Origin of the sequence: Streptomyces sp. NPDC093546 (genome assembly GCF_044765045.1) — a bacterium.
Lineage (GTDB): Bacteria > Actinomycetota > Actinomycetes > Streptomycetales > Streptomycetaceae > Streptomyces.
Genome location: NZ_JBIWJG010000004.1, coordinates 279,031 through 336,701, shown reverse-complemented (window position 1 = coordinate 336,701; position 57,671 = coordinate 279,031). Strand labels below are relative to the sequence as shown.

At 72.0% G+C, this 57,671-nt stretch carries 50 protein-coding genes (2 of these 50 only partly in view); 16 read left to right on the top strand and 34 right to left on the bottom strand.

The window, feature by feature from the left end; genetic code table 11:
• The 5 genes in view from hisH to hisD are tightly spaced (each overlapping or abutting the next) and all read right to left on the bottom strand, a layout consistent with a single transcriptional unit that may run on beyond the window.
• Positions 1 to 474, bottom strand: the 5' portion of a protein-coding gene (gene hisH, locus ACIRNI_RS11200; RefSeq protein WP_403550398.1) for an imidazole glycerol phosphate synthase subunit HisH. It extends 165 nt beyond the left edge of the window; the window shows 474 of its 639 coding nt (coding positions 1-474); its start codon is at positions 472 to 474; the stop codon falls past the left edge of the window.
• Positions 471 to 638: a hypothetical protein gene (locus tag ACIRNI_RS11195; protein WP_355358377.1), complete on the bottom strand. Its 168-nt coding sequence runs from the start codon at positions 636 to 638 to the stop codon at positions 471 to 473. Before ACIRNI_RS11195 ends, hisH begins: the two co-directional genes overlap by 4 nt.
• A complete protein-coding gene (gene hisB, locus ACIRNI_RS11190; protein WP_030492957.1) occupies positions 635 to 1,228 on the bottom strand; it encodes an imidazoleglycerol-phosphate dehydratase HisB in 594 nt (197 codons plus the stop codon). The genes ACIRNI_RS11195 and hisB overlap by 4 nt, the downstream gene beginning before the upstream one ends.
• On the bottom strand, positions 1,225 to 2,352 hold the full coding sequence (locus tag ACIRNI_RS11185) for a histidinol-phosphate transaminase (RefSeq protein ID WP_403550396.1): 1,128 nt from the start codon (positions 2,350 to 2,352) through the stop codon (positions 1,225 to 1,227). Before ACIRNI_RS11185 ends, hisB begins: the two co-directional genes overlap by 4 nt.
• The gene (hisD, locus tag ACIRNI_RS11180) at positions 2,349 to 3,671 is read right to left on the bottom strand and encodes a histidinol dehydrogenase (protein WP_403550394.1); all 1,323 of its coding nucleotides are present in this window, start codon (positions 3,669 to 3,671) and stop codon (positions 2,349 to 2,351) included. Before hisD ends, ACIRNI_RS11185 begins: the two co-directional genes overlap by 4 nt.
• A 159-nt stretch (positions 3,672 to 3,830) precedes the next feature.
• On the opposite strand from hisD, the gene ACIRNI_RS11175 reads away from it, so the two are divergent.
• From ACIRNI_RS11175 to ybaK, 4 genes are all read left to right on the top strand, one after another.
• A complete protein-coding gene (locus tag ACIRNI_RS11175) occupies positions 3,831 to 5,438 on the top strand; it encodes an oxidoreductase (protein WP_403550392.1) in 1,608 nt (535 codons plus the stop codon).
• Positions 5,439 to 5,599: 161 nt separating this feature from the next.
• The gene (locus tag ACIRNI_RS11170; RefSeq protein ID WP_403550390.1) at positions 5,600 to 6,640 is read left to right on the top strand and encodes a hypothetical protein; all 1,041 of its coding nucleotides are present in this window, start codon (positions 5,600 to 5,602) and stop codon (positions 6,638 to 6,640) included.
• A 5-nt stretch (positions 6,641 to 6,645) separates the two neighbouring features.
• Positions 6,646 to 7,386: an LON peptidase substrate-binding domain-containing protein gene (locus tag ACIRNI_RS11165; RefSeq protein WP_403550388.1), complete on the top strand. Its 741-nt coding sequence runs from the start codon at positions 6,646 to 6,648 to the stop codon at positions 7,384 to 7,386.
• A gap of 28 nt (positions 7,387 to 7,414) precedes the next feature.
• Positions 7,415 to 7,912, top strand: coding sequence for a Cys-tRNA(Pro) deacylase (gene ybaK / locus ACIRNI_RS11160; RefSeq protein WP_403550386.1), 498 nt, complete (start codon positions 7,415 to 7,417; stop codon positions 7,910 to 7,912).
• A 24-nt stretch (positions 7,913 to 7,936) separates the two neighbouring features.
• Here the strand turns inward: ybaK and ACIRNI_RS11155 are convergent, their stop codons facing one another.
• From ACIRNI_RS11155 to ACIRNI_RS11140, 4 genes are read right to left on the bottom strand one after another with little or no spacing between them, the layout of a single operon-like run.
• Positions 7,937 to 8,656 carry a DUF2567 domain-containing protein gene (locus ACIRNI_RS11155; protein WP_403550384.1) on the bottom strand — a complete coding sequence of 240 codons (720 nt, stop codon included), beginning with the start codon at positions 8,654 to 8,656 and terminating at the stop codon, positions 7,937 to 7,939.
• Between the two features lie 34 nt (positions 8,657 to 8,690).
• Positions 8,691 to 9,554, bottom strand: a complete 864-nt coding sequence (locus tag ACIRNI_RS11150) for an ABC transporter permease (protein WP_403550382.1) — start codon at positions 9,552 to 9,554, stop codon at positions 8,691 to 8,693.
• Between the two features lie 13 nt (positions 9,555 to 9,567).
• Positions 9,568 to 10,539, bottom strand: a complete 972-nt coding sequence (locus tag ACIRNI_RS11145; RefSeq protein WP_403550850.1) for an ABC transporter ATP-binding protein — start codon at positions 10,537 to 10,539, stop codon at positions 9,568 to 9,570.
• A gap of 37 nt (positions 10,540 to 10,576) precedes the next feature.
• Complete coding sequence (locus tag ACIRNI_RS11140; protein WP_403550380.1) at positions 10,577 to 11,863, bottom strand: NYN domain-containing protein; 1,287 nt, start codon at positions 11,861 to 11,863, stop codon at positions 10,577 to 10,579.
• A 290-nt stretch (positions 11,864 to 12,153) separates the two neighbouring features.
• On the opposite strand from ACIRNI_RS11140, the gene ACIRNI_RS11135 reads away from it, so the two are divergent.
• Positions 12,154 to 12,324 (top strand): hypothetical protein, encoded by a 171-nt coding sequence (locus tag ACIRNI_RS11135; protein ID WP_403550378.1) that lies wholly within the window; start codon positions 12,154 to 12,156, stop codon positions 12,322 to 12,324.
• A 74-nt stretch (positions 12,325 to 12,398) separates the two neighbouring features.
• Here ACIRNI_RS11135 and dnaE read toward each other — a convergent pair whose 3' ends face one another.
• Positions 12,399 to 15,938, bottom strand: a complete 3,540-nt coding sequence (dnaE, locus tag ACIRNI_RS11130) for a DNA polymerase III subunit alpha (RefSeq protein WP_403550376.1) — start codon at positions 15,936 to 15,938, stop codon at positions 12,399 to 12,401.
• A gap of 193 nt (positions 15,939 to 16,131) precedes the next feature.
• Here dnaE and ACIRNI_RS11125 point away from each other — a divergent pair, with 193 nt between their 5' ends.
• The 5 genes from ACIRNI_RS11125 to ACIRNI_RS11105 all read left to right on the top strand — a co-directional run bounded on the left by ACIRNI_RS11125 (position 16,132) and on the right by ACIRNI_RS11105 (position 22,174).
• Positions 16,132 to 17,457: a DUF2252 domain-containing protein gene (locus ACIRNI_RS11125; RefSeq protein WP_403550848.1), complete on the top strand. Its 1,326-nt coding sequence runs from the start codon at positions 16,132 to 16,134 to the stop codon at positions 17,455 to 17,457.
• Positions 17,458 to 17,530: 73 nt separating this feature from the next.
• On the top strand, positions 17,531 to 18,223 hold the full coding sequence (locus ACIRNI_RS11120) for a hypothetical protein (protein WP_403550374.1): 693 nt from the start codon (positions 17,531 to 17,533) through the stop codon (positions 18,221 to 18,223).
• 65 nt (positions 18,224 to 18,288) lie between these two features.
• Positions 18,289 to 19,104 carry a DsbA family protein gene (locus tag ACIRNI_RS11115; RefSeq protein ID WP_403550372.1) on the top strand — a complete coding sequence of 272 codons (816 nt, stop codon included), beginning with the start codon at positions 18,289 to 18,291 and terminating at the stop codon, positions 19,102 to 19,104.
• Between the two features lie 100 nt (positions 19,105 to 19,204).
• Positions 19,205 to 20,884 (top strand): alkaline phosphatase D family protein, encoded by a 1,680-nt coding sequence (locus ACIRNI_RS11110; protein ID WP_403550370.1) that lies wholly within the window; start codon positions 19,205 to 19,207, stop codon positions 20,882 to 20,884.
• Between the two features lie 297 nt (positions 20,885 to 21,181).
• Positions 21,182 to 22,174 (top strand): zinc metalloprotease, encoded by a 993-nt coding sequence (locus tag ACIRNI_RS11105; RefSeq protein ID WP_403550368.1) that lies wholly within the window; start codon positions 21,182 to 21,184, stop codon positions 22,172 to 22,174.
• A gap of 101 nt (positions 22,175 to 22,275) precedes the next feature.
• On the opposite strand, the gene ACIRNI_RS11100 is transcribed toward ACIRNI_RS11105, so the two are convergent.
• Positions 22,276 to 22,845 carry a dienelactone hydrolase family protein gene (locus ACIRNI_RS11100; protein ID WP_356647620.1) on the bottom strand — a complete coding sequence of 190 codons (570 nt, stop codon included), beginning with the start codon at positions 22,843 to 22,845 and terminating at the stop codon, positions 22,276 to 22,278.
• A gap of 48 nt (positions 22,846 to 22,893) precedes the next feature.
• Between ACIRNI_RS11100 and ACIRNI_RS11095 the strand changes: the two genes are divergently transcribed.
• Complete coding sequence (locus tag ACIRNI_RS11095) at positions 22,894 to 24,099, top strand: mechanosensitive ion channel family protein (RefSeq protein ID WP_403550365.1); 1,206 nt, start codon at positions 22,894 to 22,896, stop codon at positions 24,097 to 24,099.
• A gap of 33 nt (positions 24,100 to 24,132) precedes the next feature.
• Here the strand turns inward: ACIRNI_RS11095 and ACIRNI_RS11090 are convergent, their stop codons facing one another.
• The 5 genes from ACIRNI_RS11090 to ACIRNI_RS11070 all read right to left on the bottom strand — a co-directional run bounded on the left by ACIRNI_RS11090 (position 24,133) and on the right by ACIRNI_RS11070 (position 29,115).
• Complete coding sequence (locus ACIRNI_RS11090) at positions 24,133 to 25,719, bottom strand: Na+/H+ antiporter (protein WP_403550364.1); 1,587 nt, start codon at positions 25,717 to 25,719, stop codon at positions 24,133 to 24,135.
• 72 nt (positions 25,720 to 25,791) lie between these two features.
• Positions 25,792 to 26,259, bottom strand: a complete 468-nt coding sequence (locus ACIRNI_RS11085) for a GNAT family N-acetyltransferase (RefSeq protein WP_403550362.1) — start codon at positions 26,257 to 26,259, stop codon at positions 25,792 to 25,794.
• Entirely contained in the window at positions 26,256 to 27,197 is a 942-nt protein-coding gene (locus ACIRNI_RS11080; protein ID WP_403550360.1) for an RluA family pseudouridine synthase, read from the bottom strand. Before ACIRNI_RS11080 ends, ACIRNI_RS11085 begins: the two co-directional genes overlap by 4 nt.
• 17 nt (positions 27,198 to 27,214) lie before the next feature.
• Positions 27,215 to 27,775: a signal peptidase II gene (gene lspA, locus ACIRNI_RS11075; protein ID WP_403550358.1), complete on the bottom strand. Its 561-nt coding sequence runs from the start codon at positions 27,773 to 27,775 to the stop codon at positions 27,215 to 27,217.
• Positions 27,776 to 27,834: 59 nt separating this feature from the next.
• A complete protein-coding gene (locus ACIRNI_RS11070; RefSeq protein WP_403550356.1) occupies positions 27,835 to 29,115 on the bottom strand; it encodes a TraR/DksA family transcriptional regulator in 1,281 nt (426 codons plus the stop codon).
• Positions 29,116 to 29,704: 589 nt separating this feature from the next.
• On the opposite strand from ACIRNI_RS11070, the gene ileS reads away from it, so the two are divergent.
• Positions 29,705 to 32,836, top strand: coding sequence for an isoleucine--tRNA ligase (gene ileS, locus ACIRNI_RS11065; RefSeq protein WP_403550354.1), 3,132 nt, complete (start codon positions 29,705 to 29,707; stop codon positions 32,834 to 32,836).
• A 173-nt stretch (positions 32,837 to 33,009) separates the two neighbouring features.
• Here ileS and ACIRNI_RS11060 read toward each other — a convergent pair whose 3' ends face one another.
• The 16 genes from ACIRNI_RS11060 to rsmH all read right to left on the bottom strand — a co-directional run bounded on the left by ACIRNI_RS11060 (position 33,010) and on the right by rsmH (position 50,595).
• Positions 33,010 to 34,110 carry a DivIVA domain-containing protein gene (locus tag ACIRNI_RS11060; protein ID WP_403550352.1) on the bottom strand — a complete coding sequence of 367 codons (1,101 nt, stop codon included), beginning with the start codon at positions 34,108 to 34,110 and terminating at the stop codon, positions 33,010 to 33,012.
• A 59-nt stretch (positions 34,111 to 34,169) separates the two neighbouring features.
• On the bottom strand, positions 34,170 to 34,466 hold the full coding sequence (locus ACIRNI_RS11055; RefSeq protein WP_355358450.1) for a YggT family protein: 297 nt from the start codon (positions 34,464 to 34,466) through the stop codon (positions 34,170 to 34,172).
• Positions 34,467 to 34,534: 68 nt separating this feature from the next.
• Entirely contained in the window at positions 34,535 to 35,152 is a 618-nt protein-coding gene (locus ACIRNI_RS11050) for a cell division protein SepF (RefSeq protein WP_356643419.1), read from the bottom strand.
• A gap of 123 nt (positions 35,153 to 35,275) precedes the next feature.
• Positions 35,276 to 35,995, bottom strand: coding sequence for a YggS family pyridoxal phosphate-dependent enzyme (locus tag ACIRNI_RS11045; protein ID WP_403550847.1), 720 nt, complete (start codon positions 35,993 to 35,995; stop codon positions 35,276 to 35,278).
• Positions 35,996 to 36,019: 24 nt separating this feature from the next.
• Entirely contained in the window at positions 36,020 to 36,748 is a 729-nt protein-coding gene (pgeF, locus tag ACIRNI_RS11040; protein WP_403550349.1) for a peptidoglycan editing factor PgeF, read from the bottom strand.
• A 9-nt stretch (positions 36,749 to 36,757) separates the two neighbouring features.
• Positions 36,758 to 37,978 (bottom strand): cell division protein FtsZ, encoded by a 1,221-nt coding sequence (gene ftsZ / locus ACIRNI_RS11035; protein ID WP_355358459.1) that lies wholly within the window; start codon positions 37,976 to 37,978, stop codon positions 36,758 to 36,760.
• Between the two features lie 278 nt (positions 37,979 to 38,256).
• Positions 38,257 to 39,060, bottom strand: a complete 804-nt coding sequence (locus tag ACIRNI_RS11030; protein WP_403550346.1) for a cell division protein FtsQ/DivIB — start codon at positions 39,058 to 39,060, stop codon at positions 38,257 to 38,259.
• A gap of 22 nt (positions 39,061 to 39,082) precedes the next feature.
• Positions 39,083 to 40,177: an undecaprenyldiphospho-muramoylpentapeptide beta-N-acetylglucosaminyltransferase gene (murG, locus tag ACIRNI_RS11025; RefSeq protein ID WP_403550344.1), complete on the bottom strand. Its 1,095-nt coding sequence runs from the start codon at positions 40,175 to 40,177 to the stop codon at positions 39,083 to 39,085.
• Positions 40,178 to 40,183: 6 nt separating this feature from the next.
• Positions 40,184 to 41,617, bottom strand: a complete 1,434-nt coding sequence (gene ftsW / locus ACIRNI_RS11020; protein ID WP_403550342.1) for a putative lipid II flippase FtsW — start codon at positions 41,615 to 41,617, stop codon at positions 40,184 to 40,186.
• A 59-nt stretch (positions 41,618 to 41,676) separates the two neighbouring features.
• A complete protein-coding gene (gene murD / locus ACIRNI_RS11015; protein ID WP_403550340.1) occupies positions 41,677 to 43,107 on the bottom strand; it encodes a UDP-N-acetylmuramoyl-L-alanine--D-glutamate ligase in 1,431 nt (476 codons plus the stop codon).
• The gene (mraY, locus tag ACIRNI_RS11010; protein WP_403550338.1) at positions 43,089 to 44,159 is read right to left on the bottom strand and encodes a phospho-N-acetylmuramoyl-pentapeptide-transferase; all 1,071 of its coding nucleotides are present in this window, start codon (positions 44,157 to 44,159) and stop codon (positions 43,089 to 43,091) included. The genes murD and mraY overlap by 19 nt, the downstream gene beginning before the upstream one ends.
• Positions 44,156 to 45,586: a UDP-N-acetylmuramoyl-tripeptide--D-alanyl-D-alanine ligase gene (gene murF / locus ACIRNI_RS11005; RefSeq protein WP_403550336.1), complete on the bottom strand. Its 1,431-nt coding sequence runs from the start codon at positions 45,584 to 45,586 to the stop codon at positions 44,156 to 44,158. The genes mraY and murF overlap by 4 nt, the downstream gene beginning before the upstream one ends.
• A gap of 4 nt (positions 45,587 to 45,590) precedes the next feature.
• A complete protein-coding gene (locus ACIRNI_RS11000; protein WP_403550334.1) occupies positions 45,591 to 47,258 on the bottom strand; it encodes a UDP-N-acetylmuramoyl-L-alanyl-D-glutamate--2,6-diaminopimelate ligase in 1,668 nt (555 codons plus the stop codon).
• Positions 47,259 to 47,275: 17 nt separating this feature from the next.
• The gene (locus ACIRNI_RS10995; protein WP_403550332.1) at positions 47,276 to 49,072 is read right to left on the bottom strand and encodes a peptidoglycan D,D-transpeptidase FtsI family protein; all 1,797 of its coding nucleotides are present in this window, start codon (positions 49,070 to 49,072) and stop codon (positions 47,276 to 47,278) included.
• A 156-nt stretch (positions 49,073 to 49,228) separates the two neighbouring features.
• Positions 49,229 to 49,636, bottom strand: a complete 408-nt coding sequence (locus tag ACIRNI_RS10990) for a septum formation initiator family protein (RefSeq protein ID WP_355358484.1) — start codon at positions 49,634 to 49,636, stop codon at positions 49,229 to 49,231.
• Complete coding sequence (gene rsmH / locus ACIRNI_RS10985; RefSeq protein ID WP_403550330.1) at positions 49,633 to 50,595, bottom strand: 16S rRNA (cytosine(1402)-N(4))-methyltransferase RsmH; 963 nt, start codon at positions 50,593 to 50,595, stop codon at positions 49,633 to 49,635. The genes ACIRNI_RS10990 and rsmH overlap by 4 nt, the downstream gene beginning before the upstream one ends.
• Positions 50,596 to 50,905: 310 nt before the next feature.
• Between rsmH and ACIRNI_RS10980 the strand changes: the two genes are divergently transcribed.
• From ACIRNI_RS10980 to ACIRNI_RS10965, 4 genes are all read left to right on the top strand, one after another.
• Positions 50,906 to 51,511, top strand: coding sequence for a beta-class carbonic anhydrase (locus ACIRNI_RS10980; protein WP_403550328.1), 606 nt, complete (start codon positions 50,906 to 50,908; stop codon positions 51,509 to 51,511).
• A 269-nt stretch (positions 51,512 to 51,780) separates the two neighbouring features.
• Positions 51,781 to 52,875: an AAA family ATPase gene (locus tag ACIRNI_RS10975; RefSeq protein WP_403550326.1), complete on the top strand. Its 1,095-nt coding sequence runs from the start codon at positions 51,781 to 51,783 to the stop codon at positions 52,873 to 52,875.
• The gene (locus tag ACIRNI_RS10970) at positions 52,875 to 54,269 is read left to right on the top strand and encodes a DUF58 domain-containing protein (protein ID WP_403550324.1); all 1,395 of its coding nucleotides are present in this window, start codon (positions 52,875 to 52,877) and stop codon (positions 54,267 to 54,269) included. Before ACIRNI_RS10975 ends, ACIRNI_RS10970 begins: the two co-directional genes overlap by 1 nt.
• The gene (locus ACIRNI_RS10965; protein ID WP_403550322.1) at positions 54,266 to 56,698 is read left to right on the top strand and encodes a DUF3488 and DUF4129 domain-containing transglutaminase family protein; all 2,433 of its coding nucleotides are present in this window, start codon (positions 54,266 to 54,268) and stop codon (positions 56,696 to 56,698) included. The genes ACIRNI_RS10970 and ACIRNI_RS10965 overlap by 4 nt, the downstream gene beginning before the upstream one ends.
• Positions 56,699 to 56,800: 102 nt before the next feature.
• Here the strand turns inward: ACIRNI_RS10965 and ACIRNI_RS10960 are convergent, their stop codons facing one another.
• Together ACIRNI_RS10960 and ACIRNI_RS10955 are read right to left on the bottom strand one after the other, a co-directional pair.
• Entirely contained in the window at positions 56,801 to 57,193 is a 393-nt protein-coding gene (locus ACIRNI_RS10960) for a DUF3040 domain-containing protein (RefSeq protein WP_355366937.1), read from the bottom strand.
• 266 nt (positions 57,194 to 57,459) lie between these two features.
• Positions 57,460 to 57,671 carry the 3' end of a methyltransferase gene (locus tag ACIRNI_RS10955; RefSeq protein WP_403550320.1) on the bottom strand. Its footprint extends 547 nt past the window's final position, so 212 of the gene's 759 nt are visible here — the last part of the coding sequence; the start codon falls outside the window, past its right edge; it ends in the stop codon at positions 57,460 to 57,462.

The following is a 57,671-nucleotide window of genomic DNA, read 5'->3' as shown; positions in this document are numbered from 1 at the left end:
CTCCAGGTCCCAGTCGTGCACGGCGTAGGAGTGCACGAAGTAGAACCGGGCGTCGGCGTCGAGGCCGGCGAAGAGCTCGCTGTCCTCGGGCGCGTCGACGGTGTTCCAGCCCATGTGGGGCACGATCGGGGCCTGGAGCGGGCCGACCGTGCCGGGCCACTCGTCGAGGCCCTCGGTCTCCACGCCGTGCTCGATGCCGCGCGCGAAGAGGATCTGCATGCCGACGCAGATGCCCATCACGGGGCGGCCGCCGGAGAGCCGGCGCTCCACGATCCAGTCGCCGCGGGCCTCCTTGAGCCCCGTCATACAGGCGGCGAAGGCGCCCACGCCGGGGACGAGCAGCCCGTCGGCGTTCATGGCCCTGTCGTAGTCGCGGGTGATCTCGACGTCGGCGCCGACGCGGGCGAGGGCCCGCTCGGCGGAGCGGACGTTGCCGAACCCGTAGTCGAAGACCACGACCTTGCGTGCAGTCATTCCCAGATCCCCTGAATCCGCAGGACGCCGGCGACCAGGCACATCACCGAGGCGATGGCCAGCAGGACGATGAGCCCCTTGGGCATCTTCTGCTTGGCGAAGGAGTACACGCCGCCGGCCAGGAAGAGGCCGACGACGATGAGGATGGTCGAAAGACCCGTCACAGCGCGCCCTTCGTGGAGGGCAGGATCCCGGCGGCGCGCGGGTCCCGCTCGGAGGCGTAGCGCAGGGCGCGGGCGAGCGCCTTGAACTGGCACTCCACGATGTGGTGGGCGTTGCGGCCGTACGGCACGTGGACGTGGAGCGCGATCTGGGCCTGCGCGACGAACGACTCCAGAATGTGCCGGGTCATGGTCGTGTCGTACGAGCCGATCATCGGCGCCATGTTCTCCGGCTCCGTGTGCACCAGGTAGGGGCGGCCGGACAGGTCGACCGTCACCTGGGCGAGGGACTCGTCCAGGGGCACCGTGCAGTTGCCGAAGCGGTAGATGCCCACCTTGTCGCCGAGCGCCTGCTTGAAGGCGGCGCCGAGCGCGAGGGCGGTGTCCTCGATGGTGTGGTGCGAGTCGATGTGGAGGTCGCCGTCGGTCTTGACGGTGAGGTCGAACAGACCGTGGCGGCCGAGCTGGTCGAGCATGTGGTCGTAGAAGCCGACGCCGGTCGACACGTCGACCTTTCCGGTCCCGTCGAGGTCTATCTCGACGACGACGGACGTCTCCTTGGTGGTGCGCTCGACCCGTCCTACGCGGCTCATGAACTCTGCTCCTTCTTCAGTGCGCGAACCGCATCCAGGAACGCGTCGTTCTCTTCGGGGGTGCCGGCGGTGACCCGCAGCCACCCCGGTACGCCGTTGTCACGGACCAGGACGCCCCGGTCGAGGATCCGCTGCCAGACCGCATGGGCGCCGCCCTCGCCGGTGAACCGTCCGAACTGGACGAAGTTGGCGTCGGACTCGGTGACCTCGTACCCGATGGCGCGCAGCTCGGCGACGAGCCGGTCGCGCTCGGCCTTGAGCTGCTCGACGTACCCCAGCAGCGTATCGGTGTGCTCCAGGGCGGCGAGCGCCGTGGCCTGGGTGACGGCCGACAGGTGGTACGGCAGGCGTACGAGCTGGACGGCGTCGACCACGGCCGGGTGTGCGGCCAGGTAGCCCAGGCGCAGTCCGGCGGCGCCGAACGCCTTGGACATGGTCCGGGAGACCACCAGGTTGGGCCGGCCCTCGATGAGCGGCAGCAGCGAGGGGTGGTGGCTGAACTCCACGTACGCCTCGTCGACGACCACCAGCGACGGCTTGGCGGCCTGCGCGGCCTCGTACAGCGCCAGCACGGTTTCGGTGTCGACGGCGGTGCCCGTGGGGTTGTTGGGCGTGGTGATGAAGACGACGTCGGGGCGGTGCCGGGCGATGGCGGCCTGGGCGGCGTCCACGTCGATGGTGAAGTCGTCGTTGCGCGGCCCGGAGATCCAGCCCGTCCCGGTCCCGCGTGAGATCAGGCCGTGCATGGAGTACGAGGGCTCGAAGCCGATCGCGAGGCGGCCGGGCCCGGCGAAGGTCTGGAGCAGCTGCTGGATGACCTCGTTGGAGCCGTTGGCGGCCCAGACGTTGGCGAGGCCGACGTCGTGTCCGGTGGTACGCGTGAGATAGGCGGCGAGGGCCGTACGGAGCTCGACGGCGTCCCGGTCGGGGTAGCGGTTGAGCGTACGGGCCGCCTCCCGGACGCGCTCGGCGATGCGCTCGACGAGCGGCTCGGGCAGCGGGTACGGGTTCTCGTTGGTGTTGAGGCGTACGGGCACGTCCAGCTGGGGCGCGCCGTACGGGGACTTGCCACGCAGCTCGTCGCGGATGGGCAGGTCGTCGATGCCGATGTTCTCGCCGGTCACTGCTGCGGCACCTTCCATCCGAACCGGGCCTTGACGGCCGCGCCGTGCGCGGGCAGGTCCTCCGCCTCGGCGAGGGTCACCACGTGGTGGGCGACCTCGGCGAGCGCGTCGCGGGTGTAGTCCACGATGTGGATGCCGCGCAGGAAGGACTGGACGGACAGGCCCGAGGAGTGGCAGGCGCAGCCGCCGGTGGGCAGCACGTGGTTGGAGCCCGCGCAGTAGTCGCCGAGCGAGACCGGCGCCCACGGGCCGACGAAGATCGCACCCGCGTTGCGGACGCGGTCCGCGACGGCGGCGGCGTCGGCGGTCTGGATCTCCAGGTGCTCGGCGCCGTACGCGTCGACCACGCGCAGGCCCTCCTCCAGGCCGTCGACCAGCACGATCGCGGACTGGCGGCCGCGCAGGGCGGGCAGGATCCGGTCCTCGACGTGCCGGGTGGCCGCGACCTGCGGCTCCAGCTCCTTCTCGACGGCCTCGGCGAGGTCGACGGAGTCGGTGACGAGGACGGCGGCGGCGAGCGGGTCGTGCTCGGCCTGGCTGATCAGGTCGGAGGCGATGTGCACCGGGTCGGCGGTGTCGTCGGCGAGGACGGCGATCTCGGTCGGGCCGGCCTCGGTGTCGATGCCGATCCGGCCGGTGAAGTACCGCTTGGCGGCGGCGACCCAGATGTTGCCGGGGCCGGTGACCATGTTGGCGGGGGCGCAGGACTCGGTGCCGTAGGCGAACATGGCGACGGCCTGGGCGCCGCCCACGGCGTACACCTCGTCGACGCCGAGGAGGGCGCAGGCGGCGAGGATCGTCGGGTGCGGCAGGCCGCCGTGCTCGCGCTGCGGCGGGGAGGCGAGGGCGATGGACTCGACGCCCGCTTCCTGCGCCGGTACGGCGTTCATGATCACGGACGAGGGGTAGACGGAGCGGCCGCCCGGCGCGTACAGCCCGACGCGCTCGACCGGAACCCACTTCTCGGTCACGGTGCCGCCGGGCACGACCTGGGTGGTGTGCGGGCTGCGGCGCTGCTCGCGGTGGACGATCCGGGCGCGGCGGATCGACTCCTCCAGACCGGCGCGGACGGCCGGGTCCAGCTCCTCCAGCGCGCGCGTGAGCGCGGCGGCCGGGACGCGGACCTGGTCGAGGACCACACCGTCGAACTTCTCCGCGTAGTCGATCAGCGCCGCGTCCCCGCGATGATGCACGGCCTCGCAGATCGGCCGCACCTTCTCCAGGGCGGCTTCCACGTCGAACTCGGCACGGGGCAGCAGGTCGCGCAGGGCGCCACCCTTCGGGAGGGCGTCGCCACGCAGATCGATTCGTGAGATCACAGGTCAATTCTCTCAGACGGCGTCGCACGGCCGGACGTCCGTATCACTGGCTGATACACGCCGCACTGGCGTCTTGTCGTCACACCTGACCGTTAGCGTTCGGTCCGTCACACAGAGGGAAGAACAACCGTACGAACAGGGGAAGCGGAGGGGGCGGCAGTGACCGAGCCGCACGACGACGACGTACCGGGCGACCTCAGCCCGAGCGAGCTGGGCATGTGGCAGGCGTTCCGGATCGGCGCGACGTACGACCTGTCCGTGGGCAACGCGGTGCTGGACGATCCGTTCTCGCCGCGCGCCTGGCCGCCCGAGCGCAGCGTACGCGCCCGGGTGGTCGCGCTGCTGCTCCTGGACGGGCCGCCGGCGCTGGCGGGGCGGGTGTCGGCGCTGAAGCTGCGCGGGGTGCAGATCACCGGGACGCTGGACCTGGCGGGCGGCACGGTCTCCCCGTACGTGGAGCTGCACGGCTGCCGGTTCGAGAACGAGGTGGTGCTGCCGGAGTGCCGGTTCGGCACGCTGCGCATGGTCGGGTGCGCGATACCGAGGCTGGAGGCGGCCCGGCTGCACACGGAGGGCGATCTGCACCTGCCGCGCTGCCGGGTGGAGCGCGGCATCCGGCTCACGGACGCCCAGATCGGCACGGACCTGCTGATCAACCAGATCCATGTCCGGCCGGACCGGAGCGGGCGGGCGATCGTCGCGGACGGCATGTCGGTCGCGCAGGACCTCCAGGCGGAGCTGATCGAGACGTACGGCGAGCTCTCGCTGCGCGGCGCGAAGATCGGCGTGTCGCTGAACCTGCGGGGCAGCAGGCTGCGCGGCGCGGAGGGCCGGCGGGCGCTGAACGCACCGCAGCTGAGCGTGGAGCGCACGCTCTACATGACGTACGCCTGGGTGAGCGACACGGGGAACGTGGCGGGGACGACGCCGCCGGGCGGGCTGGCCAACTTCAACACGCCGATGCGCGGCGCCCGTATACAGCCGTTCGAGTGCCGGGGCGGGGTGCGGCTGGACGACGGGCGTTTCGGGGACGCGGTCGACTTCCACCACGCGCGCTTCCTGCTGTCGTCGGAGCGGAAGGAGGAGCTGTCGCTGCGCCGGATCGTCACCCCGGAGCTGCGGTTCAACCCCGAGCGCCCGGAGGAGGGCCGGGTCGTGCTGAACGGCGCGAAGGTCGTCACGCTGATCGACCTGTCCACCAGCTGGCCGGGGCCGGGCGGGCTGGCGATGGGCGGTTTCGTGTACGAGAACCTCGTGCCGTACGGGCACTTCCCGCTCACCCGGCGCCTGGAGTGGGTGGCGGCGGCGACCCCCGAGTACGCGCCGGAGCCGTACGAACGGCTCGCGGCGGTGCTGCGCAACAGCGGGGAGGACGCGGACGCCCGCGAGGTGCTGCTGGCCAAGCAACGCAGACGGCGCGAGACCCTGCCGCTGGCGGCGAAGCTGTGGGGGTACCTCCAGGACTGGACGGTGGCGTACGGGTACCGGCCGGGCCGGGCGGCGCTGTGGATGGCGGTGCTGTGGGCGGCGGGGGCGCTGGCCTTCGCGCAGTGCGACCCCGCCGCCATCAAGAGGGACGAGCACCCGGAGTGGAACGCCCCGCTGTACGCGCTGGACCTGCTGCTTCCGGTGATCAACCTCGGGCAGGACGGGTACTGGCGCCTGCAGGGCATATGGCAGTGGGCGTCGGCCGTGCTGATCCTCCTGGGGTGGGTGCTCGCGACGACGGTCGCGGCGGGTGCCTCGCGGCTGCTGCGGCGGAGCTGAACGGCTCTTCGCAATCCGCACCGGCATGCGAACGACGGGGCCCGATCCGCCGCCGGGACACCGCTTTCTTTACGGTCTCTTGACATTCGGCGGTGCAACCATTCCGCCGCTACCAAAGCTTCACAGCAGGCCCCTGGCGCGGTCCCCACCTGCGTTTTTCAATGGTCCGCACCATGTCATTGCTCCGTGCCCTGCTCAGCACCGCCCGCGAGGGACGGCGCGGCCCGCAGACCGCCGACGGGCTGGCGCCGGACCACGCGGTGCTGCTCGACGCGCCGGACGAGCGGCTCGGCCCGGCGCTGGTCGCCGCCGCCCTCGGTGACCACACGCCGGCGGCCGCACTGCTGGCCGCCACCCGCGAGGCCGCCGAGTGGGAGAGCCGCGACCGGTACGTGGTGCGGCTGGCCGCGTTCGCGCGCAGCCGCGACGAGTGGCTGGCCGGCTGGCTGGCGCGCGCACCGCACGACCCGGACGCGCTCCTGGTCCACGCCGAGCTCGCGGTCCGCAGGGCGTGGGCGTCCCCGGCGCGCGCCGAGCGGTTGCGGGAGCTCGGGCCGCTGATCGGCGCGGCGGCCGAGGCGGCGCCGCGCGACCCGGTGCCGTGGCGACTGGCGCTGGACCACGCGCGCGGCATCCACGCCACGCACACGGCGTTCGAGTCGCTGTGGGAGCAGGCCGTGCGCCGCTCCGCGCACCACTACGGCTGCCATGTCGCCGCGCTCACGTACCTGTCGGTCCAGCGGCGCGGCGCGCACCGCGAGTGCTTCCACTTCGCCGAGCAGGCCGCGGCCGACGCGCTGCCCGGCTCGCTGATAAGAGCGCTGCCGGTGCGGGCGGCGTTCACGCAGCTGACGGCCGGCGGCGCCGGTTCCGTACAGGCGGACCGGATCGACGCGGCGGCGGACCTGGCGATCGAGCTGTCCGCCCGGTACGAGGCGGGCGACCCGTGGCCGGCGGAGGTGCGCAACGTCCTCGCGTACGTGCTGGTCGGGCGGGCCCGGTGGGCGGCGGCGCTGGAGCAGTTCCGGCTCATCGGGCCGCACGCGACGTCGTTTCCGTGGTCCTCGGCCGGGGAGGATCCGCTGGGCCGGTTCCTCGACGCGCGCGCCGGTGTGCGCCGCGAAGTGGCGCGCGGGGGACGCGCGGCCGTCCCGCTGCGCGGACGGGCCGGTCGGGGCCGCACGGGCGGCCATTACGCTTAGCCGCTGTGACCACCGCTCGCCTGCCTCTCTTTCCGCTGAACGCGGTGCTGTTCCCCGGCCTCGTGCTGCCGCTCAACGTCTTCGAGGAGCGTTATCGCGCCATGATGCGCGAGCTGCTGAAGACCGACGAGGACGAACCGCGCCGCTTCGCCGTCGTCGCCATCCGCGACGGGCGCGAGGTCGCGCCGACCGCGCACGGCCTGCCCGACCAGACCGCGCTGCCGGAGAAGGGGCCCGCCGCCGGCTTCGGCGCGGACCCGATCCAGGCGTTCCACCGGGTCGGCTGCATCGCGGACGCGGCGACGATCCGGGAGCGGGCGGACGGCAGCTTCGAAGTGCTCGCGACCGGTACGAAGCGGGTGAAGCTGCTGTCGGTCGACGCGAGCGGGCCGTTCCTCACGGCCGAGCTGGAGGAGCTGGAGGAGGTGCGCGGCGAGGGCGCCGGCGCGCTCGCCGAGGGCGTACTGCGCGCCTTCCGCGCGTACCAGAAGCGGCTCGCCGGGGCGCGCGAGCGGTCGCTGGCGACGGGTGTGGAGCTGCCCGACGAGCCGTCGGTCGTCTCGTACCTGGTCGCCGCGGCGGCGGTGCTGGACACCCCCGCCAAGCAGCGGCTGCTCCAGGCGCCCGACACGGCGACCCGGCTGCGGGAGGAACTGCGCCTGCTCCGCGCGGAGACGGCGGTCCTGCGCCACCTGCCGTCGCTGCCGGCGGTGGACCTGACCCGCACCCCGACGAGCCCCAACTGACGCGAGACCGACGCGAGGAGCACCGCAGGTGGCGAAGAAGTCGAAGAAGCAGGCGGGAGGCACCCCGGCGACGGTGGCGCTCACCGCCGCGGGCACGCCGTTCACGGTGCACGCGTACGACCACGACCCGGCGTCCCCGTCGTACGGCGAGGAGGCCGCCGAGGCGCTCGGCGTGTCGCCGGAGCGCGTCTTCAAGACGCTGGTCGCCGACGTGGACGGGGAGCTGACGGTCGCGGTGGTGCCCGTGGCCGGGCAGCTCGACCTCAAGGCCCTCGCGGCGGCGGTGGGCGGCAAGCGCGCGGCGATGGCCGACCCCGCGGCGGCCGAACGCACCACGGGCTACGTCCGCGGCGGCATCTCCCCGCTGGGCCAGCGCAAGCGGCTGCGTACGGTCCTGGACGCCTCGGCCTCCGCGCACGCCACGATCTGCGTCTCGGCGGGCCGCCGCGGCCTGGAGGTGGAGCTGGCGCCCTCGGACCTCGCCGCCCTCACGGACGCGGTCCTCGCACCCATCGGCCGCGGGTAGCGGCAGGCCGCGCGGGCCTCCGCGTCAGGGCGCGGCGTCCTTGGGGGGTGTGGGGCCGTAGGCGCCGTCCCACCCCGAGGAGGGGTACGGGTCCGGGTACGGGTAGAGGTCCGGGTCGGGGTCCCGGGGCATGAAGAGGGCCGCCAGGGCCAGGTGGACGAGCATGGCGGCGACGGGCCACGCCAGCAGCGCCCCGTGCGCGTTGAGCTCCAGCGGCGCGTCGAACGTGACGCCCGGGCCCACCGCGCGGGCGTGCGCCACCACGTCGTGCGTGGGGCCCAGGAGCGTACCGACGCCCCAGCCGAGCAGGGAGCCCAGCAGGCCTCCCAGGGCGAGACCGGCGACGACCGCGATGCCGCCGTGCCGGCGCGTGAACCAGAACACCACCGCCGCGCTCAGCGCACCGAAACCCAGCCCGAGCAGCGTGAACGTGCCGTCGGCGCCGACCGCGCCCTCGCCCTCCGTGTCCTTGACGAAGACCGCCTTGCCGTCCGAGACCAGCCCGATCCGCGGCGCCAGCCACAGCCACAGCAGCCCCAGCGCCACGCCCGCGAGCATCACGCAGGCCGTCACCAGCGCCCCCTGCCGTACTTCGGCGGCCATGTCCGGCGCGCCGTCCGCCCGCTGCGTCCGCTCGGCGCGCTTGGTGGCGGCGGAGGGGTACGGCGGCGGCCAGGCGGGGTCCTGCGGCGACGGCTGGTGAGGCGGCGTGGGAGGCGTAGGAGGCGTCAACGGTGCGGTCACCCTGCCATCGTGCCAGGCGCCCGCCGGGGCCGCCTCATCGGACCGCCGCCCGCCGGTACGCCCACGTCGCGGCGGTCAGCGACAGCACGCCGACCACCGCGCAGACCGCCAGGTCCACCGCGACCGCCGCCCAGTCGGGACGGGCGTCGAACGTACGGGCGAGCGCCTCCACCCCGTACGTGGACGGCAGCAGGTCCCGCGCCCACCCGATCGGCTCCGGCAGCCGGGCGGCCGGCAGCACGCCCAGCAGCAGGGCCGCCGACATCCCGAGCTGGCCCAGCAGCGTGGCGAGTTCCTGCCGCGGCGCGAGCAGCCCGAGCGCCGCGCCGAGCCCGGCGAGCGCGGCCCCGGCGAGCGGCACGACCGCCGCCAGGATCCACAGATGGGTCAGGGGCAGCTGGAACAGCACGGAGCCGACCACCGCGGTCACCACCGTCCCGGGCACGGTGAAGGAGGCGTACGCCCCGGCCGCGCCCAGCACCACCGCGGCGGGCGGCACCGGCAACGTGGCGTAGTGGTCGAGCCCGCCGCTCGCCCGCAGCTGCCCGAAGTACTGGGCGAGCAGGTTCAGCGCGACGAAGGCCACCACGAGGACCGACGACCCGGCGACCACGGCCCGCGCCTCGGCGCCGCCGTCGACGACACCGCGCATCAGGACCATGATCCCGACGGACTGGAAGGTCGCCACGAAGAGGAGGGGGATGCGGGCCACCCGGGCCCGCGACAGCTGCGCGCGGTAGACGGCGCCGAGCGCGGGCAGCAGCCGCGCCCGCGGCGCGAGCGGCGCGGGCGCGGCGGGCGCCTCGGCGTCGCCCGGTACGGGGTCGGCGACCGGGGCCGGGCCGACCGCGCCGGGGGATCCCGGCGACAGGGCGGGCCGTGCGGGCACGATGCTCACGTGATGCTCCTGTTCATGCCTTGACCAGCCCCTTCGCCTCGCCGCCCAGCGCCAGGTACACGTCCTCCAGGCTCGGCGTGGCGAGTGTGAAGTCGTCGAGCGCCGAGAAGGCCGCGCCGCCCGTCACCGCCGCGACCGCCGCCCGCGCCTCGTCCGGCGCCAGCCGCAGCACCCACCGGCGCCCGGACTCCTGCGCGGACGCGCGCAGCGCGGCGACCTCGGGCACGTCGAGCGGCGCCCGTTCGCGCCACACCAGCTCCACCCGTACGTCACCGGCCACGCGCTCCTTGAGCCCGGCGGGGGTGTCGCAGGCGATGACCCGGCCGCGTTCCAGGACGGCGACCCGGTCCAGTACGGTCTCGGCCTCGATGACGTTGTGGGTGACCAGGACGACGGTGGTCCCGTGCTCGGCGCGGCGCCGGTCGACGGCGGCCCACACGGCGCGCCGCGCGACCGGGTCCATGCCGGTGGTCGGCTCGTCGAGGATCAGCAGGGGCCGCCGCCCGACGAGCGCGGTGGCGAAGCAGGCGAGCCGCCGCTGGCCGCCGGAGAGCCGCTTGAGGGGCCGCCCGGCGAGCTCCGTCAGGCCCAGCTCGTCGAGCACGGCGTCCCGCTCGCTGCGCGCGTCCCGCGCCGCGAGGCCGCGCAGCCGCCCGGTCGTCTCGGCGGCGAGCGCGACGGTCAGCTCGTCGAGCGCGGTGGACTCCTGCCCCAGGTAGCCGATCAGGCGCGAGGCCCGCTCCGGGTGGCGTACGAGGTCGTGGCCGAGCACGTCGACGGTGCCGGAGTCGGGGCGCATCAGCCCGGTCAGCTGGCGCACGAGCGTGGACTTGCCGGCGCCGTTCGGGCCGAGCAGGCCGAAGATCTCGCCGCTGTGGACCGCCATCGTGATCCCGTCGGTGGCGCGCACCTCGGGCGTCGCGGGGGCCCCTCGTCGGGCGCGCGCGGCGGGGTACGTCTTGACCAGGTCCCGCACCACGCACACCGTACTCACGAGGGATGAGCCTAAAGGGTCGGGCTGCCTATTCACCCACGGGGGCGTGTTCGGCGGCCGCCCGTACGTCGATCTCGCGCCAGAAGCCGGCCCTGATCGCGTACCGGTCGTGCTCGTCGATCTGGTCGTCCTTGTGGGCGAGCAGCCCGAACCGTGCCGCGTACCGCAGCAGTTCCCCGTCGATGCGGTGCGGGATGCGCGGGTACATGCTCGACAGTTTCTCGACGTGGCCCTGGTCGGGGAGGCGCTCCATCCAGCGCCGCGCGAAGACCTGGCCGACCTCGAAGGGGTCGCCGCCGACGGTGGTGATGTCCTCCTCGCGGTCGGCCCAGCGCTGCTCGGCGCTGGTCAGCTGGGCGAGCGTGGGCAGCGAGGCGGTCTCGGGCGGCTCGCCGATCGGGCCGCCGGGGCGGTCCACCCAGCCCCGGTCGGAGGACCAGCGCAGGGTGGCGTTGGCCGGCTGCGGGCTGGGCGGGGGCGTCTGGGGGTGGGCCGGTCCGCGCAGGCCGGCCAGGTCCTTCGGGGTCGGCACCGCCCTGCCGTTGCCGGAGCCGGACGGGGCGCCGGAGCCGTTGGCGGCGGCGCTCGGCGCGGGGGCCGGGGCGGGAGCCGCCGGGGCCGCGTTCCCGTTGCGTACGGCGGCGGCCGCGGAGGCCGCGGCCTCGGCGGCGGCGAGGGCCGACTCGGGCAGGGGCGCGGAGAGGATGGCGGCGATCTCGGGGCGCGGTGCGGGCGGCGGGGCGCACACGCCGCCCAGCTCCTTGGCCCGTACGGCGCGGGTGATCCACGCGCGGTCGAGGACGCGGCGCTCGTCTGCCTCGGCGACGAGGTCCTCGGACTGGTTGTAGTCGCCGTCGGCGGCCTGGACGGCCCAGAGGTGGACGGCGACGCCGTGCTCCTTCGCCGACATCAGGCCGGGCAGCAGGTCCCCGTCGCCGGTGACCAGCACCACGTCGGAGCAGGCGCGGTTGCGGGCGAGCTCGGTGAGCTCGGCGTGCATCGCGGCGTCGACGCCCTTCTGCGCCCAGCGCCCGTCGCTGCGGGTCAGGGCACCGAGCCGGACGGTGACCCGGGGCATGACGCGCAGCCGGCGGTGTTCCGGCTGGGGGACGCGGTCGGGGGCGCCGTCGAACCAGTAGATCCGCAGCAGGGGCTGGGCCGTGTCGCTCTCGGCGCGTTCGCGCAGTCCCTGGATGAGGGCGGCGTGGTCGACGGTGATCCGGGAGCGGGCCGGTTCCCCGGCGAGGAGGCTGGCGGCGGCGCCCAGTAGGTAGCCGGCGTCCACCAGGACGACGCAGCGGTCCACGTGTTCCACCCTCTTTCGGGAACCTCGGGATCAGAAGTTGCTTCGGTCTCTTCGGGTGTGCGGGTGCTTCGGGTTTACGGGTACGTCGGGTCTTCGGATACGTCGGGTTCTTCGAGTTCTTCGAGTCTGCCCGACTGCCGGGGGGTTAACGGCCGGAACTGGATCACCGGCGTGGCGGATCACCCTACGCGCCCCGCGCGGGTCCCGACTACGGTCCGCAATGATCCAAAATGCGCGGTTTTTTCGCGTGTGTGAGTCTGAACGCGGCCCTGGCCCCTACACCCCACGGAGGCATCACCATGGCCAAGAACCGGAAGCAGGACCGCAGTCAGAAGCAGCCCGCCGCCGCCGAGCGCGGCGCACCGCAGGGCGCCGGTACGACGGCGGTGGAGGCCGAGCCGCGCATGGCCCCCGTCACCCCGGCCGACGTCGCCCCCAAGGGCCGGCGGAAGCGGTTCGGCCACAACTAGCGCCGGCGCGTGAACTGCCGGAAGGGGCGCGCCCGTGACGACGGGCGCGCCCCTTCCGCCTGTGTACGGCGGGGTCAGCCCGCCAGGCAGGACGGGCCGAGCAGCACCTTGAGGTCGCCGAAGAGCGCCGGGTCCGGCTGGACGCGGTGCCGGTCGAGCCGGAGCACAGTGGTCTTCCGCGGCCCCTGGAGCTTGATCCGCACCTCGGTGTTGCCCTTGTGGTGGGAGAGGATCTCACCGAGGCGGCTGATCATCGGCGGGGTCACCTTGACCGTGGGGATGGTGACGACGACGGGCGCGTTGGTGCCGGCCGAGGAGAGGTCGGGGACCATCAGCTCCATGGCGACCAGCCGGGGCACGTCCTCGCGCTTGTCGAGGCGGCCCTTGACGAAGACGACGGTGTCCTCGACCAGCTGCGTGGACACCAGCTGGTACGTCGCCGGGAAGAACATGCACTCGATGGAGCCGGCCAGGTCCTCGACGGTGGCGATGGCCCAGGCGTTGCCCTGCTTGGTCATCTTGCGCTGCAGCCCGGAGATGATGCCGCCGATGGTGACGACCGCGCCGTCGGCGTGCTCGCCGCCCGTGAGCTGGGCGATGGCGGCGTCGGCCTTGTCGGACAGGACGTGCTCGATGCCGAAGAGCGGGTGGTCGGAGACGTACAGGCCGAGCATCTCGCGCTCCTGGGCGAGCAGGTAGGACTTCTCCCACTCGATGTCGGAGAACTCCACGTCGAGGCCGAAGCCGGGCTCGCTGCTGTCCTCCTCGCCCATGCCGCCGAAGAGGTCGAACTGCCCCTCGGCCTCCTTGCGCTTGACCGCCACCACGTTGTCGATCATCGACTCGTGGTGGGCCACCAGGCTCTTGCGGGTGTGGCCCATGGTGTCGAAGGCGCCGGCCTTGATGAGCGACTCGATGGTGCGCTTGTTGCAGACGACCACCTCGACCTTGTCGAGGAAGTCGGGGAAGGAGCTGTACTTCCCCTTCGACTTGCGGCACTTGATGATCGACTCGACGACGTTCGTACCGACGTTCCGCACCGCGGAGAGTCCGAAGAGGATGACGTCGTCACCCTGGGCGGCGAAGTTCGCCTCCGACTCGTTGACGTTCGGCGGGAGCACCTTGATGCCCATGCGGCGGCACTCGTTCAGATAGACGGCGGACTTGTCCTTGTCGTCCTTGACCGAGGTGAGCAGCGCCGCCATGTACTCGGCGGGGTGGTTGGCCTTGAGGTACGCGGTCCAGTACGAGACGAGTCCGTACGCCGCGGAGTGCGCCTTGTTGAAGGCGTAGCCGGCGAAGGGGACCAGCACGTCCCACAGGGCCTGGATGGCCTCGTCGCTGTAGCCGTTCTTCTTGGCGCCGGCCTGGAAGATGGTGAAGTTCTTCGCCAGCTCCTCGGGCTTCTTCTTGCCCATCACGCGGCGGAGGATGTCGGCCTCGCCGAGTGAGTACCCGGCGATGATCTGGGCGGCCTTCTGCACCTGCTCCTGGTAGACGATCAGGCCGTAGGTGACGCCGAGGACCTCCTTGAGCGGCTCCTCCAGCTCGGGGTGGATCGGGGTGATCTCCTGCTGGCCGTTCTTGCGCAGGGCGTAGTTCGTGTGCGAGTTCATGCCCATCGGGCCCGGCCGGTAGAGGGCCGAGACGGCGGAGATGTCCTCGAAGTTGTCGGGCTTCATCAGCCGCAGCAGCGACCGCATGGGGCCGCCGTCGAACTGGAAGACGCCGAGGGTGTCGCCGCGCTGGAGCAGCTCGAAGGTCGTGGGGTCGTCGAGCGGGAGGCTCAGGAGATCGATGTCGATCCCCTTGTTGGCCTTCACCATCTTGACGGCGTCGTCCATGATCGTGAGGTTGCGCAGGCCCAGGAAGTCCATCTTCAGCAGGCCGAGCGACTCACAGCTCGGGTAGTCCCACTGTGTGATGGTGACGCCGTCGGTGTGCCTCACCCAGACGGGGACGTGGTCGGTGATGGTCTCGCTGGACATGATCACGCCGGCGGCGTGCACGCCCATCTGCCGCACCAGGCCCTCGACGCCGCGCGCGGTGTCGATGACCTTCTTCACGTCCGGTTCGTTCTCGTACATCGCCCGGACCTCGCCCGCCTCCGAGTAGCGGGGGTGGGAGGGGTCGGTGATGCCGGAGAGCGGGATGCCCTTGCCGAGGACGTCGGCGGGCATGGCCTTGGTGATGCGGTCGCCCATGGCGTACGGGTAGCCGAGGACGCGCGCGGAGTCCTTGATGGCGTTCTTGGCCTTGATGGTGCCGTACGTGCCGATCATGGCGACCTTGTCGGCGCCGTACTTCTCCGTCACGTACCTGATCACCTCGACGCGCCGGCGCTCGTCGAAGTCGATGTCGACATCGGGCATGGAGACGCGCTCGGGGTTGAGGAAGCGCTCGAAGATCAGGCCGTGCGGGATCGGGTCGAGGTCGGTGATGCCGAGCGCGTACGCCACGATCGAGCCGGCCGCGGAGCCTCGGCCGGGCCCGACCGCGATGCCCTGGTTCTTGGCCCACATGATGAAGTCGGCGACGACGAGGAAGTACCCCGGGAAGCCCATCTGGATGATGACGTCCATCTCGTAGTCCGCCTGGCGCTGGCGGTCCTCGGGGATGCCCTCGGGGTAGCGGCGGTGCATGCCGCGCTTGACTTCCTCCTTGAACCAGGTCACCTCGGTGTGGCCCTCGGGGATGTCGAACTTCGGCATGAGGTCGCGCTTCTCGAACATGCCGGTGGTGTCGACCTGCTCGGCGACCAGCAGGGTGTTGCGGCACCCCTCCTGCCAGGCGTCCGAGGAGTCGATGGCGTACATCTCCTCCGTGGACTTCAGGTAGTAGCCGGTGCCGTCGAACTTGAAGCGGTCCGGGTCGGAGAGGTTCTTGCCGGTCTGGATGCACAGCAGCGCGTCGTGGGCGCCGGCCTCGTGGGCGTACGTGTAGTGCGAGTCGTTGGTGACCAGCGGCGGGATGCCGAGCTTCTTGCCGATCTCCAGCAGGCCGTCGCGGACGCGGCGCTCGATCTCGATGCCGTGGTCCATCAGCTCCAGGAAGTACCGGCCCTTGCCGAAGATGTCCTGGTACTCGGAGGCGGCCTTCAGGGCCTCGTCGAACTGGCCGAGGCGCAGCCGGGTCTGGACCTCACCGGAGGGGCATCCGGTGGAGGCGATCAGGCCCTCGGACCACTGCGCGATGGTCTCCTTGTCCATACGCGGCCACTTCTGGAGCCAGCCCTCCTTGTACGCGTCGGAGGAGAGCCGGAACAGATTGTGCAGGCCGGTGTTGTTCGCCGCCCAGATCGTCTTGTGGGTGTAACCGCCGGAACCGGAGATGTCGTCCCGCTTCTGGTGCGGCTGGCCCCAGAGGATCTTCCGCTTGTTGCGCCGCGACTCGGGGGCGACGTACGCCTCGATGCCGATGATCGGCGTGACGCCCGCCTTCTGGGCCGAGTGGAAGAAGTCGTACGCCCCGTGGAGGTTGCCGTGATCGGACATGGCGATGTGCGTCATGCCCATCTCGTTGCAGGCGTTGAACATGTCCTTGAGCCGCGCGGCACCGTCCAGCAGGGAGTACTGGGTGTGCACGTGAAGGTGCGTGAACGGCGGCTTCGACACGGCTGCGGCCTCCGGGGCGTCGGGGATGGGGGACAGCTCGGAAGTCTACGTGGGCCCACTGACACCCGAGGGGCACTCGGGGGTGCGGTCGCGCGTTGAGACGGACGGAACACCTGTCCGTTTTGTCATGTACGAAGCCAAGGGGCGCGCCCGCGCGCCCCGCCCGTACGTCCGCACCAGGAGGCACCCCGCGATGTCGGTCCCCCAGCCCACCGCCGAGGAGCGCGGTGAGCAGATCCTCTCCGTCTTCGGCACCGCCTTCGGCGAGCTCCTGGCCGCCGACCCGGCGGCCTTCCGGGTCAAGTTCCGGAAGATGGCCGCCTCGGCCTTCGCCTTCTACCGGGGCACGGCCTGCCTCTTCTACGCCGACCTGGAGGAGGAGCGGGAGGGTGGCCCGTACCTGGACGAGCGCACGGGCCGGGTGTGGATCCACGGCGATCTGCACGCCGAGAACTTCGGCACGTACATGGACGCCAACGGCCGGCTGATCTTCAACGTGAACGACTTCGACGAGGCGTACGTCGGCCCCTTCACATGGGACCTGAAGCGGCTGTCCGCCTCCCTGGCGCTGATCGGCTACACCAAGGCGCTCAGTGACCGGCAGATCACCGAACTGGTGCGGATCTACGCCGCCGCCTACCGCGAGCGCATCCACGCCCTGGCGGCCGGAGCCCGGCACGAGGACGTGCCGCCCTTCACGCTGGACACGGCCGAGGGCCCGCTGCTGGACGCCCTGCGCGACGCGCGCTCGCTGACCCGGTTCGGGCTGCTGGAGTCCATGACCGAGATCCGCGACTTCGAGCGGCGCTTCTCCTCCGGCGCCGGGTCGATCGAGCTGGACGCGGCGACCCGGTACAAGGTGCTGGCGGCGTTCGACGGGTACCTGGAGACGCTGCCCGAGTCGAGCCTGGCCCGGCCGGACTCGTACCGCGTGAAGGACGTGGTGGGGCGGCGAGGCATCGGCATAGGTTCGGCGGGGCTCCCCTCGTACAACATCCTTCTGGAGGGCAACAGCGACGCCCTGGAGAACGACGTCGTGATCTACATGAAGCAGGCCCAGACCCCGGCCGTCTCGCGCCATGTGACCGACCCGGCCGTGCGGGCGTACTTCCACCACGAGGGCCACCGCACGGTCATCTCGCAGCGGGCGCTCCAGGCGCACGCCGACCCGTGGCTGGGCTGGACCGAGCTGGACGGGGCCGGACAGCTGGTGGCGGAGGTCTCGCCGTACGCCGTGGACCTGGACTGGTCGGACATCGACGACCCGGAGGAGATCGCGGCGACGGTCGCGGACCTGGGGCGGGCGACGGCGACCATGCACGCGGCGGCGGACGACGAGAGCGGGCACTCCCTGGTGCCGTTCTCCACGGAGCGGGCGATCGACGCGGCGATCGCGGCGGACGAGGAGGGCTTCGGCGAGCTGCTGGTGGACTTCGCCCACCACTACGGCGCCCGGGCGCGGGCCGACCACCAGATCTTCGTCGACCTGTTCCGCAACGGCCGTATCCCGGGGCTCTAGGGATTCCCGGCCGCCGGGGATTCCCGGTCCTTTAGGGACCGCTTACCGGGCGGCGTGGCACACTCGTGCGGCGATGGAAGACATATCCGGGACCCGGCTCAGGTGGCTGCGGGCGGCACTCTTCACGGCACTGGTCGTGACGCTGTCCGTGGCTTCCCACGTGCTGCTGTCCGGGGTGCCGCTGCCCCTGACGACGGTCGCCGTCGTCGCCGCCGGGGTCCTCGCCGTCGCGTACGCGCTCGCGGGCGAGGCGGAGCGCGGCTTCTGGCGCATCGCGGGCCTGCTGGTCCCGCTGGAGCTCGCCGCCGACACCGTCTTCACCTCCGGTCAACACGCCTGTTACGGGCCGTCCGGCGGGCCCGTGGCGGGCGCGCTGCGCTCGGTGGGCGTCGACGTGCTGTGCGGGGGCGGCGGCGTGGGAACCCCGCTGCCCGGTGTGGCCGCCCCGGCCGGAGGCGCGGCCGCCCTGCTGCACTCCCCCGACCCGGCGCTGCCGTGGCTGCTGCTCGCCGCGCACGTCTCGGTCGGCCTGGTGGCGGCGGCCTGGCTGCGGCGCGGCGAGAGCGCGCTGGCCGGGCTGGTGCGGGCGGTGGCCGCGTTCGCGTTCCGGCCGCTGCTGGTCGCGGTCGCCGCGGTGGGCACGCCCGGGCGGGGCGTACGGCGGGGTCCGCGGCCGGCTCACCCGCCGCTCCCGGCCCGTCACCGACTTCTCGTGCACTGCGTGGGACGGCGTGGACCGCCGCTCCGCTCGGCCCTCGCCGCCTGAGCGGAACGGCCGAGCGGAACAGTCCACCCCCGAGAACCCACCCCACCCCACGGAGAAGTACGACCATGAGTGCACGCAACAGCCAGGCCAACAAGGCGGCGGCCCGCGAGCGGCTGCGCCTGGAGCGCGAGCGTCAGGCGAAGAAGGAGAAGGTCCGCCGGCAGGTCACCGTCGCCGTCTCGGCCGTGGCCGTCCTGGCGGTGGCCGGCGGCATCGGTTACGCCGTCGTGCAGGCGAACAAGCCCTCCCACTGGGAGGCGGTGAAGGACGCCAAGAGCGTCACGGCGCCGAAGAACACCACGGGCGACGACGGCACCACCGTCGTCATCGGCAAGGCCACCGCCAAGAAGACGCTGGAGCTGTACGAGGACTCCCGCTGCCCGGTCTGTGCCGTCTTCGAGCAGCAGGTCGGCGAGACGATCGACAAGGACGTCGCGGCCGGCAAGTACAAGATCCGGTACGTGGGCGCGACCTTCATCGACAACTCCGACCAGGGCGAGGGCTCCAAGAACGCCCTCTCGGCGCTCGGCGCCGCCCTGAACGTCAGCCCCGAGGCCTTCCTGGACTACAAGGCGGCGCTCTACTCGGTGAAGTTCCACCCGGAGGAGTCGCAGGACAAGTTCTCCAAGGACTCCTACCTCCTGGAGATAGCGGAGACGGTGCCGGCGCTGAAGGACAACGCCGCCTTCAAGAAGGACGTGGAGAGCGGCACCTTCGACGCGTGGGCGATGAAGATGTCCGCGGCCTTCGACAAGAGCGGGGTCAGGGGCACGCCGACGCTGAAGATGGACGGCAAGACCGTCACGGACGCGGACGGCGAGGGGGCACCGATGACGGCGCCCGAGTTCACCACCGCCATCGACAAGGCCCTCAAGGGCTGATCCACCAGGCCCTTCTCCGTACGTCTTTCGGCCAACGGGCGGGTGAACTCCTCGGAGTTCGCCCGCCCGTTGGTTCTACCGATCAGTAATCTGATCGGCCGTGACCAGTCGACACTCATCCGCGTCCGCGCCCGCGTTCGCCCCCGCATCCGTCCCCGCTCCCAGCCGCCGCACGGTCGTCAAGGCCGCTGCCGCCACCGCCGTCGCCGCCCCCGTGCTGGCGCCGGCCACGTCCGCCGCCGCGGACGCCGCGTTCCCCGTCTTCCACCACGGTGTGGCCTCCGGTGATCCCCTGCCGGACGGCGTCCTGCTGTGGACGCGCGTCACGCCGTCCCCGGACGCCCTCCCGGGCTCCGGCAAGGGCCCCGACACGGAGGTCAGATGGGAGGTGGCCGAGGACCGGGCCTTCGCGGGCGTCGTCGCCCGGGGCACGGTCACGGCCACCGCCGCCACCGACCACACCGTGAAGGTCGACGTAAGGGGCCTGCGCCAGGCGACCGCCTATTACTTCCGCTTCACCACGGGTGCCGCGGTCTCGCCCGTCGGCCGCACCCGTACCGCCCCGGCCACCGACGTCGCCGCACCCGGCATACGGTTCGGCGTGGTCTCCTGCGCCAACTGGGAGTCGGGCCACTTCGCCGCGTACCGCCATCTCGCGGACCGCGCGGACCTGGACGCGGTGCTCCACCTCGGCGACTACATCTACGAGTACGCCTCCGGCGGCTATCCCGCCCTGGAGGACGTCGTACGGCCCCACGAGCCCCGGCACGAGATCGTCACGCTGGCGGACTACCGGCTGCGGCACGCCACGTACAAGACCGACGCCCACCTCCAGGCGCTGCACGCCGCGCACCCGCTGATCGCGATATGGGACGACCACGAGTTCGCCAACGACACCTGGTCGGGCGGCGCCCAGAACCACACACCGGAGACGGAGGGCGCCTGGGCGGCGCGCGTGGCGGCCGCGAAGCAGGCCTACTTCGAGTGGATGCCCGTCCGCGCCTCCACGGAGGGCACCGTCTACCGCCGGCTGCGGTTCGGCAAGCTGGCCGATCTGCATCTGCTCGACCTGCGCTCGTTCCGCTCGCAGCAGGCGTCGCACGGCAGCGGGCAGGTCGACGACCCGGACCGTACGATCGCGGGCCGCGCCCAGCTGGACTGGCTGAAGTCGGGCCTGGCCGCCTCCGACACCGCCTGGCGGCTGGTCGGCACCTCCGTCATGGTCTCGCCGGTCGCCTTCGGGTCCCTCCCGGCGCATCTGCTGGAGCCGGTCGCGGAGTTGCTGGGCCTGCCCAAGGGCGGCCTCGCGATCAACGTGGACCAGTGGGACGGGTACACGGACGACCGCAAGGAGCTGCTCGCGCACCTGACGGACCGGTCGATCCGCAACACCGTCTTCCTCACCGGCGACATCCACATGGCGTGGGCCAACGACGTGCCGGTGACGGCGGCGACGTACCCGCTGTCGCGGTCGGCGGCGACGGAGTTCGTGGTGACCTCGGTGACGTCGGACAACCTGGACGACATCCTGCGGGTCGCGCCGGGGACGGTGTCGGTGGTGGCCGCCGGGGCGATCCGGGCCGCCAACCGCCATGTGAAGTGGGTGGACATGGACCACCACGGGTTCGGCGTGCTGGACGTGACCGCCGAGCGTGCGCAGATGGACTACTACGTGCTCTCGGACCGTACGAAACCGGACGCTTCGGCGGCGTGGACGCGGTCGTACCTGACGCGGAGTGGAACGCAGAAGGTCGAGCGGGTGTACACCCCCGTACGCTGAGCGGTCCCCGGTGGTCGATTTTCGGCCAACCTGCCGTGTGTTAACAGGAGATCACACAGCCGTCGCGGGCGGTGTGTTCCGGGAGATCGAATCCGGACACACCACCCGCTCTCGGTGGCGCGTTCGTTACGTCCGTGTCTCAACACCCGGAACGGACCGAAGCTTTTCTCCCCGATGTCTTCATTTACTCAACGATTGATTGGGCTTGTTCGATGCTCATCAAGATCTGACATGGACCCGTAATCTCCCCGCGGTGGCGAGGAAGGCCCTCTCCACAACCCCCCGCGAGGAGTCACCATGCGTGCTCTTGCCCGAATATCTCCGCGTCTGCACCGTCGTGCCCTCGGTACGGCGGTGATGGCCGGAACCCTGGCCCTCTTCCCGCTCTCCACCCCGACGGGCGCCGTCGCCGCCAAGGACCGGGTGTCGGCCGCCGCCGAGGAGTGCGAGGACGGCACGGGTGTGAGCACCACCGCCCGTGAGCTCCCGGGCGCCTCCCACGCCCACGAGCCCAACGAGGTGACCGACGCCAAGGCCAAGGCCATGGACGCGGACCTGAAGAAGAGACTCGAGTCCGTGCGGGCGAGCGGCGCCGCGGGCCTCACCGCCACCGCCACCACCATCCCGGTGTACTTCCACGTCATCCACAACGGCGAGACCGGCAAGCTCAGCACGACCGCCATCAACCAGCAGATGGCCGTCCTCAACTCCGCCTTCGGCGGCCAGGGCACCGGCAACGCCGACTCCGGCTTCCAGTTCACGCTGGCCGGCACGGACTACACGGACAACGCCGCCTGGTACAACCTGAGCTCCGGCTCCGCCGAGGAGAAGGCCATGAAGTCGGCCCTCCGCAAGGGCGGGGCGAACGCGCTGAACTTCTACACCGCCAACCTCGGCGGCGGGCTGCTGGGCTGGGCCACGTTCCCGTCCTCGTACAAGTCCAACCCGACCATGGACGGCGTCGTGGTGCTCGACGCCTCGCTGCCGGGCGGCGCGGCCACCAACTACGACGAGGGCGACACCGGTACCCACGAGGTGGGCCACTGGATGGGGCTGTACCACACCTTCCAGGGCGGCTGTAACGGCAACGGCGACTACGTCTCGGACACCCCGGCCGAGAAGAGCCCGGCGTACGAGTGCCCCACCGGGCGGGACAGCTGCGCCAGCAAGACGGGTGTCGACCCCGTTCACAACTTCATGGACTACACGTACGACGCCTGCATGTACCAGTTCACCGCGGGTCAGGTGCAGCGCATGAAGGACCACTGGACGGCGTACCGAGCCGTCTGACCGGGCCTACCGGCTGCCACGGGGGGCACGGTGCCGCGACTTCCGCGGCACCGTGCCCCCCGTGCGTGGCAGCACGCGCGGGAATGAGCCGGGAAAGGGCCCTACAGGCTCTCCAGGAAGCCGAGAGCGATCTGCCAGGTCCGCTCGGCGGCGTCCTCGTCGTAGTCCGGCAGATCCGGGTCCATGTACAGGTGCCCCGCCCCCGGGTAGCGGTAGACCTCCACGTCCGCGCCGGCCCGCCGCATCCGCAGGTACCAGGCGTTCAGCCAGTCGTCCGGCTCGAAGGGGTCGGGGTCGGCGATGTGCAGCTGTACGGGCAGGGCGTCCACCGACGCGGCCTCCGCGAGGTCGGACGTGCCCTGCAACAACAACAGCCCGCGCGCCTTCTCGTCCCCGAGGGCCAGCGTCTGCGCGATGGACGCGCCCAGGGAGAACCCGGCGTACACCAGACCCCGCTCCGAGTAGGCCGCCGCGGCCAGGATCGCCCGCTTGAGCAGCGTCTCCTGGCCGATCCGGTCCTTGATCGCCATGCCCTCCTCGACGGTGCCGGCGGTTTGGCCCTCGTACAGGTCGGGCACGTGCACGTGGTGCCCGGCGGCACGCAGCCGGTCGGCTGCGGCGTGCACGGCCGGGCGCGGACCGTAGGCCGAGTGGAAGAGCATGATGTCCATCCGGCCATCCTGCCAGCAAGCACCGGAAAGGGTCGGAGTCCCGGATCCATGGAGAACGCGCTGCGCCCGTTGACCGTCGTCGGTGGCTCGGTGGTGCTCACGCTGGTCGTCGGCTGGCTCGTCGACCTGCTGTTGCGCCGCATCGACGCCAAGCACCCCGAGACCCCGCTGTGGGACCTGCTGCGCCGCTGCCGGATACCCGTCCAGGTCGTCCTGCTGACCGCGCTCCTGCGCGGCACGTACCGGCAGACCAAGTGGCAGGTCGTCGTCCGCCACCAGGAGGTCATGGGCCAGGTGCTCTCGCTCGTGCTGATCGGCGCGGGGGCCTGGCTGGTGGTGCGGATCGCCGCCGCCATAGTGGAGTCGAGTTACGCCCGTTACGCCTCCTCCACGCGCGACGCCGCCCGGGTCCGCCGCGTCCGTACCCAGGTGACGCTCATCATGCGGATCGTCACGGCGGTGGTCGCGGTGGTGTCGGTCGCGGCGATGCTGCTGACCTTCCCCGACTTCCGGACCATCGGCACGTCGATGCTGGCCTCCGCCGGCATCATCGGCATCGTCGCCGGTGTCGCCGCCCAGTCCACCCTCGGCAACCTCTTCGCCGGGTTCCAGATCGCCTTCGGCGACATGGTGCGGATCGGCGACACGGTGGTGGTGGACGGCGAGTGGGGCGTGGTCGAGGAGGTCACGCTGACGTTCCTGGCCGTACGGACCTGGGACGAGCGCCGGATCACGATGCCCGTCTCGTACTTCACCAGCAAACCGTTCGAGAACTGGTCGCGCGGCGGCGCCCAGATGACGGGCACGGTCTTCTTCCACCTCGACCACTCCGCGCCCGTCGTGCTGATGCGCGAGAAGCTCAAGGCGATCCTGGCCGACAGCCCCGCCTGGGACGGGCGCGACTGGTCGCTGGCCGTGACGGACACCACGCCCACCACGCTCCAGGTGCGCGCGGTCGTCACGGCGAAGGACGCGGACGACGTGTGGACGGTGCGGTGCGCCGTACGGGAGCAGATGATCGCCTGGCTGGTCAAGGAGCACCCGTACGCCCTGCCGCGCGTCACCACGGCGACCGCCGCGCCGGCGCCCTCCCCCGACGGCCAGTGGCGGGACGACAAGCCGCCCCGGGCGGCCGAGGTCCTCAGCAACAACGTGGACGCGTACGTCGTACGGAGCGAGGAGAAGCGGCCCCGGCGGAAGCCCGGGCAGGAGCCGCGGCCGCAGCCGCCCGAGCCGCGCACCGGCCGGGGCTGACCGGCGCCGGGCCCACGAGGCCGGCCGAGGGGCTCAGCGCAGGCTGTGGACGTCCAGCTGCCGCAGTACCCGGTCCACGACCTCCGGATCCGCCCCCGGTTCGCTGCGCGCGGCCAGCACCTCGTGGCGGGCGGCCGACAGCATCTCGTGCTGGATGCGCTGCATCCGCCGGAAGCGCTCGGCCCGCCGCGCCGCCGCCGACCGGCGCTCCTCGTCCACCAGGTCCGGACTGATCCGCGCGCCCACGTCGAACGCCATCCGCTGCAACCGCTCCTGCAGCTCCTCCGGGAGCTCCTCGACCTCCTGGATCTCCTTCAGCCGCCGTTTGGCGGCCTTGGCGGCCCTGATGGCCAGCTCGCGCTCCAGCGCCCGCTCCGCGTCCGTGTCAGCCCGCACACCGAGCTTCCTGACGAGCCACGGCAGGGTGAGGCCCTGGAAGACGAGGGTGGCGATGATCACACAGAACGCGATGAAGATGATCTCGTCGCGCCACGCGAGGGGCGCCCCCGTCTCGTCGCGCAGCGGGACGGCGAGGGCCAGGGCGACGGAGGCCACGCCCCGCATGCCGGACCACCACATGACGACGGTCTCCCGCCACGTCATGGGGATCTCCTCGTCGTAGTCCCGGCCCGTGTGCAGCCGCTTGGCCAGCCAGGTGGCGGGCAGCAGCCACAGCAGCCGTACGCCGACGACGCAGGCGACGATCGCGCCGCCCCAGCCGAGCATCTCCCCCAGCCGGTTCTCGGCCGTACCGAAGACGTTGTGCAGCTCCAGCCCGATCAGTCCGAAGGCGATGCCCGTGACGAGGACGTCGACGATCTCCCAGAAGGTCCGCCCGGCCAGGCGGCCCATCACGTCGTCCGCGTCCACGGCGTTCTCGGCCAGGTAGAGGGCGGTGACCAGGACGGCGAGGACGCCGGAGCCGAGCAGCTCCTCGGCGAGGACGTAGCTCACGAACGGCACCAGCAGTGTGAGGCCGGTCTGCAGGGCCGGCTCGCCGAGCATGCCCATCAGCCGGTTCGACAGCCAGCCCAGCGCCAGCCCGACGGCGACGGCGACCACCGCGGAGAGCACCAGCTGCCCGGCGGCGCGCGGCCAGGAGAACGTGCCGCCGACCGCCGCCCCGATCGCCACGTGGTACAGCACGATCGCCGTGACGTCGTTGAACAGCCCCTCGCCCTCCAGGATCGACACCAGCCGCCGCGGCAGGCCCAGGGAGCCGGCGACGGCGGTCGCGGCGACCGGGTCCGGGGGCGCCACGAGCGCGCCGAGCACCACGGCCGCGGCGAGCGGCAGCCCTGGTACGACGGCGCTGGCGACGGCCGCCACAGCCGCCGTGGTCACGAAGACCAGCGCCACGGCGAGCAGGAAGATGGGCCGCTTGTTGGCGGCGAACTGGCTCCAGGAGGTGCGCTGGACGGCCGCGTACAGCAGGGGCGGCAGCACGAGGGGGAGGATGTAGTCGGGCGGGATGTCGACGTTCGGTACGAAGGGGAGGAGCGCGAGGACCATCCCCGCGAGCGTCATCAGCACCGGCGCGGGCAGCCGCAGCCGCTCCCCCAGGGGGACGGTCACCACCGCCCCGAGCAGCAGCACGAGCAGCAGAGCCAACTGGTCCACGGTGCGCCCTCCACCGGGTCGGGCCGGATCAGACGATCATCAACCCTGCCAGCCTGCCACGAGCCCCGTCGGTCAGAGCGTCCGACGCATCGCCAGGTGCGGTATGCCCGCGTCGTGGAACTCGGCGCCGTACGCCGCGTAACCGAGCCGCTCGTAGAAGCGGAGGGCGTGCGTCTGGGCGTGCAGGTCCACGGCGGCCAGGCCGCGCGCGCGTGCCGCCTCCTCGATGGCCCGCACCAGCGCCACGCCCACGCCGAGGCCGCGCGCCGTCTTCGCCACCGCCAGCCGGCCCAGCGAGCCGACGCCCTCGGCGCCGCCCGTCTTGCCGGCCGCGTCCGGCCCGTACAGCAGCCGCCCGGTTCCGAGCGCGGTCCCGTCGGCGCGGCGGACGGCCAGCACGTGCACGGCGGTCGCGTCGTACGCGTCGTACTCGATCTCCTCCGGGACGCCCTGCTCGACGACGAAGACCTCGCGGCGCACGGCGAAGCCCGCCTCGCGGTCCTCGTCGGTCACGGCCTCCCTGACGAGGAAGGGGCTCACGCGCTCTCCGCGGCGATCGTGTCGAGGGCGTGCTGGAGGTCCGCCGGGTAGGTGCTCTCGAACTCGACCCAGCGGCCGTCCGCCGGGTGCTCGAAGCCGAGCCGGACGGCGTGCAGCCACTGCCGGGTCAGGTTCAGGCGCTTGGCGAGCGTCGGGTCGGCGCCGTACGTCAGGTCACCGACGCAGGGGTGGCGGTGGGCCGACATGTGGACGCGGATCTGGTGGGTGCGGCCCGTCTCCAGCTTGATGTCCAGGAGGGAGGCCGAACGGTACGCCTCGATCAGGTCGTAGTGCGTCACGGAGGGCTTGCCCTCGGCGGTGACGGCCCACTTGTAGTCGTGGTTCGGGTGGCGCCCGATGGGCGCGTCGATGGTGCCGCTCAGCGGGTCCGGGTGGCCCTGGACGAGCGCGTGGTAGCGCTTGTCGACCGTGCGCTCCCGGAACTGCGCCTTGAGGAGGGTGTACGCCCGCTCCGACTTGGCCACGACCATGAGCCCGGACGTGCCGACGTCGAGGCGGTGCACGATGCCCTGGCGCTCGGCCGCGCCGGACGTCGAGATGCGGTACCCGGCCGCCGCGAGGCCGCCGATCACGGTGGTGCCGGTCCAGCCGGGGCTCGGGTGCGCGGCCACGCCGACCGGCTTCACGATGACGACGATGTCGTCGTCGTCGTGGACGATCTCCATGCCCTCGACCGGCTCCGCGACGATCTGTACGGGGGCGGGTGCGGCCGGCATCTCGACCTCGAGCCACGCACCACCGCTCACCCGCTCGGACTTGCCGACGACGGCGCCGTCGACGAGCACCTTCCCGGCGGCGGCCAGCTCGGCCGCCTTGGTGCGGGAAAACCCGAACATACGGGCGATGGCGGCGTCGACGCGCTCGCCCTCAAGGCCATCGGGAACGGGCAGCGTACGGATCTCGGGAATCGTGCTCACCCGTCGAGTATGCCTTGTCAGTCCTTGTGGACGGTCCCGTCGGGGTCCAGGCCCCGGAACGACAGGATGACGATCAGGATCCCTCCGCACACGATCGCCGAGTCCGCGAGATTGAAGACGGCGAAGTGCGCGGGGGCGATGAAGTCCACCACCGCGCCCCGGAAGACGCCCGGCGAGCGGAAGATCCGGTCGGTGAGGTTGCCCAGCGCGCCGCCGAGCAGCAGGCCGAGCGCGATGGCCCACGGCAGGCTGTACAGCTTGCGCGCCAGGCGGATGATCACCACGATCACCGTCGCCGCGATGACCGTGAAGATCACGGTGAAGGCCTCGCCCATCCCGAAGGCGGCGCCCGGGTTGCGTACCGCCCGGAACGTCAGCAGCTCGCCGATCACCTCGATCGGCTCGTGGTGCTCCAGCTTGGCCACCACGAGCATCTTCGTGGCGAGGTCCAGCGCATAGGCCACCAGGGCCACGGCGAACAGCGCGACGACCCTGCGCCTGCCCTTGGGCTGCTCGGCGGGCGCCGCAGCCTCGTCGTCAACATCCGGCGTACCGATGATGCGCTCCGCCTCTGCCACGTGAGTCCCTCAACCTAGGTGCCTGACTGACCACGAGGGTACGGCACACGCCTGAGGGTTCAGCCTCGCCGTTCCTGCTTCTGCTTGTCCTCCACGCACAGGGTGGCCCGCGGGAAGGCCTGCATGCGCGCCTTGCCGATGGGCTTGCCGCACACCTCGCACAGGCCGTACGTGCCCGCGTCGAGCCGCTGGAGGGCGTGCTCGGTCTGCTCCAGGGTGGCGCGCGCGTTCGCGGCGAGGGCCATCTCGTGCTCGCGCGTGATGTTCTTGGTGCCGGTGTCGGCCTCGTCGTGCCCGGCGCCGTCCCCGGAGTCCCGCATCAGCCCGGACAGCGCCTCCTCGGAGGCCGCGATCTCGGCCTGGAGCCGCGCCACCTCGCCCTCCAGCTCGGCCCGTGCCTCCGCGACCTCCTCGGGGCTCCAGGGCTCCTCACCGGGCCGTACGGCCAACTCCTCGGGCGCCGCCTCGGCGACACCCCGAGCCGGCGGCACCGGCTTCGCGGTCTTCGCCGTGGTCACGTCCGCGATCTTCTTCGCTGCCACCGTCCTGGCTCCCGTCTTCTCCGCGGCCTGCGCCGCCCCCTCGGCCGCGGGTGCGGCCTTCCCGGCGGCCGCCTTGGCCGCCCGCTTCTTCCCGCCCGCCGTCCCGGCCGGCGCCTTGCCCTCGGCACCCTTCCTACCCGCGGAAGCCGTGTCCGCCCCGACGTCCGCGACAGCGCCTCCGGTGGCGGCTTCCGTCTCCACGGCAGCGGCCCTGGTGGCGGCGTCGGTCGCGGGCGCCTTCCTGGCGGCCCCCTTCTCGACGGCGGCCTTCTTGGCCGGCGCGTGCTGGGCGGGTGCCTTCTTGGCCGGTGCCTTCTTGGCGGTCGCCTTCTTCGCGGCGGCTTTCTTGGCCGGCGCCTTCGTCGCGGCCGTCTTCTTCGCGGCCGCCTCCTTGGCAGGCACCTCTTCGACTACTGGGTCCTTGGCCGCCGACTTCTTCGCCACCGCCTTCTTGGCGGGCTTCGCCCCGACGGCCTCGGCGAGCGCGTCGCCGTGCGTGATCTTCCTGACAGGCGCCTTCTTGGCGGCGGCCTTCTTGGGCGCCGCCTCCTTGGCGGGTGTCTTCCTCGCGGGTGCCTCTTTGGCAGGCGCCTTCTTCGCGGGCTTCGCGGACTTCGCCGTACTCGCCGACTTCGCCGTCTTCACGGACCTCACGGGCGGCTCCGGCTCCGTGACCGGGCCCATGGCCTTCTTCGCCTCGCTCCCGGGCTTGCCGGACTCGCCCGCGGCACGCGCCGGCGTCGTCGCGGTCGTCTTCCTGGCGGCCGTCTTCTTCGCGGCGGTCTTCTTCGCCACCATCTCGCGGCCCCTTCACATATTGTGATCTTGCTCGCGAATCGTGCTGGGACGATAAATCGACTCCAGCCCCGCGGCAACGGGGCACGCCGCCGGTGTCCGATCGCCCCATGCCCGCGGCACGACAACCTGCATCCGTTGTGCCCAGCTCGCCGCGGCGTAATCAGGCCACCGATCCGCGGCACCGAGCCGTGTGCGCGCATGTGGCATTCGGGTCAGTCCGGGGCCGCCGAAGGACCCACCCATGGCCCCGCCGAAGGGCCCGCCGAAAACCGGTCTGCCCCTCCCCCGGCGGGCCCTTACACTGGGCGGAGCGAAAGGCGTGGATGGGGACCAGTAGCGTCGTACGCAGCCATGAGCGACCCGGGGACGGTGAGAGCCCGGGGGCGAGCCCGATGTGAAGCATCACCCCGGAGCCGCCGGAAGAACGCCCTCGGGAGACCGCGGGGCCAGTAGAACCGGCATCGCGACCCGAATGAGGGGGCTCAGGACGTCCAGCCGGGCGCCCGGGGCCAAGGAGGGTGGTACCGCGGGAGCACGCACGCGCTCTCGTCCCTCCGACGGAACGAGCACCAGTCCGCCGGAGGATCCGATGTCGCAGTACCGCCAGGTACCCGCCCAGGTCGACCTGCCCGCCCTCGAGCACGCCGTGCTCGATTTCTGGCGCGAGCACAAGGTCTTCGCCAAGAGCCTCGAGCAGTCCGAGGGCCGCCCGGAGTGGGTCTTCTACGAGGGCCCGCCCACCGCCAACGGCATGCCCGGCGCCCACCACATCGAGGCCCGCGTCTTCAAGGACGTCTTCCCCCGCTTCCGCACCATGCGCGGCTACCACGTCGCCCGCAAGGCCGGCTGGGACTGCCACGGCCTGCCGGTCGAGCTCGCCGTCGAGAAGGAGCTCGGCTTCTCCGGCAAGAAGGACATCGAGGCGTACGGCATCGCCGAGTTCAACGCCAAGTGCCGCGAGTCGGTGACCCGCCACACGGACGCGTTCGCCGAGCTGACGACCCGGATGGGCTACTGGGTCGACCTGGACGACGCGTACCGCACCATGGACCCGGAGTACGTCCAGTCCGTCTGGTGGTCCCTGAAGGAGATCTTCAACAAGGGCCTGCTGGTCCAGGACCACCGCGTCGCCCCCTGGTGCCCCCGCTGCGGCACCGGCCTGTCCGACCACGAGCTGGCGCAGGGGTACGAGACGGTCGTCGACCCGTCCGTCTTCGTCCGCTTCCCGCTGACCTCCGGCCCCCTCGCGGGCGAGGCGGCCCTCCTGGTGTGGACGACGACCCCGTGGACGCTGGTGTCCAACACCGCCGTCGCCGCCCACCCCGAGGTCACGTACGTCGTCGCCACGAACGGCGAGGAGAAGCTGGTCGTGGCCCAGCCGCTCCTCGAGAAGGCGCTCGGCGAGGACTGGGAGGCCACCGAGCAGACCTTCACCGGCGCCGAGATGGAGCGCTGGAGCTACCGGCGCCCGTTGGAGCTGATCGACTTCCCGGCCGAGGCCCACTTCGTCGTCAACGCCGACTACGTCACCACCGAGGACGGTACGGGTCTGGTCCACCAGGCGCCCGCGTTCGGTGAGGACGACCTCAAGGTCTGCCGCGCGTACGGCCTGCCCGTGGTGAACCCCGTCCGCCCCGACGGCACCTTCGAGGAGGAGCTCGACCTCGTCGGAGGCCAGTTCTTCAAGAAGGCCGACGAGGCCCTGACGGCCGACCTCCAGGCCCGTGGCCTGCTCTTCAAGCACATCGCGTACGAGCACAGCTACCCGCACTGCTGGCGCTGCCACACGGCGCTGCTCTACTACGCGCAGCCGTCCTGGTACATCCGTACGACCGCGGTCAAGGACCGGCTCCTGGAGGAGAACGAGAACACCAACTGGTTCCCGGACTCCGTCAAGCACGGCCGCTTCGGCGACTGGCTGAACAACAACATCGACTGGGCCCTGTCCCGCAACCGCTACTGGGGCACCCCGCTGCCCATCTGGCGCTGTGAGGACGACCACCTCACGTGCGTCGGCTCCCTCGCCGAGCTGACCGAGCTGACGGGCACGGACCAGTCGTCCCTGGACCCGCACCGGCCGTACATCGACGACGTCACCTTCCCCTGCCCGACCTGCCGGGCCACGGCGACCCGCGTCCCCGAGGTCATCGACGCCTGGTACGACTCGGGCTCGATGCCGTTCGCGCAGTACGGCTACCCGTACAAGAACAAGGACCTCTTCGAGAAGCGCTACCCGGCGCAGTTCATCTCGGAGGCCATCGACCAGACCCGCGGCTGGTTCTACACGCTGATGGCGGTCGGCACGCTGGTCTTCGACAAGTCGTCGTACGAGAACGTCGTCTGCCTCGGCCACATCCTCGCCGAGGACGGCCGGAAGATGTCCAAGCACCTGGGCAACATCCTCCAGCCGATCCCGCTCATGGACCAGCACGGCGCCGACGCGGTGCGCTGGTTCATGGCGGCCGGCGGCTCCCCGTGGGCCGCGCGGCGCGTGGGCCACGGCACGATCCAGGAGGTCGTCCGCAAGACGCTGCTGACGTACTGGAACACGGTCGCCTTCCAGGCGCTGTACGCCCGTACGACCGGCTGGGCGCCGTCGGCCGCCGACCCGGCCCCGGCGGACCGGCCGCTGCTGGACCGCTGGCTGCTGTCCGAACTGCACGCACTGGTCGACCAGGTCACGCAGGCGCTGGAGGCGTACGACACGCAGCGCGCCGGCAAGCTGCTGTCCTCCTTCGTCGACGACCTGTCGAACTGGTACGTGCGCCGCTCGCGCCGCCGCTTCTGGCAGGGCGACAAGGCGGCGCTGCGCACGCTCCACGACGTCGTGGAGACCGTCACGCGCCTGATGGCCCCGCTGACCCCGTTCATCACCGAGCGGGTCTGGCAGGACCTGGTGGTGCCGGTGACCCCGGACGCGCCGGAGTCGGTCCACCTGGCCACCTGGCCGGAGCCGGACCTGTCCGCCGTCGACCCGACCCTGTCGTCCCAGATGACGCTGGTGCGCCGCCTGGTGGAGCTGGGCCGCGCCACCCGCGCGGAGTCGGGCGTGAAGACCCGCCAGCCGCTCTCCCGGGCGCTGGTGGCGGCGGCTGGCTTCGAGGCCCTCTCGCCGGAGCTCCACGCACAGATCACCGAGGAGCTGAACGTCTCCTCCCTCGCCTCCCTCTCCGAGGTGGGCGGCTCCCTCGTCGACACGACCGCCAAGGCGAACTTCCGCGCCCTGGGCAAGCGCTTCGGCAAGGGCGTCCAGGACGTGGCCAAGGCGATCGCGGCGACGGACGCGGCGGCGCTCTCCCTGGCCCTGCGCGGCGGCGAGGCGTCGCTGGAGGTCAACGGCGAGACGATCACCCTCACGCCCGATGAGGTGATCATCACGGAGACGCCGCGTGAGGGCTGGTCCGTCGCCTCCGACGCGGGCGCGACGGTCGCCCTGGACCTGGAGATCACGCCGGAGCTGCGCCGCGCGGGCCTGGCCCGTGACGCGATCCGCCTGATCCAGGAGGCCCGCAAGAACAGCGGCCTGGACGTCGCGGACCGGATCGCCCTGCGCTGGGCGTCCACGGACGCGGAGGTCACCGAGGCTCTGAACGACCACGCGGCCCTGATCGCCGACGAGGTCCTGTGCACGGACTACGCCGCCGGAGAGGCCGGCGACACCTTCGGCACCCCGTTCACGGACGAGTCCCTGTCCCTGACGTTCCGTCTCCGCAAGGCGTAACCCGCGGGCACACCAGAGGGGCCCGGCCACACCACGTGGCCGGGCCCCTCTTCCGTACACCGACACGCGACGCGTGCCATGCCAAAGGGCCGGGGCCCAGGACGTGTGTCCCGGGCCCCGGCCCTACAGCCTGCCGGCCGACGGCTACGCGCTCATCGCGCGACCCGCCCCCGTCAGTTGTCGTCCTCGTCGATGAGGAAGCCGCGCATCGGCGACGGTGCCTGCTGCATCGGCTGCGGCGCCTGCGGCCGCACCGGCGCCATCGGCTGGGTCATCGCCGGCGACATCTGCTGCTGGCCGCCGTACGACGGGCCACCGCCCATGCCGGGGTTGCCGCCCATCGTCTGGTTGCCACCGTACGACGGGGCGCTCGCGCCCGCGGACGCCATCGACGGGGACGGCGGCAGCGACGGCGCGGCGGACGGGGTCCGCGGCGGGGCCAGCGAGTCGTCGGCCTGGGTCTCCAGCTGACGCAGCTGGCTCTCCAGGTACGACTTCAGGCGGGTGCGGTACTCGCGCTCGAAGCCGCGCAGGTCCTCGACCTTGCGCTCCAGCGTGGCGCGGGCCGACTCCAGCGAGCCCATCGCGACGCGGTGCTTCTCCTGCGCGTCCCGTTCCAGCGCGTCGGCCTTGGCGCGGGCGTCGCGCTCCAGGCCCTCGGCGCGCGAGCGCGCCTCGCCGACGATCTTGTTGGCCTCGGAACGGGCCTCCGCGATCGCCTGGTCGGCGGTCTGCTGGGCGAGGGAGAGCACGCGGGCCGCGCTGTCGCCGCCCGGGCCCTGGCCCGGCTGCGGCATCTGCGGGCCGTGGCCGCCCATGGGGCCACCCATGGTGCCGCCCATGTTCCCGCCCATCGGGCCGCCCATGGGGCCGCCCTGCATCGGACCGCCCATCGGGCCGCCCTGCGGGCCACCGTGGCTGGGACCGGCCGGCAGCTGAGGAGCACCACCGGGCAGCTGGGGCGGACCCATCTGCGGGGGCTGCTGCTGGACCGGCGGACCCGATATCCCGGCGGGCACGGGGGCGCCGGGACCCACGGGCCGCTGGTCCTGCTGCTCCGGAGGCTTGCGCATGCCCTGCTGCTGCTGGTTCTGCGCGGCCGCGCGCGTGGCGGCGGCCAGCTTGGCGCGCAGGTCCTCGTTCTCGCGGAGCAGGCGGGTCAGCTCGGCCTCGACCTCGTCGAGGAAGGCATCGACCTCGTCCTCGTCATAGCCTTCTCGGAGGCGGACGGTCGTGAACTGCTTGTTCCGCACGTCCTCGGGGGTCAGCGGCATCTCTTCTTCACCTCTACGTAGTCGTCGGCAGTCGGCAGGACCGTTATCGCTCTACACCCTCAGACCCTCATCGCGAAGCTACCCACGATGTTGAGCAGGATGTAGACGATGATCATCAGAACGAAGAAGGACAGGTCGAGTGCCACGCCCCCGAGACGCAGCGGTGGGATGAACCGCTGCAGAAGCTTCAGTGGTGGATCGGTGACAGTGTAGGTGGCCTCCAGAACGACCACCATCGCCTTGCCGGGTTGCCATGAACGGGCGAACTGGAAGACGTACGACATGACCAGTCGGAAGAACAGCAGGACAAGGAAGCACATCAGAGCGATGTAGATCACCTGCAGTGCGACGCTCATCCCGCGCTTCCCTCTCCCCTGGTCATGTCCACCGACCCTTCCGGCCGGCCGTTCCCGGTGTCGTGCTCTCAGCTCTGGTTGAAGAATCCGCCCTCTGCGATGCGGGCCTTGTCCTCCGCCGTGACATCGACGTTAGCAGGCGACAACAGGAACACCTTCTGCGTCACTCGCTCAATGCTGCCATGCAGGCCGAAGACGAGACCGGCGGCAAAGTCGACAAGTCGCTTCGCATCCGTGTCATCCATCTCGGTGAGGTTCATGATCACAGGCGTGCCCTCGCGGAAGTGTTCCCCGATGGTACGGGCCTCGTTGTAGGTCCGCGGGTGCAGCGTGGTGATGCGGTACGGCTCCCGCTCGGACACGACCTTGGGCATGATCACCGGTGCGTTCTTCTCCAGGCTCGGACGTTCAGGTGTGATGGATGCCACGGGGGCGATTCGGGCGGGTCGTCCACTTTCTACCGGAAGCGGAACCGGTTCCCTCTGCACGGGTGCTTGCGGAACGACGCGTACCGGTTCTTCCCGCTCCACCTGGAGCGGGGGCTGCGAGTGGCGCCGCCGGTCCCGCTCGGGCTCCGGCTCCAGCTCGGGTTCGAAGTCGTCATCGGGGTCGAAACCCCGGCCGTCGTACCCATCGTCCTCCACGAGGCCGAGGTAGACCGCCATCTTGCGCATCGCGCCGGCCATGCTCTGAGTCCTCCGCTCTGTGGTGGATCGGCAACGTCAGCTCGTGCCCGCGATCCACTGGGCCTGTCCGCTGTTCGGCGGAAATGACCATATTTTCTGCTGTGGTCCGACTTCTTCGCGACGTTACCCGAGCCGGGGTCGGTCTCCGAGTACCGCCGTCCCGATGCGCACATGTGTCGCTCCGGCCGCCACGGCGTGCTCGAGGTCCGCACTCATCCCTGCTGACACCATGTTCGCAGTCGGATGGGCGGCGCGCAGGCGGGATGAGAATTCCATCAGCCGATCGAATGCGGCGCGTTCGCGCCCGGCGTACGGGCCGGCCAGCGGCGCCACCGTCATGAGCCCGTCGAGCCGCAGCCCCGGCGCCGCCGCCACCGCGTCGGCCAACTCCCCGATGCCGTCCGGCGCCACGCCGCCCCGGTCCCCCCGCTCGCCCGCCTCGGCGTCGAGCGCGACCTGCACGAGGCACCCCAGTTCGCGCCCGGCGCGCTCCGCCGCACTCGAAAGTGCGCCGACGAGCTTCAGCCGGTCCACGGACTGCACCACATGGGCATAACTCGCCACGGAACGGACTTTGTTGGTCTGGAGCTGACCGACGAAGTGCCAGGTCAGATCGAGATCCGCACAGGCGGCGGCCTTCGGCGCGGCGTCCTGGTCGCGGTTCTCCGCGACGTGCCGCACGCCGAGCTCGTGCAGCAGCCGCACGTCACTCGCCGGGTAGGTCTTGGTGACGACGATGAGGGTCACGTCGTCCCGCTCGCGGCCGGCAGCCGCGCAGGCGGCGGAGATACGTTCCTCCACCCGTGCCAGGTTCTCGGCGAGCTGCGTCTTTCGGTCCGTCAGGTCCGTCATGTCCGTCATCAGGTATCAGTCCAGCCAGACATATCCGGCGAGCCGCCCGGTGGTGCGGTCGCGGCGGTACGAGTAGTGGTCGCGCGATTCGAGGGTGCAGACGTCCGACGCGCGCCGGTCGCGCACCCCCAGCGCGTCGAGCTGCGCGTGCACCCCGGCGCTCACGTCGACGGCCGGAGTGCCCCAACTCGTCTCCGAGTGCGCCTCGGGCACGACGGCGGCGACCTCGTCGCGCATGTCCGCCGGGACCTCGTAGCACCGCCCGCAGACGGCCGGTCCGGTACGGGCGGTGATACGGGACGGGTCGGCGCCGAGCGCGGTCATGGCCTCCACGGCGGCCGGCACGACCCCCGCGACCAGCCCGGGCCGTCCGGCGTGGGCCGCGCCCACCACACCCGCGACCGGGTCGGCGAGCAGGACGGGGGTGCAGTCCGCGGTGAGCACGGCGAGCGCGAGCCCGCGCCGCGCCGTGACGACGCCGTCGACCGCGGGGACGTCCCCGCCGGTCCACGGCCCGTCGACCACGGCGATGTCACGGCCGTGCACCTGGTTCATCCAGACGACCCGCTCGGGGTCGAGCCCGAGCGCCTCGGCGGCGAGCCGCCGGTTGCTCCGGACGGCCGCGGGGTCGTCGCCCACCGCGCCACCGAGGTTGAGCTCCTCGTACGGAACGGCGCTCACCCCGCCCCACCTGTCGGTGAAGGCGAAATGCGCGCCGTTCACGATGTCGTGCTGTCCTATCACGTCACCGGGTCACTTCAGGAAGTCCGGGACGTCCAGCTCTTCGGCCGAGGTGTCCGGGTACGGGCGGGCCGGCGGCACGGACGTCGGGCCGGTCGGCGACAGCGGCGGCTCGCTCGCGACGGGCGCCGGGTCCACCGGCGGGGCCGACGGCTCCTCGCGCATCGGCACGCTGCCGAGCCCGCCGATGGACCGGGCGGACTCGTTCGCCCGCGGCGGCGGCGCCGGCTCCTCGCGCTTGGCGGTGGACGAGGCACCGAGGATGTTGTCGCGCCGCGCCGGGGGCTGGCCCCCGTCGAAGCCCGCGGCGATGACGGTGACGCGCACCTCGTCGCCCAGGGCGTCGTCGATGACCGCGCCGAAGATGATGTTGGCCTCGGGGTGGGCGGCCTCGCTGACCAGCTGGGCCGCTTCGTTGATCTCGAAGAGGCCGAGGTCGGACCCGCCGGAGATGGAGAGCAGCACACCGCGGGCGCCGTCGATGGACGCCTCCAGCAGCGGCGAGGAGATCGCCATCTCGGCGGCGGCCACCGCGCGGTCGTCGCCGCGCGCCGAGCCGATGCCCATGAGCGCCGAACCCGCCTCGGACATGACCGACTTGACGTCGGCGAAGTCGAGGTTGATGAGGCCCGGGGTGGTGATGAGGTCGGTGATGCCCTGAACACCGGAGAGCAGCACCTGGTCGGCGGACTTGAACGCGTCCAGCACGCTGACCTGGCGGTCCGAGATGGACAGCAGCCGGTCGTTCGGGATGACGATGAGGGTGTCGACCTCTTCGCGGAGCGCGGCGATGCCGTCCTCCGCCTGGTTGGCGCGGCGCCGGCCCTCGAAGGTGAACGGCCGGGTCACCACACCGATCGTCAGGGCGCCCAGGGAGCGCGCGATGTTGGCGACGACGGGTGCGCCGCCCGTGCCGGTGCCGCCGCCTTCGCCGGCGGTGACGAAGACCATGTCGGCCCCCTTGAGGACCTCCTCGATCTCCTCGCGGTGGTCCTCTGCCGCCTTGCGGCCGACGTCAGGGTTGGCTCCGGCCCCGAGGCCGCGGGTGAGTTCGCGGCCGACGTCGAGCTTGACGTCGGCGTCGCTCATCAACAGTGCTTGCGCGTCCGTGTTGATGGCGATGAACTCGACGCCTTTGAGACCGACCTCGATCATTCGGTTGATGGCATTGACACCACCGCCGCCGACACCGATGACCTTGATGACTGCGAGGTAGTTCTGCGGTGCTGCCACGTCGAAGGCCTCTCGCCTCGAGTTACGTGTCGCCACTTCGCGGTGGTCTCGCGACGCGGCGACGGATGCCGATGGGACGGTCCGAAACGCCGACCCAAACCCTAACGTTGAAGTTTAGGGTTACCAGTGTCTCTGTTCGCTGGACTCTTCCGGACAGGACACTAAGTCGACAAGTGGCGCACGTTCAACGAACACGCCGAACCTCCCGTTTTTCTTTTCACCCTATGTGATCACCCATAGCGCTGACCAACCAGGGTGCTGGCCAGCGCATATGTGCGTCAACTCCGCGCTGCCGCAGGGGCTGTCGGAGCACTGACGTCGAAGTGCCCCGCTTTGGGCGCCGCCTTCATCAGTGCGAGCAGCGCACGCGCTTTCGCCTCGCCGTTCTCGCCGCTCCCCCACACCACCGTCCGGCCCCTCGTCAGCTCCAGGGTGATGGAGTCGTACGAGCGGACGCCGACGATCCGGACCTCCCGGGCCACCCGCTCCGGAAGGTCCCCGGCCACGCCGACCGCCTCCCTGGTCAGCCGCTCGGCGTCGAAGCGGCGCAGGCTCGGCGACTGATCCACCGTCATCCGGAGCAGGGGCACGCCCTTCGGGGCCCGCTCCACGGTGGCGAAGCGCACGCCCTCGGCGTCCACCTCGACGAACTTCACGCCCGACTCCAGCAGGAGCACGGGCGTGCGTTCGGTCACCTCCAGGGCGATCCCGTCCGGCCACGACCGGGAGACGTCCACCGAGTGGATCCGCGGCAGCTTCCCCCGCAGCCGCTGCTCGATCGCCTCCGTGTCGACCGAGGCGAGGGCGGACCCGAGCGGTACGGCCGCGGCCGTACGGACCTGGTCCGGCGTCAGCACCCGCGTACCGGAGACCGTGACGTCGCGGACCCGCAGCCACTTGGAGCCGTACAGCACCCACACGCCGCCCGCGACGAGCGCGAGGGCGGTGATGATCACCAGGAGGGTGCGGGGCGAGGGCAGCCGCGTACGGCCGCTCCCGGGCCCCGGGCGGGGGGACCGGGCCGACGAGGCGCCCCGGGGCCCCCGGGCTCCGCGCTGGGCTGTCGTCGTCGGTCCGGCCATGCTCCCTGCCTTCCGCGCGCCGCTACGCCTTCCGGTGTGCGGCGATCGCCTCGTAGACCATGCCGACCAGCAGCTGGTCGGCGTCCCGGCGGCCGAACTCGCCGGCGGCGCGGGACATCTCGTACAGCCGGTGCGGGTCGGAGAGCACCGGCAGGACGTTGCCCTGGACCCACTCGGGTGTCAGCTCGGCGTCGTCGACCAGCAGGCCGCCGCCCGCCTTGACCACCGGCTGGGCGTTGAGCCGCTGTTCGCCGTTGCCGATCGGCAGCGGTACGTACGCGGCGGGGAGGCCGACGGCGGACAGCTCGGCGACCGTCATCGCGCCCGCGCGGCAGAGCATCATGTCGGCCGCGGCGTACGCGAGGTCCATCCGGTCCACGTACGGTACCGGGACGTACGGCGGCATCCCGGGCATGTTGTCGACGTGCGGCACTTCGTTCTTCGGGCCCACCGCGTGCAGGATCTGGATGCCGGAGCGCTGGAGCACCGGGGCGACCTGCTGGACGACCTCGTTGAGGCGGCGGGCGCCCTGCGAGCCGCCGGAGACCAGCAGCGTCGGCAGGTTCGGGTCCAGGCCGAAGGCGGCACGGGCCTCCGGGCGGACCCGGGCGCGGTCCAGCGTGGCGATGGTGTGCCGCAGCGGGATGCCGATGTACCGGGCGTTGCGCAGCTTGCTGTCGGGGGTGGCGACGCCGACCCCGGCCGCGTACCGCGAGCCGATCTTGTTGGCGAGGCCGGGCCGCGCGTTGGCCTCGTGGACGACGATCGGCACGCCGAGCCGCTTGGCCGCCAGGTAGCCGGGCAGGGCCACGTAGCCGCCGAAGCCGACGACGCAGTCGGCCTTGGTCCGCTCCAGGATCTGCTCGGCGGCCTTGATCGTGCCGCGCAGCCGCCCGGGGACGGTGATCAGCTCCGGCGTGGGCTTGCGCGGCAGCGGTACGGCGGGGATGAGCGCCAGCTCGTAGCCCCGCTCCGGGACGAGCCGGGTCTCCAGGCCCCGCTCCGTTCCCAGGGCCGTGATCCCCACGGTCGGGTCCTGCCTGCGCAGGGCGTCCGCGAGGGCGAGCGCGGGCTCGATGTGGCCGGCGGTCCCCCCACCGGCGAGTACGACATGCACCGAAATTCACCGCTCTCCGGACGGACGCTTCTTGACGCGCCGTCGCATCGACTTCCAACTCACCCCGGCCCCTTTGCCCCACACGGGCTGGCGCATGGCCAGGGCCGCTTTCGCCGCGGGCTCCTGGCGCGCGAAGGCGATCAGCAGTCCGACGGCGAACATGGTCGGCAGCAGGGCGGAGCCCCCGTAGGAGAACAGCGGGAGGGGGACACCGGCGATCGGCAGCAGGCCGAGCACCGCACCGATGTTGACCACGGCCTGGGCCGTGATCCAGGTGGTCACGCCTCCCGCGGCATACCTCACGAAGGGGTCCTCCGTGCGTCCGGCCACGCGGATACCCGCATAGCCTAGAGCCGCGAACAGGGCGAGCACCGACAGCGTCCCCGCCAGCCCCAGTTCCTCCCCAGTGATGGCGAAGATGAAGTCGGTGTGTGGTTCGGGGAGTTGGCCCCATTTTTCCACACTGGCACCGAGCCCGGAACCGAACCAGCCGCCCGACGCCAGAGCATAGATGCCGTGCACGGCCTGCCAGCACGCGTCGCCGGGGCCGGGGTCGGTGGCGCCGATGCAGGCGAGGCGCGCCATGCGGTTGCTGTTGGTCCTGATGAGCATCACGCCGATCGCGGCGGCCACGGTCAGCACGCCGACGAACATCCGGGTGGGGGCGCCGGCCAGCCACAGCAGGCCGAAGAGGATGGCGGTGAGGATGATCGCCGTGCCCATGTCCCCGCCGAGCATGATCAGGCCGAGCAGCAGGAAGGCGACCGGGACCAGCGGCACCAGCATGTGCTTCCACTGGGTCAGCAGCCGCCTGTCCTGCTTGCGGGCGAGCAGATCCGCTCCCCACAGGATCAGCGCCAGCTTGCCGAACTCGCTGGGCTGGAGCTGGAAGGGGCCGCCCAGATAGATCCAGTTCTGGTTGCCGTTGACCGCGTGCCCTATCCCGGGGATCTGGACGAGCACCATCAGGAAGACCGTCCCGACGAGCAGCGGGTAGGCCAGCGCCCGGTGCAGATTGGCGGGCACGCGGGAGGCGAACAGCAGCAGCCCGGTGCCGATCGCCGCCGCCAGGAACTGCTTGCGGAAGAAGTACGTGTCGGACAGCGACAGCTCCAGCGCCTTGATCTGCGACGCGGAGTAGACCATCACGAGCCCGAGGACGGTGATCAGCAGGCTGGCGCCGAGGATCACGTAGTACGCGGTCAGGGGCCGGTCCCAGGCCCGCCGCGCCCGCTCGTAGAGCGCCCGCACCCCGCTGCCGCGCGGCGGGCGGGGAGCGGGGACGCGGCGGAGCCGGCCCCCTTTGCGGACGGTGGGGGGCCGGCGCAGTCCCGCGGTCCGGGCGCGCAGGGCGAGCCCCGGGAGTCCCGCGAGCCCCGCACGGCCCGGCGCGTGCGGCAGGTGGTGCGGTGCGTACGCGGCGGTGTGCTGGGCCCGCATGGTCGCCGTCCCCTCCAGTCGCTCCAGTCGTGCCCGGCAGCGCCGGACCCGCTCGCTGGTCAGGCGCGCCCGGCGGCGAGGGCCCGGACCGCGTCCGCGAACGCCTCGCCCCGCTTGTTGTAGTTGACGAACATGTCCATGGAGGCGCAGGCGGGGGCCAGCAGAACCGTATCCCCGGGCTCGGCCAGCCGGGCCGCTTCCTCCACCGCCGCGGACATCGCCCCAGTGTCGGTCCGGTCGAGCTCGACGACCGGTACCTCGGGGGCGTGTCGCGCCAGGGCTTCGCGGATCAGGGCGCGGTCGGCGCCGATGAGGACCACGCCCCGCAGCCGCTTCGCCGACTTCTCGACCAGTTCGTCGAAGGTGGCGCCCTTGGCGAGGCCGCCGGCGATCCAGACGATGGGGTCGTACGCGGCCAGCGACGCCTCGGCGGCGTGCGTGTTGGTGGCCTTGGAGTCGTCGACGTACGCCACGCCCCCGACCTCCTCGACCAGCTCGATGCGGTGCGGGTCGGGGCGGAAGGCGCGCAGCCCGTCGCGTACGGCCTTCGGCTCGACACCGAAGGCGCGGGCGAGGGCGGCGGCGGCAAGGGCGTTGGCGATGTTGTGCGGCGCCGGGGGGTTGACGTCGGAGATCTGGGCGAGCTCCTGGGCCTGCTTCTGCCGGTTCTCGACGAAGGCGCGGTCCACCAGGAGGTCGTCGACGACGCCGAGCTGGGAGGGGCCGGGCGTGGCGAGGGTGAAGCCGATCGCGCGGCAGCCCTCCTCGACGTCCGCCTCGCGGACCAGGTGCTCCGTGACGGGGTCCTGGACGTTGTAGACGCAGGCGACCTGGTTGCCCTCGTAGACGCGGCCCTTGTCGGCGGCGTACGCCTCCATGGAGCCGTGCCAGTCGAGGTGGTCCGGCGCCAGGTTGAGCACGACGGCGGAGTGGGCGCGCACGGAGGGCGCCCAGTGGAGCTGGTAGCTGGACAGCTCGACGGCGAGGACGTCGTACTCCTCCTCGCCGAGGACGGCGTCGAGGAGCGAGACGCCGATGTTGCCGACGGCGGCGGTCCGCAGGCCGGCCGCCTCCAGGATGGAGGCGAGCATCCGCACGGTCGTGGTCTTGCCGTTGGTGCCGGTCACCGCGAGCCAGGGCGCGGCGTCCGGGCCGCGCAGGCGCCACGCCAGCTCGACGTCGCCCCAGACCGGGACGCCCGCCTCGGCGGCCGCGGCGAACAGCGGCTTGCCGGGCGCCCAGCCCGGCGTGGTGACGACGAGCTCGGTGCCCTCCGGCAGGGTCGCCCCGTCGCCGAGGCGGACGGTGATGCCCTCCGCCTCCAGCTCGGCCGCCTGCGTACGGGAGCGCTCGTCGTCGCCGTCGTTGACGACGGTGACGCGGGCGCCGAGGCCGTGCAGGACGCGGGCGGCGGGGATGCCGCTCACGCCCATGCCGGCGACGGTGACGTTCTTGCCCTGCCAGGTGGTACTCACTTGTCGGCTGCCCATCCCGCGTAGAAGAGCCCCAGACCCACGATGACGCACATGCCCTGGATGATCCAGAACCGGACCACGACCAGGACCTCGGACCACCCCTTGAGTTCGAAGTGGTGCTGGAGGGGTGCCATGCGGAAGACGCGCTTCCCGGTCATCTTGAAGGAGCCGACCTGGATGACCACGGACATCGTGATGAGAACGAAGAGGCCGCCCAGGAGGGCCAGCAGCAGCTCCGTGCGGGAGCAGATGGCCAGGCCCGCCAGCGCGCCGCCGAGGGCGAGCGAGCCGGTGTCGCCCATGAAGATCTTCGCGGGCGAGGTGTTCCACCACAGGAAGCCGAAGCAGGCGCCCATGAGGGCGGAGGCGACGACGGCGAGGTCGAGCGGGTCGCGCACCTCGAAGCAGGCGTTCGGGTTGGTCAGGGTCATGGCGTTGGCGCAGGACTCCTGGAACTGCCAGAGCCCGATGAAGGTGTACGCGCCGAAGACCATCACGGAGGCGCCGGTGGCGAGGCCGTCCAGACCGTCGGTGAGGTTCACGCCGTTCGACATGGCCAGGATCATGAAGAGCGCCCACACCACGAACAGCACCGGGCCGATGGACCAGCCGAAGTCGGTGATGAACGACAGCCTGGTGGAGGCCGGGGTCTGGCCGCGGGCGTCCGCGAACTGCAGGGCCAGCACGGCGAAGGCGATGCCGACGATCAGCTGGCCGGCCATCTTCGCCTTGGCCCGCAGGCCGAGCGAGCGCTGCTTGACGATCTTGATGTAGTCGTCGAGGAAGCCGACCAGGCCCATACCGGCCATCAGGAACAGCACCAGCAGGCCCGAGTACGTCGGGTCCTCGCCGGTGATGACCTTGGCCAGGGCGTACGCGATGAGCGTGGCCAGGATGAAGGAGATGCCGCCCATGGTGGGCGTGCCCTTCTTGCTGCCGTGCGTGCGCGGGCCGTCGTCCCGGATGAACTGCCCGTATCCCTTGCGGGCCAGGAGCTTGATCAGCAGCGGCGTACCGATCAGGGTCAGGAAGAGCCCGATGGCTCCCGCGAAGAGGATCTGCCTCATCGGCCGGCGACCTCGCCCTCGGCAGTGTTCTCGAGCAGTGCCAGGGCGACCCGCTCGAGCCCGACCGACCTGGAAGCCTTCACCAGCACGACGTCACCCGGGCGCAGCTCACTGCGCAACAGGTCGATCGCCGCCTGCGCGTCGGACACGTGCACCGACTCCTCACCCCACGAACCCTCGTTATATGCGCCCAGTTGCAGCCAGGACGCTTCCCTGCCCCCGACCGCGACGAGCTTGCCGACATTGAGCCGGACGGCGAGCCGTCCGACCGCGTCGTGCTCGGCGAGCGACTCGTCGCCGAGCTCGGCCATCTGGCCGAGCACCGCCCACGTGCGGCCCCCCTTGGCCTCTGCGGCCTTGCCCATGGCCGCGAGCGCGCGCAGGGCGGCTCGCATGGACTCGGGGTTCGCGTTGTAGGCGTCGTTGACGATCGTCACACCGTCCGGACGCTCGGTGACCTCCATGCGCCAGCGGGAGAGGGAGCCCGCCTCGGAGAGCGCGGTGGCGATCTCGTCGACGGACATGCCCAGCTCATGGGCGACGGCGGCCGCGGCGAGCGCGTTCGACACGTGGTGCTCACCGTACAGGCGCAAGGTCACGTCGCTGCACCCGGTGGGTGTGTGAAGCTTGAAAGAGGGCTGTCCGTTCTCCATGAGCCGGACATTCTCGGCACGTACGTGGGCGTTCTCGGCCTCGCCGAAGAGCGTCACGCGCGCGCGGGTGCGGCTTTCCATGGCCCGTACGAGCGGGTCGTCGGCGTTGAGCACGGCGACGCCGCCCTCGTCGGCCGGGGGCAGGGCCTCCACGAGCTCGCCCTTGGCCTGCGCGATCTGCTCCCGGCCGCCGAACTCGCCGATGTGGGCGCTGCCCACGTTCAGGACGAGCCCTATGGTCGGCGGGGTCAGTTCGGTCAGGTACCGGATGTGGCCGATTCCGCGCGCTCCCATCTCCAGGACGAGGTGCTCGGTGTCCCGGGTGGCGCGCAGCGCGGTGAGCGGCAGGCCGATCTCGTTGTTGAGGGAGCCCGGCGTCCAGACGGTGGGCCCCTTGCGCTGGAGGACCTGGGCGATGAGGTCCTTGGTGCTGGTCTTGCCGGCCGAGCCGGTCAGCGCGACGACCGGGGTGCCCAGGCGTCGGACGACCGCGCGGGCGAGCGCGCCGAGGGCCGCCTGGACGTCGTCGACGACGATGGCGGGCACCCCGACGGGGCGGGTCGCCAGGACGGCCACCGCGCCCGCCTCGAGGGCCTGGTGCGCGTAGTCGTGGCCGTCGACGCGTTCGCCGACGAAGGCGACGAAGAGGCTGCCGGGTTCGATCTCGCGGGAGTCGCGGACGACGGGTCCGGTGACCTGGATGGCCGGATCCGGTATGTCGTGCGTCTGCCCGCCGACGATTTCGGCGATCTCGGCGAGGGAGAGGGCGATCACTACTTCATCCCTGACTGTTATGGATTGCTTCGCGCAGGACCTGGCGGTCGTCGAAGGGGCGTACCACCCCTGCGACGTCCTGGCCCTGCTCGTGGCCCTTGCCCGCGACCAGCACGGTGTCGCCGGGCTTCGCGCGCGCCACGGCGGCGGCGATCGCGGCCGCCCGGTCCTCGAACACCACGACCTCGCCGCGCTCGTGGATCGGCACCTCGGCGGCGCCGGCGAGCATCGCGGCGAGGATCGCGAGCGGGTCCTCGGAGCGGGGGTTGTCGGAGGTCAGTACGGCGGTGTCGGCGAGGCGCGCCGCGGCGGCTCCCATCGGACCGCGTTTGGTGGTGTCCCGGTCGCCGCCGCAGCCGAGCACGATGTGCAGCTTGCCCTCGGTGACCTTGCGCAGGGCGCGCAGGACCGATTCGACGGCGTCCGTCTTGTGGGCGTAGTCGACGACCGCGAGGTACGGCTGGCCGGCGTCGACGCGCTCCAGGCGCCCGGGGACGCCGGGGACGGCGGCGACGCCGTCGGCGGCGGTCTGCGGGTCGACCCCGGCGACGGCCAGGGTGGCGACGGCGGCGAGGGTGTTGGCGACGTTGAACGGGCCGGGCAGCGGGGCCTTGGCGGCCACGCGCTCGCCGTTCGGGCCGAGGATCGTGAACGTGCTGCCCAGGGGGCCGATTTCGACGCCCTCGGCGCGCCAGTCGGCGTCCGGGTGGCCCTCGGCGGAGAAGGTGACGACGGGGACGGAGGCCTCCTTGGTCAGCCTCCTGCCGTACTCGTCGTCGAGGTTGACCACTCCCAGCCGGCTGCGGCGCGGTGTGAAGAGCTGCGCCTTGGCCTGGAAGTAGTCCTCCATGTCGGAGTGGAACTCCATGTGCTCCGGGCTGAGGTTGTTGAAGACGGCGACGTCGAAGACGCAGCCGTCGACCCGGCCGAGCACGAGGGCGTGGCTGGAGACCTCCATGGCGACCGACTGGGTGCCGCGTTCGCGCATCACCGCGAACAGCGCTTGGAGGTCGGTGGCTTCCGGGGTGGTGCGCTCGGACTTGAGGCGCTCGTCGCCGATGCGCATCTCGACGGTGCCGATCAGTCCGGTGCGGTGCCCGGCCGCCTTGAGGCCGCCCTCGACGAGGTAGGCGGTGGTGGTCTTGCCGGAGGTGCCCGTGATGCCGATCTGGAGCAGGTCCTCGCCCGGCCGCCCGTAGATCTCGGCGGCGAGCTCGCCCATGCGGCCGCGCGGGTCCTCGGTGACCAGGACCGGCAGGCCGGTGGCGGCGGCGCGGTCGGCGCCCGACGGGTCGGTGAGGACGGCGACGGCGCCGAGGTCGGCGGCCTGGCCCGCGAAGTCGGCGCCGTGGAGGCGGGCGCCCGGCAGCGCGGCGTACACGTCCCCGGGGCGTACGGCCCGTGAGTCGTGGGTGATCCCGGTCACCTCCGCGCTGCCCGGCGTGGGGATGTCCAGCCGAGCGGCGAGCTCGCCCAGGGGTGTGGGGCGGGCCTGGGCCGGGCGGGGCGCTCCCGGGTGTTTCGCGGGGGCGTCCTTCTGGGTGGTTCGGGACTGATCAGCGTGTGGCACGGCGGTGAGCGTACCGGGCGTACCCGTGATCGGGCCAAAAGAGGCCGCCGCGGCGCCGGGGCTGCCGAAACGGTTCCCGGGATCGGGGGTGGTGGATGTCACTGGGTGCTCCCGTCGGCTCACTCGCCGGGTTTGAAGGTGACCGGGAGGCGGGGGGCCGCCTGGCCGGTCGGGGGGACTTGCAGGGTCTTGAGGGCGAATTCCATGACCTTCTTGTAGATCGGGCCGCAGATCTGGCCGCCGAAGTAGCTGCCCCTGGTGGGGTTCTGGATGGCGCAGTAGACCGTGACGCGTGGTTTGTCGGCGGGCGCGAAGCCGGCGAAGGAAGCGGTGTAGCCCTTGTACCGGCCGAGTTGGGGGTCGACTCGGTTGGCGGTGCCGGTCTTGCCGGCGACGCGGTAGCCGGGGATGGCCGCCTTGGTGCCGGTGCCCTCCTCGTCGCCGACGACCGACTCCAGCATCGCGGCCAGCGTCCTGGCGGTCTTCTCGCTGACGACCCGGGTCTCCTCGGGGGCGGGCGCCGGGGTGAACCGGCCGTCCGGTCCCTTGGTGCCGCGCACCAGGGTGGGCTGGACGCGTACGCCGCCGTTGGCGATGGTCGAGTAGACGGAGGCCGCCTGCATGGCGTTGATGGACAGGCCCTGCCCGAAGGGGATCGTGTACTGCTGCGAGGTCGACCAGTCCTCCGGCTTGGCGAGGATGCCGGCGGTCTCGCCGGGGTAACCGAGGCCGGTGGGGCGGCCGATGCCGAACTTGCGCAGGTACGAGTGGAGGACGCGGTTCGCCTCGGCCTGTGTGTCGCCGAGCTGGCCGGTGGCGAGGATGGTGCCGATGTTGCTGGACTTGGCGAGGACGCCGTTGAGCGTCAGGTACCAGGTCGGATGGTCGATGTCGTCCTTGAAGAGCCGGTCGCCGCGGTGCAGCCGGTTGGGCACCACGACATGGGTGGAGGGCGTGGCGGCGCCCTCCTCCAGGACGGCGGCCATCGACATGACCTTGCTGGTGGAGCCGGGTTCGTACGCGTCCTGGAGGGCGGCGTTGCCCATGGCGGCGGCGTCGGCCTGGGAGAGGTCGTTGGGGTCGAAGCCGGGCGCGTTGGCCATGGCGAGGACCTCGCCGGTGCGGACGTCCTGCACGATCACGTAGCCGCGGTCCGCGCGGGAGGCCTCCACCTGCTCGGTGATGGCCTGCTGGGCGGCCCACTGGATGTCGCGGTCGATGGTCAGCTCGATGTCGGAGCCGGGGACGGCCGGGGTCTCGCGTGCGCCGGCGGTGGGCACCCGGCGGCCGCCGGACTGGGCGTAGGTGATCTCGCCGTCCTTGCCGGCCAGCTCCTTCTCGAGCATGGACTCCAGGCCTCCGCCGCCGCGGCCGTCGGACCTGACGTAGCCCAGTATCCCGGCGGCGAGGGCGCCGTTGGGGTACACGCGGGTGGAGCTGGGTTCGTTGAAGATGCCCGCGAGGACGCTGACGCCGGGGCCGCCCTTGGCCTTCTCGGCGCGGGCCTTCTCGGCGAAGACGTTCTTCAGGTCCTTGATCTGCTTCCACACCTGCGGCGTCTGGCGGCGGGCCAGCAGCGCGTAGCGGGACTTGGGCGTCTTGAGCTTCTTGACCAGCTCGGCGGGGTCCTTGCCGAGGATGGGCGCGAGGAGGGCGGCGGCCTGTTCGGGCGCGTCGGGGGCCTTGCTCTCCTCGGGCGTGAACATCTTGGGGTCGGCGGTGATGTCGTACGCGTCGACACTGGCGGCCAGTGCGACGCCGGAGCGGTCGGTGATCTCACCTCGCTCGGCGGTGAGCTTGTGGCTGAGGTAGCGGTTCTTCTCCGCCTTGGCGGCGTACGCGTCGGCGTCGACCGCCTGGACCTGGAGGAGCCGTACGACGAACGCCAGCATCACCAGCGTCAGTCCGAGGCTCACCAGCCGCAGCCGGGGCCGGGGGTTGGCGAGCCTGACGGTACGCGGCTGCGGCCGGGCGGGCCCCCTCGATGAGGGGCGCGGGCGGCCCTGGCCGGGCCGCGCGGGGGCCGGCACGCGCCGGCGCGGGGGCGTCGGGGGCTGCGTCGGGGGCACTCGTCACCTGCCGGGGGTGTTCGGGTACGCGGACTGCTGCGCGGGCGCGGGCGCCGGGCCGGGCACGCCGCGGACGGTGCCGTCGGGGTCGAGGAAGACGGGGCTGCCGCCGGGCACCATGCCCAGCTCGCGGGCCCTCCGCTCCAGGGCGTCGGGGGCGGACCGGTCGTCCACGTCCCGCTGGAGTTCCTGTTCCTCGTCGGTGAGTTCGGTGGTCTTCTTCTTGAGTTCGCTCAAGCGGAAGGAGCCCTCGTTGAGGGAGGAGTTGAGCAGCAGCAGGGTGATCAGCCCGCCGCCGAGGAGCAGCACGACCAGCAGGACGAAGGGGGTGCGGGCCGCGGTACTGGGCCCGGACGGCATGAGCCGCGCGAGCCGCGCGGCCCGCCCCTTCAGGGGTCCCGCCTTGGTCACGTGTCCTCCCTGATCCGTTCCGCCGCCCTGAACCGGGCCGGGGCGGCGCGGCGGTTCTCGGCGACCTCTTCCTCGGTGGGCAGCTCCGCGCCGCGCGTGAGCAGCTTCAGGCGCGGCTGGTACTGCTCCGGCACGACGGGCAGGCCGGGCGGTGCGGTGGTGGCGGCGCCCGCCGCGAAGACCTGCTTGACCAGCCGGTCCTCCAGCGAGTGGTACGACAGGACGGCGATCCTGCCGCCGACCGCGAGGGCCTTCACGGCCGCGGGGACGGCCCGCTCCAGGACGGACAGTTCGCCGTTGACCTCGATGCGCAGGGCCTGGAAGGTGCGCTTGGCGGGGTTGCCGCCGGTGCGCTTGGCGGCCTGCGGCAGGGCGTCGCGGATCAGCTCCACCAGCCGGGCGCTGTGGGTGAACGGTTCCTTCTCCCGCTCCCGTACGACCGCCGCCACGATGCGCTTGGCCTGCTTCTCCTCGCCGTACTGGCGCAGGATGCGCACCAGTTCGCCGGGCGGGTAGGTGTTGAGGACCTCGGCCGCGCTGATGCCGGTCGTCTGGTCCATGCGCATGTCGAGCGGGGCGTCCTGGGCGTACGCGAAGCCGCGGTCGGCCTCGTCGAGCTGCATGGAGGAGACGCCGAGGTCGAACAGGATGCCCTGGACGCGCGGGACCGAGAGGCGTTCGAGGACCTCGGGCAGCTCGTCGTAGACGGCGTGGACCAGGGTGGCCCGGTCGCCGAACGGCGCGAGCCGCTCGCCGGAGAGCCGCAGCGCCTCGGTGTCCCGGTCCAGGCCGATCAGCCGCGCCTCGGGGAAGCGGGTGAGCAGCGCCTCGCTGTGTCCGCCGAGGCCGAGGGTGCAGTCGACGACGACGGCTCCCGGCTTCCCCAGGGCGGGGGCCAGCATGTCCAGGCACCGCCGGAGCATCACCGGGACGTGTCGGCTCTCGCTGCGCTCGCTCATGCGCCCTCTCAGATCCGGCGCGGCCGTACGCGCTGCCGGGCCGGCGCCGGGTCGGGCGTCGGCCGACCCGGTGAGCGGGAGGAGGCCGAGCCGTACGTACCGCCGCACACGCGGGGGAGAAACTGCGGAATTCTCTGGATTCGCTCAATGTCTCCGTGAACTTCGCGTCACTTTAGTCCACTCCCCCGCCCGGTCAATCAACCGGGCAGCGCGTCGCACGGCCCGTCCACGCAAGGGGGCCATTCACGGACAGCTCACCCGTACGGGCCCAATCCCCTCACTCCTGTGGGGTACCTCACACCAAGGCGCGTTGACGCTCTTTGTCGCATCTCACTACCGGGGTCCGTCCGCTGTGACGGTTAACGTCGGCGACATGTCGACTTCTGCGCATTCCTCGACCCGCGATGTACGCACCGCCGGCACGGTCATCGGCCGTCTCGTCGAGGCGAACGAGCGCTACGCCGCCGACTTCGAAGACCCCGGGATGGACGCGCGGCCCGTGCTCCAGGTCGCCGTCGTCGCCTGCATGGACGCCCGTCTCGACCTGCACGCCGCGCTCGGCCTGGAGCTGGGCGACTGCCACACCATCCGCAACGCGGGCGGCGTGGTCACCGATGACGTGATCCGCTCGCTCACCGTCAGCCAGCGCGCGCTCGGAACCCGCAGCGTGATGCTGGTGCACCACACGGGCTGCGGCCTGGAGACCCTGACCGAGGAGTTCCGGCAGGACCTGGAGAACGAGGTCGGCCAGCGGCCGACGTGGGCCGTCGAGTCGTTCCGCGACGTCGACCAGGACGTGCGGCAGTCGATGCAGCGGGTGCGCACGTCGCCGTTCCTGCTCCACACCGATGACGTACGCGGTTTCGTGTTCGACGTGCACACGGGGCTGCTGCGCGAGATCGACGCCGCTTCCTGAGCCGGCCTGCGGGCGAACCTCTGCGAACCCCAGCGGATCTCTGCGGATCTCTGCGGATCTGCGAATCTCTGCGAATTTTCGCGGCCCGGCACCACTCGAAAACCCCGCAACCTCCGACATAACGACCGTGGTTGTCCACAGGCCGGCGGCGGTCGAGTGACAGCCACGGGCAACGCCAACAACAATGCGGGGGTGACACCTTCGCTGAATGGTTCGGAGACGGTGTCCGTGTTTCAAGGGTGGGCCGGGCCGTCAGCCGCGCACGGCCCATGGAACGGGCCGAGGAGGGCCGGGTGACGACCTATGACGATCGTTATGACGATCGAGCGAGCCTCACAGATCTGACCGCCACAGCGGAGCGTGTCCGCAGGTCGGTCGAGGCTGTGATCGAGGGCAAGCCTGAGGTCGTACGGCTTTCGCTGACCGTGCTGCTCGCCGAGGGGCACCTCCTCATCGAGGACGTGCCCGGCGTCGGCAAGACCATGCTGGCCAAGGCGCTGGCGCGGTCCATCGACTGTTCGGTCCGGCGTATCCAGTTCACGCCCGACCTGCTGCCGTCGGACATCACCGGTGTGTCGATCTACGACCAGCAGCGCCGTGACTTCGAGTTCAAGCCGGGTGCGATCTTCGCGCAGATCGTGATCGGCGACGAGATCAACCGCGCCTCGCCGAAGACCCAGTCCGCGCTGCTGGAGTCGATGGAGGAGCGCCAGGTCACCATCGACGGGCAGACCTACGAACTGCCCAGCCCCTTCATGGTGGTGGCCACGCAGAACCCGGTGGAGATGGAGGGCACCTACCCGCTGCCCGAGGCGCAGCGCGACCGCTTCATGGCCCGCGTCTCGATGGGCTACCCGAGCCCCGAGGCCGAGCTGGCGATGCTCGACGTCCACGGTGCCGTGTCGCCGCTCGACGACCTCCAGCCGGTGGCGCACGCCCACGACATCGTGAAGCTCGTCGACGCGGTCCGGTCGGTCCACGTCGCCGAGGCGATCCGGCGGTACGCCGTGGACCTCGTCTCGGCGACCCGCAATCACCCGGAGCTCCGGCTCGGCGCCTCGCCGCGCGCCACGCTGCACCTGCTGCGCGCGGCCAAGGCGTCGGCCGCGCTCCAGGGCCGGGACTACGCCCTGCCCGACGACGTCCAGGCGCTGGCCGTCGCGGTCCTGGCGCACCGGCTGCTGCCGACCGCGCAGGCGCAGCTGAACCGGCGTACCTCCGAGCAGGTGGTGCTGGAGATACTCCAGCGCATTCCGGTGCCGACGGCCGCCCAGCAGCCCGCCGCCCCGGCTCCGGGGTCGGTTCCGGGTGTCGGCCCGGCTCCGCTCTACGGCCGGCAGCAGCCCGGCGTACGGCGGCTTTGATGGCGGCCTCCGGGCCCGCCGCCGCGGACGGCGCGGGCACGGGCGGCGACGGCAGGGGCGGGGAGAGCAGGGGCGGCGGGGTACGCGCCGCCCTCGGTGGCCTGACCACACGAGGCCGGTCGTTTCTCGCCGCCGGTGTCGCGGCGGTGATCTGCGCCTACGTACTGGGCCAGGGCGACCTGCTGCGGGTCGGGCTGCTGCTCGCCGTGCTGCCGCTGGTGTGCGTGGTCGTGCTCTACCGCACCCGCTACCGGGTGGTGGCCGGACGGCGGCTGAGCCCGCAGCGGATACCTGCCGGGGCGGAAGCACGGGTGCACCTGCGCATGGACAACGTCTCGCGCCTGCCCACCGGGCTGCTGATGCTCCAGGACCACGTGCCGTACGTGCTGGGGCCGCGGCCCCGGTTCGTGCTGGACCGGGTCGAGGCGGGCGGGCGCCGCGAGGTGTCGTACCGGGTCCGGTCCGACCTGCGCGGCCGCTATCCGCTGGGGCCGTTGCAGCTGCGGCTGAACGACCCGTTCGGCATGTGCGAGCTGACCCGTTCGTTCAGCGCCTACGACACGCTCACGGTCGTACCGCGCACGGAGCCGCTGCCGCCGGTGCGGCTCGCGGGTGACGCGCCGGGGTACGGCGACGGGCGGCAGCGCGCGCTGGCGGTGGCCGGCGACGACGACGTGATCCCGCGCGAGTACCGCTACGGCGACGACCTGCGGCGGGTGCACTGGCGCTCCACCGCGCGCTACGGCGAGCTGATGGTGCGACGCGAGGAGCAGCCGCACCGGGCCAGGTGCACGGTGCTGCTGGACACCCGTGCGGTGGCGTACCAGGGCGGCGGGCCCGACTCGGCGTTCGAGTGGGCGGTCGCGGGCGCGGCCTCCGTGCTGGTGCACATGCTGGAGCGGGGCTTCGAGGTGCGGCTGCTGACGGACACCGGGGGCGCGCCGCTGGGCGAGGGCTCGGACGGTTTCGTCGGCGCCACGCAGGACTCGGCGGACGCCGCCGGGCTGCTGATGGACACGCTCGCGGTCGTCGACCACTCCGACGGGCTGGGCCTCTCGCGCGCGTACGACGTGCTGCGCCTCGGGAGCGAAGGGCTGCTGGTCGCCTTCGTCGGCGACCTCGACGAGGAGGAGGCGGCGGTGGCCGCCCGGATGCGGCAGCGCAGCGGCGCGGCGGTGGCCTTCGTCCTCGACAGCGGTGCCTGGCTGTCCGGCGGCGGGGTGCCCGGGCCCGCGGAGGACAGCGTGCGCCGCCTGCGTGAGGCGGGGTGGACCGCGCTGGCCGTGGCGCCGGGCGCGTCGCTCGCCGAGCTGTGGCGGTACGCCGGGCATACGCGGATGGAGTCGGGCGCGCCGGGCGGCGGCACGACAGGGTCTTCGGGGGGTTGGTCATGAGCGGTCGCGCGAAGCTGGCGCTGTGCGCGTACGCCGCCACGCTGATGGCGTCGGGCGCGCTGCTGCCGCTGGTGATCGAGGTCGGCTGGTTCGTGCAGGCGGCGCTGCTGCTGGCGGTGCTGAGCGGGGCGGGCGCGCTGGTGCGGCGGTTCACGCCGGCCAGGCCGCCGGCCCTGGCGGCCCAGGCCGTGCTGGCCGTGGTGGCGCTGACGGTGGTCTTCGCCCGCGAGCAGGCGGTGGCCGGCGTGCTGCCGGGGCCGGAGGCGGTCCAGCGGCTCGCCGCGCTGCTCCAGGCCGGTGCCGAGGACGTCGGGCAGTACGCGATACCCGCGCCCGCGACCGACGGCATCCGGCTGATGCTGATCGGCGGGGTGCTGCTGATCGGGCTGGCGGTGGACGCGCTGGCCGTGACCTTCCGCAGCGCCGCCCCGGCGGGGCTGCCGCTGCTCGCGCTGTACTCGGTGGCCGCCGGGCTGTCCGACGGCGGCTCCACCTGGCCGTGGTTCCTGCTGGCAGCCACCGGCTATCTGGTGCTCCTGCTGGCGGAGGGCCGGGACCGGATCTCCCAGTGGGGCCGGGTCTTCGGCGGCGCGCCGGCGAAGCCGACGGGGCGTGCCGGGTCCGGGTTCCCGGCGTCGGCCGGCGGTACCGCTCCGGTGCGCACGGGACGGCGGATCGGCGTCGTGGCGCTCGGCATCGCGCTGGTGGTGCCGGCCGCGCTGCCGTCGCTGAGCGGCGGGCTGCTGGCCGACGCGGGCACCGGCGGGAGCGGGGGCGGCGGGGGCACCATCTCCGCGGTGAACCCGCTGGTGTCGCTGCAGAACGACCTGAACCAGCCGGAGGACCGGGAGGTGCTGCGCTACCGCACCAACGCCCCGGACTCCTCGGACATGTACCTGCGCATGGTGGCGCTCGACCGGTTCGACGGCACCTCCTGGAAGTCGTCGGAGCGCAAGGTCGGCGACGTACCGGAGCAGTTGCCGCGGCCACAGGGGCTCGGCTATGACGTCGAGTCGTCCTCGGTGACCACCAACGTCTCGGCCGCCGACTCCTACGAGCAGAAGTGGCTGCCGCTGCCCTACCCGGCGACGGTCGTCGGCATCGAGGGCCGCTGGCGGTACGAGCCGGAGGGGCGGATGCTCGTCGGGGACGACGGGCAGACCACGCGCGGCACGCAGTACTCCGTGACGAGCCTCGTCCTGAAGCCGACGCCGAGCCAGCTGGCGAACGCGCCGGCGCCTCCGGAGTCGGTGGCGCGCGAGTACACGAGCGTGCCGGACTCGCTGCCCGAGGACGTGCGGACGACCGCGCTGGAGGTGACCGAGGGCGCGGAGAACGACTACGAGCGGGCCGTGAAGCTCCAGGACTGGTTCGCCGTGGAAGGCGGGTTCACCTACGACACCGAGGTGGAGTCGGGCACGGGCGTCGACGCGGTCTCCCGGTTCCTGAGGGACAAGGAGGGCTTCTGCGTCCACTTCTCCTTCTCGATGGCGGCGATGGCCCGGACGCTGGGGATACCGGCGCGGGTGGCGGTCGGCTTCACGCCGGGGACGCAGCAGGGCGGCGGTGTCATGTCCGTCGGCATACGCGACGCGCACGCCTGGCCGGAGCTGTACTTCGACGGTGTGGGCTGGCTGCGGTTCGAGCCGACGCCGACGCGGGGCACGGCGCCCGAGTACACCCGGCCGCAGACGCCGTCGGGCGCGACGCCCACCCCGGTGCAGCCGGAGGCGAGCGCCTCCGCCGCGCCCTCGCCGACGCCCTCCTCGGACCCGAGCTGCACGCCGCAGATGCAGCGCCTGGACGAGTGCGGCGAGGCGGCGGCGACGGGCGAGCTGCCGCCCGCCGATCCGGGCACGCCGGTCGGGACGGTCCTGCTGGTCGCGCTGGGTGTGGTGGCGGTGGTGCTGATACCGCTGCTGCCGATGCTGTGGCGGATCCGGGTCCGGGCGCGCCGCCTGTCGTCGGGCGGGCGGGCCGGCCGTGCCGCCGAGGACGCGGGGGCCCGGACGCTGGCGGCCTGGCGCGAGGTCGTCGACACGGCCTGGGACCACGGCATCGTCCCGGACGAGTCGCGCACGCCCCGCAGCACGGCCGAGCGCATCGTGCGGCTGGGCCGGCTGGAGGGCGGACCGGCGGAGGCGGTGCACCGGATGGCGAGCGCGGTGGAGCAGGTGCTCTACGCGCCGTGGCCGCGCCCCGCGACCGGGCTCGCCGAGGACGCCGCGCGGGTGCGGACCGGGCTGCGGGCCGCGGTCGGTCCGGTGGCCCGCCTGCGCGCGACGCTGGTGCCGCGCTCGGCCGTCCGGGTGCTGTGGTCGGTCTCGGAGCGCTGGGCGACGGTCGTGGACCGGTGGGCGGCGAGCCGCCGCCGGGTGGCCGACCGGTGGTCGGGCCTGCTGCGCCGGCCGTCCCGGCAGCGCGGCTGAGCCCGACACTCCCTAGGAGAACGGGTGAGGGGTGACCGCTGGGAAGCGGTCACCCCTCACCCGTGGAAGCAGTGTGTGGGACAAGTTGTGTCTGCTGCGCGCTCAGTGGCCCTGCTCGTCGCGGCGGCGCTGCCACCGCTCTTCGATCCGGTCCATCACCGAGCGGCGCTGCCGGGGCTGCCGGCCTGGGGCCGCGCTTCCTGGTGACTGCTGCTCGCCGGGCTTGGGCGCCTTGCGCCAACCGGTGACCGCCAGGACCGCACAGCCCAGCATGACGAGAAAACCCACCACGCTGATCCAGATTTGCTGGGCGACCATTCCGGCCATGAGGAGCGCGATACCCACCAGGAAGCCGGCGACCGCCTGGTAGACCCGTCGCCGGGTGTACGTACGCAGCCCGCTTCCCTCGAGCGCTGTCGCGAACTTGGGATCTTCGGCGTACAGCGCTCGCTCCATCTGCTCGAGCATTCGCTGCTCGTGCTCCGAGAGCGGCACGGAGTCCTCCTCGTCGTCGGTCGCGGGGGGCGACCGGTATGCGGCCCTTTCAGGATAGGCAGGGAATCGCCCCCGTGAAACCCGCCCTCAATCCCAAATCACCGATCGGGCCGCCATGCCGGTTCGGCTGGTGAGGCGTTGATTCCCCGTCCGCCGAACCGTCATGCCGGATGGTGTCCCTCGATCATACGGGGATCCGGCGGCGATCGGGGGGCCTGTGACGTACTCCGTCCGCCGCTGCCGCGCTGATCAGCCCGCTGCCCGCGTCAACCGCGCTTTTCGCCCAGCACGTGCAGCTGGGTGGCGACCGACTGGAAGGCGGGCAGTTCGGCGGCGGCCGCTTCCAGCCGGAGCAGTGCCTCCAGGGCGCCGGGCTCGGTGTCCACGAGCACGCCGGGGACCAGATCGGCGAAGACGCGCACGCCGTGTACGGCGCCGACCTCCACGCCGGAGGCCTCGACGGCCTCGGTGAGCTGGT

Excerpts from the sequence above, each read along its gene's own strand:
- hisB (WP_030492957.1), bottom strand. The coding sequence starts at position 1,228 with ATGAGCCGCGTAGGACGGGTCGAGCGCACCACCAAGGAGACGTCCGTC.
- ACIRNI_RS11170 (WP_403550390.1), top strand. The coding sequence starts at position 5,600 with ATGGTCCGCACCATGTCATTGCTCCGTGCCCTGCTCAGCACCGCCCGC.
- ACIRNI_RS11135 (WP_403550378.1), top strand. The coding sequence starts at position 12,154 with ATGGCCAAGAACCGGAAGCAGGACCGCAGTCAGAAGCAGCCCGCCGCC.
- ACIRNI_RS11125 (WP_403550848.1), top strand. The coding sequence starts at position 16,132 with ATGTCGGTCCCCCAGCCCACCGCCGAGGAGCGCGGTGAGCAGATCCTC.
- ACIRNI_RS11120 (WP_403550374.1), top strand. The coding sequence starts at position 17,531 with ATGGAAGACATATCCGGGACCCGGCTCAGGTGGCTGCGGGCGGCACTC.
- ACIRNI_RS11115 (WP_403550372.1), top strand. The coding sequence starts at position 18,289 with ATGAGTGCACGCAACAGCCAGGCCAACAAGGCGGCGGCCCGCGAGCGG.
- ACIRNI_RS11105 (WP_403550368.1), top strand. The coding sequence starts at position 21,182 with ATGCGTGCTCTTGCCCGAATATCTCCGCGTCTGCACCGTCGTGCCCTC.
- ACIRNI_RS11100 (WP_356647620.1), bottom strand. The coding sequence starts at position 22,845 with ATGGACATCATGCTCTTCCACTCGGCCTACGGTCCGCGCCCGGCCGTG.
- ACIRNI_RS11095 (WP_403550365.1), top strand. The coding sequence starts at position 22,894 with ATGGAGAACGCGCTGCGCCCGTTGACCGTCGTCGGTGGCTCGGTGGTG.
- ACIRNI_RS11070 (WP_403550356.1), bottom strand. The coding sequence starts at position 29,115 with ATGGTGGCGAAGAAGACCGCCGCGAAGAAGACGGCCGCCAGGAAGACG.
- ileS (WP_403550354.1), top strand. The coding sequence starts at position 29,705 with ATGTCGCAGTACCGCCAGGTACCCGCCCAGGTCGACCTGCCCGCCCTC.
- ACIRNI_RS11060 (WP_403550352.1), bottom strand. The coding sequence starts at position 34,110 with ATGCCGCTGACCCCCGAGGACGTGCGGAACAAGCAGTTCACGACCGTC.
- ACIRNI_RS11055 (WP_355358450.1), bottom strand. The coding sequence starts at position 34,466 with ATGAGCGTCGCACTGCAGGTGATCTACATCGCTCTGATGTGCTTCCTT.
- ACIRNI_RS11050 (WP_356643419.1), bottom strand. The coding sequence starts at position 35,152 with ATGGCCGGCGCGATGCGCAAGATGGCGGTCTACCTCGGCCTCGTGGAG.
- ACIRNI_RS11030 (WP_403550346.1), bottom strand. The coding sequence starts at position 39,060 with ATGGCCGGACCGACGACGACAGCCCAGCGCGGAGCCCGGGGGCCCCGG.
- ftsW (WP_403550342.1), bottom strand. The coding sequence starts at position 41,617 with ATGCGGGCCCAGCACACCGCCGCGTACGCACCGCACCACCTGCCGCAC.
- murD (WP_403550340.1), bottom strand. The coding sequence starts at position 43,107 with ATGGGCAGCCGACAAGTGAGTACCACCTGGCAGGGCAAGAACGTCACC.
- mraY (WP_403550338.1), bottom strand. The coding sequence starts at position 44,159 with ATGAGGCAGATCCTCTTCGCGGGAGCCATCGGGCTCTTCCTGACCCTG.
- rsmH (WP_403550330.1), bottom strand. The coding sequence starts at position 50,595 with ATGAGCGAGCGCAGCGAGAGCCGACACGTCCCGGTGATGCTCCGGCGG.
- ACIRNI_RS10975 (WP_403550326.1), top strand. The coding sequence starts at position 51,781 with ATGGAACGGGCCGAGGAGGGCCGGGTGACGACCTATGACGATCGTTAT.
- ACIRNI_RS10970 (WP_403550324.1), top strand. The coding sequence starts at position 52,875 with ATGGCGGCCTCCGGGCCCGCCGCCGCGGACGGCGCGGGCACGGGCGGC.
- ACIRNI_RS10965 (WP_403550322.1), top strand. The coding sequence starts at position 54,266 with ATGAGCGGTCGCGCGAAGCTGGCGCTGTGCGCGTACGCCGCCACGCTG.